This window comes from Acidovorax sp. GW821-FHT09B03, from assembly GCF_059418305.1.
The window spans coordinates 57,672-113,521 of sequence record NZ_JBWKPP010000004.1 but is presented as its reverse complement, the minus strand read 5'-3'; the positions used below and the strand labels follow the sequence as shown (position 1 = coordinate 113,521).

The 55,850-nt window shown below is 68.8% G+C and carries 51 protein-coding genes (2 of these 51 cut by a window edge); 23 read left to right on the top strand and 28 right to left on the bottom strand.

Annotated elements, in window-relative coordinates:
* The 4 genes in view from AC07PA_RS09610 to AC07PA_RS09595 are tightly spaced (at most 36 nt apart) and all read left to right on the top strand, a layout consistent with a single transcriptional unit that may run on beyond the window.
* Positions 1–599 carry the 3' end of an MdtA/MuxA family multidrug efflux RND transporter periplasmic adaptor subunit gene (locus tag AC07PA_RS09610; RefSeq protein WP_494604901.1) on the top strand. Its footprint begins 1,150 nt before the window's first position, so only the last 599 of its 1,749 coding nucleotides appear in the window; its start codon lies off the left edge, out of view; its stop codon occupies positions 597–599.
* A gap of 36 nt (positions 600–635) precedes the next feature.
* A complete protein-coding gene (locus AC07PA_RS09605; protein WP_494604899.1) occupies positions 636–3,773 on the top strand; it encodes an MdtB/MuxB family multidrug efflux RND transporter permease subunit in 3,138 nt (1,045 codons plus the stop codon).
* A gap of 33 nt (positions 3,774–3,806) precedes the next feature.
* Positions 3,807–6,947 (top strand): efflux RND transporter permease subunit, encoded by a 3,141-nt coding sequence (locus AC07PA_RS09600; RefSeq protein WP_494604897.1) that lies wholly within the window; start codon positions 3,807–3,809, stop codon positions 6,945–6,947.
* Positions 6,947–8,401, top strand: coding sequence for an efflux transporter outer membrane subunit (locus tag AC07PA_RS09595; protein WP_494604895.1), 1,455 nt, complete (start codon positions 6,947–6,949; stop codon positions 8,399–8,401). Before AC07PA_RS09600 ends, AC07PA_RS09595 begins: the two co-directional genes overlap by 1 nt.
* Here the strand turns inward: AC07PA_RS09595 and AC07PA_RS09590 are convergent.
* On the bottom strand, positions 8,361–9,044 hold the full coding sequence (locus AC07PA_RS09590) for a nucleotidyltransferase domain-containing protein (RefSeq protein WP_494604893.1): 684 nt from the start codon (positions 9,042–9,044) through the stop codon (positions 8,361–8,363). The genes AC07PA_RS09595 and AC07PA_RS09590 overlap by 41 nt on opposite strands.
* Positions 9,041–9,952: a LysR substrate-binding domain-containing protein gene (locus tag AC07PA_RS09585; protein WP_494604891.1), complete on the bottom strand. Its 912-nt coding sequence runs from the start codon at positions 9,950–9,952 to the stop codon at positions 9,041–9,043. Before AC07PA_RS09585 ends, AC07PA_RS09590 begins: the two co-directional genes overlap by 4 nt.
* Positions 9,953–10,118: 166 nt before the next feature.
* Between AC07PA_RS09585 and AC07PA_RS09580 the strand changes: the two genes are divergently transcribed.
* The 5 genes from AC07PA_RS09580 to AC07PA_RS09560 are packed head-to-tail and all read left to right on the top strand — an operon-like array spanning position 10,119 to position 14,405.
* A complete protein-coding gene (locus tag AC07PA_RS09580; RefSeq protein ID WP_494604889.1) occupies positions 10,119–10,910 on the top strand; it encodes an ABC transporter permease in 792 nt (263 codons plus the stop codon).
* Entirely contained in the window at positions 10,907–11,935 is a 1,029-nt protein-coding gene (locus tag AC07PA_RS09575; protein WP_494604887.1) for an ABC transporter ATP-binding protein, read from the top strand. Before AC07PA_RS09580 ends, AC07PA_RS09575 begins: the two co-directional genes overlap by 4 nt.
* Positions 11,936–11,973: 38 nt before the next feature.
* A complete protein-coding gene (locus tag AC07PA_RS09570; RefSeq protein WP_494604885.1) occupies positions 11,974–13,056 on the top strand; it encodes an extracellular solute-binding protein in 1,083 nt (360 codons plus the stop codon).
* A gap of 13 nt (positions 13,057–13,069) precedes the next feature.
* Positions 13,070–13,882: an ABC transporter permease gene (locus AC07PA_RS09565; protein ID WP_494604883.1), complete on the top strand. Its 813-nt coding sequence runs from the start codon at positions 13,070–13,072 to the stop codon at positions 13,880–13,882.
* A complete protein-coding gene (locus tag AC07PA_RS09560; RefSeq protein ID WP_494604881.1) occupies positions 13,842–14,405 on the top strand; it encodes a TIGR00725 family protein in 564 nt (187 codons plus the stop codon). Before AC07PA_RS09565 ends, AC07PA_RS09560 begins: the two co-directional genes overlap by 41 nt.
* A gap of 4 nt (positions 14,406–14,409) precedes the next feature.
* Here AC07PA_RS09560 and AC07PA_RS09555 read toward each other — a convergent pair whose 3' ends face one another.
* Positions 14,410–15,069 carry an SMI1/KNR4 family protein gene (locus AC07PA_RS09555; RefSeq protein ID WP_494604879.1) on the bottom strand — a complete coding sequence of 220 codons (660 nt, stop codon included), beginning with the start codon at positions 15,067–15,069 and terminating at the stop codon, positions 14,410–14,412.
* Entirely contained in the window at positions 15,066–16,046 is a 981-nt protein-coding gene (locus AC07PA_RS09550; RefSeq protein WP_494604877.1) for a helix-turn-helix transcriptional regulator, read from the bottom strand. Before AC07PA_RS09550 ends, AC07PA_RS09555 begins: the two co-directional genes overlap by 4 nt.
* Before the next feature lie 124 nt (positions 16,047–16,170).
* On the opposite strand from AC07PA_RS09550, the gene AC07PA_RS09545 reads away from it, so the two are divergent.
* Positions 16,171–16,782, top strand: a complete 612-nt coding sequence (locus AC07PA_RS09545; protein WP_494604875.1) for a glutathione S-transferase family protein — start codon at positions 16,171–16,173, stop codon at positions 16,780–16,782.
* Here the strand turns inward: AC07PA_RS09545 and AC07PA_RS09540 are convergent, their stop codons facing one another.
* From AC07PA_RS09540 to AC07PA_RS09500, 9 genes are all read right to left on the bottom strand, one after another.
* Complete coding sequence (locus tag AC07PA_RS09540; RefSeq protein ID WP_494604873.1) at positions 16,783–18,039, bottom strand: putative Na+/H+ antiporter; 1,257 nt, start codon at positions 18,037–18,039, stop codon at positions 16,783–16,785.
* 116 nt (positions 18,040–18,155) lie between these two features.
* Positions 18,156–18,986 (bottom strand): LytR/AlgR family response regulator transcription factor, encoded by an 831-nt coding sequence (locus AC07PA_RS09535; protein WP_494604871.1) that lies wholly within the window; start codon positions 18,984–18,986, stop codon positions 18,156–18,158.
* Positions 18,983–20,047: a sensor histidine kinase gene (locus tag AC07PA_RS09530; protein ID WP_494604869.1), complete on the bottom strand. Its 1,065-nt coding sequence runs from the start codon at positions 20,045–20,047 to the stop codon at positions 18,983–18,985. The genes AC07PA_RS09535 and AC07PA_RS09530 overlap by 4 nt, the downstream gene beginning before the upstream one ends.
* Positions 20,048–20,068: 21 nt before the next feature.
* A complete protein-coding gene (locus tag AC07PA_RS09525; RefSeq protein ID WP_494604867.1) occupies positions 20,069–20,371 on the bottom strand; it encodes a 2TM domain-containing protein in 303 nt (100 codons plus the stop codon).
* A gap of 13 nt (positions 20,372–20,384) precedes the next feature.
* Complete coding sequence (locus tag AC07PA_RS09520; RefSeq protein ID WP_007853609.1) at positions 20,385–20,540, bottom strand: hypothetical protein; 156 nt, start codon at positions 20,538–20,540, stop codon at positions 20,385–20,387.
* Positions 20,541–20,567: 27 nt separating this feature from the next.
* On the bottom strand, positions 20,568–21,632 hold the full coding sequence (locus AC07PA_RS09515) for an alpha/beta hydrolase family protein (RefSeq protein WP_007853611.1): 1,065 nt from the start codon (positions 21,630–21,632) through the stop codon (positions 20,568–20,570).
* A gap of 24 nt (positions 21,633–21,656) precedes the next feature.
* Positions 21,657–21,860 carry a 2TM domain-containing protein gene (locus AC07PA_RS09510; RefSeq protein ID WP_494655371.1) on the bottom strand — a complete coding sequence of 68 codons (204 nt, stop codon included), beginning with the start codon at positions 21,858–21,860 and terminating at the stop codon, positions 21,657–21,659.
* Positions 21,861–22,077: 217 nt separating this feature from the next.
* Positions 22,078–22,653, bottom strand: coding sequence for a DUF6622 family protein (locus AC07PA_RS09505; RefSeq protein ID WP_494604864.1), 576 nt, complete (start codon positions 22,651–22,653; stop codon positions 22,078–22,080).
* Between the two features lie 55 nt (positions 22,654–22,708).
* Complete coding sequence (locus AC07PA_RS09500) at positions 22,709–23,119, bottom strand: DUF2306 domain-containing protein (RefSeq protein ID WP_145695345.1); 411 nt, start codon at positions 23,117–23,119, stop codon at positions 22,709–22,711.
* A 208-nt stretch (positions 23,120–23,327) separates the two neighbouring features.
* On the opposite strand from AC07PA_RS09500, the gene AC07PA_RS09495 reads away from it, so the two are divergent.
* Both AC07PA_RS09495 and AC07PA_RS09490 read left to right on the top strand, forming a co-directional pair.
* Positions 23,328–24,152 carry an undecaprenyl-diphosphate phosphatase gene (locus AC07PA_RS09495; RefSeq protein WP_494604862.1) on the top strand — a complete coding sequence of 275 codons (825 nt, stop codon included), beginning with the start codon at positions 23,328–23,330 and terminating at the stop codon, positions 24,150–24,152.
* 126 nt (positions 24,153–24,278) lie between these two features.
* The gene (locus AC07PA_RS09490) at positions 24,279–25,610 is read left to right on the top strand and encodes a diguanylate cyclase domain-containing protein (protein ID WP_007853638.1); all 1,332 of its coding nucleotides are present in this window, start codon (positions 24,279–24,281) and stop codon (positions 25,608–25,610) included.
* 47 nt (positions 25,611–25,657) lie between these two features.
* Here the strand turns inward: AC07PA_RS09490 and AC07PA_RS09485 are convergent, their stop codons facing one another.
* The 8 genes from AC07PA_RS09485 to AC07PA_RS09450 all read right to left on the bottom strand — a co-directional run bounded on the left by AC07PA_RS09485 (position 25,658) and on the right by AC07PA_RS09450 (position 37,179).
* Positions 25,658–27,163 carry an FAD-binding oxidoreductase gene (locus AC07PA_RS09485; protein ID WP_494604859.1) on the bottom strand — a complete coding sequence of 502 codons (1,506 nt, stop codon included), beginning with the start codon at positions 27,161–27,163 and terminating at the stop codon, positions 25,658–25,660.
* 101 nt (positions 27,164–27,264) lie between these two features.
* Positions 27,265–29,064, bottom strand: a complete 1,800-nt coding sequence (locus AC07PA_RS09480) for a diguanylate cyclase domain-containing protein (protein WP_494604857.1) — start codon at positions 29,062–29,064, stop codon at positions 27,265–27,267.
* Positions 29,065–29,069: 5 nt separating this feature from the next.
* The gene (locus AC07PA_RS09475) at positions 29,070–30,833 is read right to left on the bottom strand and encodes a diguanylate cyclase domain-containing protein (RefSeq protein WP_494604855.1); all 1,764 of its coding nucleotides are present in this window, start codon (positions 30,831–30,833) and stop codon (positions 29,070–29,072) included.
* Between the two features lie 246 nt (positions 30,834–31,079).
* Entirely contained in the window at positions 31,080–32,816 is a 1,737-nt protein-coding gene (locus AC07PA_RS09470; protein ID WP_494605259.1) for a diguanylate cyclase domain-containing protein, read from the bottom strand.
* 91 nt (positions 32,817–32,907) lie between these two features.
* On the bottom strand, positions 32,908–34,401 hold the full coding sequence (locus AC07PA_RS09465; RefSeq protein ID WP_494604853.1) for an oxygenase MpaB family protein: 1,494 nt from the start codon (positions 34,399–34,401) through the stop codon (positions 32,908–32,910).
* A complete protein-coding gene (locus AC07PA_RS09460; protein WP_494604851.1) occupies positions 34,401–35,222 on the bottom strand; it encodes a carotenoid biosynthesis protein in 822 nt (273 codons plus the stop codon). The genes AC07PA_RS09465 and AC07PA_RS09460 overlap by 1 nt, the downstream gene beginning before the upstream one ends.
* A 241-nt stretch (positions 35,223–35,463) precedes the next feature.
* Positions 35,464–36,282, bottom strand: coding sequence for an alpha/beta fold hydrolase (locus tag AC07PA_RS09455; protein ID WP_494604849.1), 819 nt, complete (start codon positions 36,280–36,282; stop codon positions 35,464–35,466).
* Positions 36,283–36,351: 69 nt separating this feature from the next.
* Entirely contained in the window at positions 36,352–37,179 is an 828-nt protein-coding gene (locus AC07PA_RS09450; RefSeq protein WP_494604847.1) for a proteasome-type protease, read from the bottom strand.
* Positions 37,180–37,461: 282 nt separating this feature from the next.
* On the opposite strand from AC07PA_RS09450, the gene AC07PA_RS09445 reads away from it, so the two are divergent.
* A complete protein-coding gene (locus tag AC07PA_RS09445) occupies positions 37,462–38,667 on the top strand; it encodes an alpha/beta hydrolase family protein (RefSeq protein WP_494604845.1) in 1,206 nt (401 codons plus the stop codon).
* Positions 38,668–38,705: 38 nt separating this feature from the next.
* On the opposite strand, the gene hpaR is transcribed toward AC07PA_RS09445, so the two are convergent.
* A complete protein-coding gene (gene hpaR, locus AC07PA_RS09440) occupies positions 38,706–39,167 on the bottom strand; it encodes a homoprotocatechuate degradation operon regulator HpaR (protein WP_145695353.1) in 462 nt (153 codons plus the stop codon).
* A 170-nt stretch (positions 39,168–39,337) separates the two neighbouring features.
* Between hpaR and AC07PA_RS09435 the strand changes: the two genes are divergently transcribed.
* The 8 genes from AC07PA_RS09435 (at position 39,338) to AC07PA_RS09400 (ending at position 46,371) form a co-directional block, all read left to right on the top strand.
* Positions 39,338–40,012 carry a fumarylacetoacetate hydrolase family protein gene (locus AC07PA_RS09435; RefSeq protein ID WP_494605257.1) on the top strand — a complete coding sequence of 225 codons (675 nt, stop codon included), beginning with the start codon at positions 39,338–39,340 and terminating at the stop codon, positions 40,010–40,012.
* Positions 40,009–40,776: a fumarylacetoacetate hydrolase family protein gene (locus AC07PA_RS09430; protein WP_494604843.1), complete on the top strand. Its 768-nt coding sequence runs from the start codon at positions 40,009–40,011 to the stop codon at positions 40,774–40,776. The genes AC07PA_RS09435 and AC07PA_RS09430 overlap by 4 nt, the downstream gene beginning before the upstream one ends.
* 23 nt (positions 40,777–40,799) lie before the next feature.
* On the top strand, positions 40,800–42,257 hold the full coding sequence (gene hpaE / locus AC07PA_RS09425; RefSeq protein ID WP_494604841.1) for a 5-carboxymethyl-2-hydroxymuconate semialdehyde dehydrogenase: 1,458 nt from the start codon (positions 40,800–40,802) through the stop codon (positions 42,255–42,257).
* A gap of 2 nt (positions 42,258–42,259) precedes the next feature.
* Positions 42,260–43,180, top strand: a complete 921-nt coding sequence (gene hpaD / locus AC07PA_RS09420) for a 3,4-dihydroxyphenylacetate 2,3-dioxygenase (RefSeq protein ID WP_007853666.1) — start codon at positions 42,260–42,262, stop codon at positions 43,178–43,180.
* A gap of 10 nt (positions 43,181–43,190) precedes the next feature.
* The gene (locus tag AC07PA_RS09415) at positions 43,191–43,646 is read left to right on the top strand and encodes a 5-carboxymethyl-2-hydroxymuconate Delta-isomerase (protein WP_007853668.1); all 456 of its coding nucleotides are present in this window, start codon (positions 43,191–43,193) and stop codon (positions 43,644–43,646) included.
* A gap of 6 nt (positions 43,647–43,652) precedes the next feature.
* A complete protein-coding gene (gene hpaH, locus AC07PA_RS09410) occupies positions 43,653–44,456 on the top strand; it encodes a 2-oxo-hept-4-ene-1,7-dioate hydratase (protein ID WP_494604839.1) in 804 nt (267 codons plus the stop codon).
* A gap of 9 nt (positions 44,457–44,465) precedes the next feature.
* Positions 44,466–45,278: a 4-hydroxy-2-oxoheptanedioate aldolase gene (hpaI, locus tag AC07PA_RS09405; protein ID WP_494604837.1), complete on the top strand. Its 813-nt coding sequence runs from the start codon at positions 44,466–44,468 to the stop codon at positions 45,276–45,278.
* 109 nt (positions 45,279–45,387) lie between these two features.
* Positions 45,388–46,371 carry a Bug family tripartite tricarboxylate transporter substrate binding protein gene (locus AC07PA_RS09400; protein WP_494604835.1) on the top strand — a complete coding sequence of 328 codons (984 nt, stop codon included), beginning with the start codon at positions 45,388–45,390 and terminating at the stop codon, positions 46,369–46,371.
* A gap of 7 nt (positions 46,372–46,378) precedes the next feature.
* Here the strand turns inward: AC07PA_RS09400 and mutS are convergent, their stop codons facing one another.
* The 4 genes from mutS to msuE all read right to left on the bottom strand — a co-directional run bounded on the left by mutS (position 46,379) and on the right by msuE (position 51,994).
* Complete coding sequence (mutS, locus tag AC07PA_RS09395) at positions 46,379–49,000, bottom strand: DNA mismatch repair protein MutS (protein ID WP_494604833.1); 2,622 nt, start codon at positions 48,998–49,000, stop codon at positions 46,379–46,381.
* A gap of 286 nt (positions 49,001–49,286) precedes the next feature.
* Positions 49,287–50,312, bottom strand: a complete 1,026-nt coding sequence (locus tag AC07PA_RS09390; RefSeq protein WP_007853677.1) for a methionine synthase — start codon at positions 50,310–50,312, stop codon at positions 49,287–49,289.
* Positions 50,313–50,371: 59 nt separating this feature from the next.
* A complete protein-coding gene (locus tag AC07PA_RS09385; protein ID WP_494605255.1) occupies positions 50,372–51,355 on the bottom strand; it encodes a DUF1852 domain-containing protein in 984 nt (327 codons plus the stop codon).
* Positions 51,356–51,400: 45 nt separating this feature from the next.
* Positions 51,401–51,994: an FMN reductase gene (msuE, locus tag AC07PA_RS09380; RefSeq protein WP_494604830.1), complete on the bottom strand. Its 594-nt coding sequence runs from the start codon at positions 51,992–51,994 to the stop codon at positions 51,401–51,403.
* A gap of 77 nt (positions 51,995–52,071) precedes the next feature.
* Here msuE and AC07PA_RS09375 point away from each other — a divergent pair, with 77 nt between their 5' ends.
* Positions 52,072–52,989 (top strand): LysR family transcriptional regulator, encoded by a 918-nt coding sequence (locus AC07PA_RS09375; RefSeq protein ID WP_007853682.1) that lies wholly within the window; start codon positions 52,072–52,074, stop codon positions 52,987–52,989.
* A gap of 65 nt (positions 52,990–53,054) precedes the next feature.
* Here AC07PA_RS09375 and AC07PA_RS09370 read toward each other — a convergent pair whose 3' ends face one another.
* Together AC07PA_RS09370 and AC07PA_RS09365 are read right to left on the bottom strand one after the other, a co-directional pair.
* Positions 53,055–54,587 carry a carotenoid oxygenase family protein gene (locus tag AC07PA_RS09370; RefSeq protein ID WP_494604828.1) on the bottom strand — a complete coding sequence of 511 codons (1,533 nt, stop codon included), beginning with the start codon at positions 54,585–54,587 and terminating at the stop codon, positions 53,055–53,057.
* Between the two features lie 26 nt (positions 54,588–54,613).
* Positions 54,614–55,072 carry a DUF2141 domain-containing protein gene (locus AC07PA_RS09365; RefSeq protein ID WP_494604826.1) on the bottom strand — a complete coding sequence of 153 codons (459 nt, stop codon included), beginning with the start codon at positions 55,070–55,072 and terminating at the stop codon, positions 54,614–54,616.
* Between the two features lie 379 nt (positions 55,073–55,451).
* Between AC07PA_RS09365 and AC07PA_RS09360 the strand changes: the two genes are divergently transcribed.
* Positions 55,452–55,850 carry the 5' end (the start) of a sensor domain-containing protein gene (locus tag AC07PA_RS09360; protein WP_494604824.1) on the top strand. 2,148 nt of this gene lie beyond the right edge of the window, so 399 of the gene's 2,547 nt are visible here — the first part of the coding sequence; its start codon is at positions 55,452–55,454; its stop codon lies beyond the right edge, outside the window.

Genomic DNA, 55,850 nt, shown 5'->3' with positions numbered 1-55,850 from the left:
ACGGCGACCAGGTGGTGGTCGACGGCATCGACCGCCTGCGCGAAGGCGCCAAGGTGGCGGTGATCGATTCGGGCGCCGCCGCGCGTGCCGATGAGGCCGCGCAGGATTCCGGCGCCCGCCGCGCCGCGATGATGCGCAACCTGACCCCCGAAGAGCGCGACAAGCTCGCCAAGATGACGCAGGAAGAGCGCCGTGCCTTCTTCCGCAGCAAGCGCAACCAGCCCGGCGCGGCTGGGCCTGCAGGGGCCGCTAGCGGGACGGTGGGTGGCGAGCCCACTACCACGGCTCCGGTGCCTGCAACATCAGCTGCCTCAAGGCCTGCCGGCGGCCGATCCTCCGGTGCTGCGCCCGATGGTGCGGCGCGCGCGGCCCCCGGTTCCGGTGTGGAATCGGGCGGCGCCCGGCGCGCCGAAGGCGGTGAGCCCGACGGCGAGCGCCGCCCCGGCATGTCGCCCGAGGTGCGGGCCCTGCTCGAGAAAATGAGCCCCGAGGAGCGCCAGAAGCTGCAGGCCATGGCGCCCGACGAGCGCCGTGCCTTCATCCGCGGCAAGATGCAGGCGGCCGGGATTGCGGCCCCTGGCGCAGCGGCCTCGCGCTGACGCGGTCCCGACCACCCTGAAGCGGGCACCGCCCCCATGAACCTTTCGCGCATCTTCATCCTGCGCCCCATCGCCACCTCGCTGCTGATGGTGGCGCTGCTGATCGCAGGCCTGCTGGCCTACCGGCTGCTGCCCATCTCGGCCCTGCCCGAGGTGGACTACCCCACCATCCAGGTCACTACGCTGTACCCGGGCGCCAGCCCCGACGTGATGACCTCCAACGTCACCGCGCCGCTGGAGCGCCAGTTCGGCCAGATGCCGGGCCTCGCACAGATGTCCTCCACCAGCTCGGGCGGGGCCTCGGTCATCACCCTGCGCTTTGCACTCGACATGGCCATGGACGTGGCCGAGCAGCAGGTGCAGGCGGCCATCAACGCCGGCAGCAACCTGCTGCCCAACGACCTGCCGATGCCGCCGATCTACAGCAAGGTGAACCCGGCGGACGCACCCATCCTCACGTTGGCCATCACCTCGCCCTCGCTGCCGGTGATCCGCGTCAACGACCTGGTGGAAAACCGCCTGGCGCCCAAGCTCTCGCAGGTCAAGGGTGTGGGCCTGGTGGCCATTGCGGGCGGGCGCCGGCCGGCCGTGCGCATCCAGGTCAACCCGGTGGCGCTGGCGGCCGTGGGCATGACGCTCGAAGACGTGCGCAGCATGATCGCCGCGTCCAACGTCAAGCAGGCCAAGGGTGGCTTCGACGGCCCGGCCCGCGCCTCGACCATCGATGCCAACGACCAGTTGCAGTCCGCCGCCGAGTACCAGAACCTGGTGATCGCGCTGCGCAATGGGGTGCCCGTGCGCCTGCGCGACGTGGCCACCACGGTGGACGATGCCGAGAACACCCGCCTGGCCGCCTGGGCCGGCACGCCCGACACCGGCGCGCGCGCCGGCGTGATCCTCAACATCCGCCGCCAGCCCGGCGCCAATGTGATCGAGACAGTGGACCGCATCAAGGCCCTGCTGCCCCAGCTGCAGAGCACGCTGCCGGCCTCGCTGGACGTGCAGATCCTGACCGACCGCACGGTGACCATCCGCTCCTCGGTCAAGGACATGCAGGTCGAGCTGGCCCTGGCCATCGGCCTGGTGGTGGCGGTGATCTTCGTCTTTTTGCGCAGTGCCTCGGCCACGCTCATCCCCAGCGTGGCGGTGCCGCTGTCGCTGGTGGGCACCTTCGGCATCATGTACCTGGCGGGGTTCTCGATCAATAACCTCACCTTGATGGCGCTGACCATCTCCACCGGCTTCGTGGTGGACGATGCCATCGTGATGATCGAGAACATCGCGCGCTACGGGGAGGAGGGCGAGCCCCCCCTGCAGGCCGCGCTCAAGGGCGCCAAGCAGATCGGCTTCACCATCATCTCGCTGACCATCTCGCTGATCGCGGTGCTGATCCCGCTGCTCTTCATGGGCGACGTGGTGGGCCGGCTGTTCCACGAGTTCGCGATCACCATGGCCGTGGCCATCCTGATCTCGGCCGTGGTCTCGCTCACGCTGACGCCCATGCTGTGCGCGCGCCTCTTGCGCCACACGCCCGAGGAAAGCCATGGCCGCCTGTACCAGGCCACGGGCCGCTTCTTCGACCGCACCATCGCCCAGTACGGGCGTGCGCTGCAGTGGGTGCTGGGCCACCAGGGGCTCACCTGGGTCGTGTTCATCGCCACGCTGGCGCTCACGGTGCTGCTGTACATGGTGGTGCCCAAGGGCTTCTTCCCGGTGCAGGACACGGGCACGCTGCAGGCCACCACCGAGGCCGACCAGTCGATCTCGTTCGCCGCCATGGCCGAGCGCCAGCAGCAGCTGGCCGAGCGCATCCTGCGCGACCCGGCGGTGAAAAGCGTCTCGTCCTTCATCGGCGTGGACGGCGCCAACACCACGCTCAACACCGGCCGCCTGCTGATCGACCTGAAACCCCATGGCGAGCGCGACAAGGCGTCCGCCGTGGTGCGCCGCCTGGCCGACGACACGGCCGACCTGCCGGGCATCCGCCTGTACGCCCAGCCGGTGCAGGACCTGACCATCGAAGACCGCGTGGCGCGCACACAGTACCAGTTGCTGATCTCCTCGCCCGATTCCGCACAGCTGCAGGCCAGTACCGCCGACCTGGTGCGCCGCATGCGCGGCCTGCCGCAACTGGCCGACGTGGCCAGCGACCTGCAAAGCCAGGGCCTGCAGGCCTTCGTGCAGATCGACCGGGCCCAGGCCAGCCGCCTTGGCGTGACGGTCTCGGGCATCGACACGGCGCTGTACAACGCCTTCGGCCAGCGGCTCATCTCCACCATCTTCACCCAGTCCAACCAGTACCGCGTGGTGCTGGAGGTGGCGCCGCAGTTCAAGGTGGGGCCCGAGGCGCTGAACAACATCTACGTCACCTCCACGGCCGGCAAGCCGGTGGCGCTGTCCACCGTGGCGCGCATCGAGGAGCGGCCCATGGCCCTCGGCGTGAACCACGTGGGCCAGTTGCCCGCGGCCACCATCTCGTTCAACACCGCGCCTGGCGTGGCGCTGGGCGATGCGGTCAAGGCCATCCAGGCCGAGCAGGCGGCCGCCAAGGAGGCAGGGCTGCTGCCGCTGTCGGTGGAGACCAGCTTCCAGGGCGCGGCGCTGGCCTTCCAGGCCTCGCTGTCGAACACCCTGCTGCTGATCCTGGCGGCGGTGGTCACCATGTACATCGTGCTCGGCGTGCTCTACGAGAGCACCATCCACCCGGTCACCATCCTCTCCACCCTGCCCTCGGCCGGCGTGGGCGCGCTGCTGGCGCTGCTGGTGACGGGGCTCGACGTGGACATCATCGCCATCATCGGCATCGTGCTGCTGATCGGCATCGTCAAGAAGAACGCGATCATGATGATCGACTTCGCGCTGGAGGCGCAGCGTGACCAGGGCCTGCCCGCACGCGAGGCCATCTACCAGGCCTGCCTGCTGCGCTTTCGGCCGATCCTGATGACCACGCTGGCGGCGCTGCTGGGCGCCCTGCCGCTGATGCTGGGCACCGGCGTGGGCAGCGAGCTGCGCCATCCGCTGGGCGTGACCATGGTCGGCGGCCTCATCGTGAGCCAGTTGCTCACGCTGTTCACCACTCCGGTGATCTACCTGACCTTCGAGAACGCGGCCGAGCGCTGGCGCGCACGGCGTGCGGCCAAGGCGGCGCAGGCCGAGGAGGCGAGCCATGCGTGACATGGCACGCCGCGCAGCGGGCGGGGAGGCGGTGTGAGCATCTCCACCCCCTTCATCCACCGGCCCATCGCCACCATGCTGCTCACCATCGGCCTGGCGCTGGCGGGGGCGGTGTCGTACTTCCTGCTGCCCGTGGCGCCGCTACCGCAGGTGGATTACCCGACCATCTCGGTCTCGGCCAGCCTGCCCGGGGCCAGCCCCGACACCATTGCCGCCACCGTGGCCACGCCGCTGGAGCGCGCGCTGGGTGCGATCGCGGGGGTCAACGAGATCACCTCGCGCTCCACGCTGGGCAGCACCTCCATCACGCTGCAGTTCGACCTGAGCCGCACGGTGGACAGTGCCGCACGCGACGTGCAGGCGGCCATCAACGCCTCGCGCACGCTGCTGCCCACGGGCATGCCGAGCAACCCGACCTACCGCAAGGTGAACCCGGCCGATTCGCCCATCATGATCCTGGCGCTCACGTCGGACTCGCTCACGCGCGGGCAGATGTACGACGCGGCCTCCACCGTCATGGCGCAAAAGCTCTCGCAGGTCGAGGGCGTGGGCCAGGCCTCCATCAGCGGCGGCGCGCTGCCGGCCGTGCGTGTGCAGCTCGACCCGCTGCGCCTGGCGGCCAACGGCGTCTCGCTGGAGCAGGTGCGCGCGGCCATCACCAGCACCAATGCCAACCGCCCGCTCGGATCGGTGGAGCGCGAAGACCACTACTGGCAGGTGACCGCCAACGACCAGGCCCGCGTGGCGGCCGACTATGCGCCCCTGGTGCTGCGCTGGAAGGACGGCAACGCCATCCGCCTGGCCGATGTGGCCCAGGTCACCGACTCGGTACAGGACGTGCGCAACTTCGGCGTGGCCAATGGCAAGCCGGCCATCCTGCTGCAGGTGTACAAGCAGCCGGGTGCCAACATCCTCGAAGCCGTGGAGCGCGTGCGCGCGCTGCTGCCGGCGCTCAAGGCCTCCATCCCGGCGGCCATCGACATCGAGATCGTCTCAGACCGCACGCCCACGCTGCGCGCCTCGGTCAAGGAGGTGGAGCGCGCCCTGGTGATCGCCGTGGCGCTGGTGATCATGGTGGTGTTTTTGTTCCTGCGCAATGCGCGTGCCACGCTCATCCCCAGCGTGGCAGTGCCGGTGTCGCTGGCCGGCACCTTCGGCATCATGTACCTGGCGGGTTATACGCTCGACAACCTCTCGCTGATGGCGCTCACGGTGGCCACCGGCTTCGTGGTGGACGATGCCATCGTGGTGCTCGAGAACATCATGCGCCACATGGAGCGCGGCAAGACCGCGCTGCAGGCCTCGCTCGACGGGGCGCGTGAGATCGGCTTCACCGTGGTGTCGATGAGCATCTCGCTGATCGCGGTGTTCGTGCCCATCCTGTTCATGGGCGGCATCGTGGGGCGGTTCTTTCGCGAGTTCGCCATCGTCATGTCGGCAGCCATCCTGGTGTCGCTGCTGGTCTCGCTGACCACCACGCCCATGATGTGCGCGGTGCTGCTCAAGCAGCACCGGGTGCCCAAGGCCCCGAGCCAGTCCCGCTGGGCGCGCTTCTCGCGCTGGGTCGACCGGCTGCAGGAGCGCGGCCTGCGCGCCTACCGCCACAGCCTGGCCTGGTGCCTGCGCCACCAGCCGGTGGTGCTGCTGGTGCTGGCCGGCGTGGTGGCGAGCAACGTCTACCTGTACACCGCCATCGACAAGGGCTTCATGCCCGAGCAGGACACGGGCCGCATCTCGGGCTTCATCCGGGCCGACCAGGCCACCTCGTTCCAGGCCATGGAGCAGCGGCTGCAGCGCTTTCTGGCCATCGTGCAGGCCGACCCGGCCGTGGAGCATGTCACGGGCTTCACGGGCGGCTGGCAGCGCAACGCGGCGATGATGTTCATGTCGCTCAAGCGCGGGCCGGGGCAGGAGAGCTCCGAGGCGGTGATCAGCCGCCTGCGCGAGCAGCTCAAGAACGAGCCCGGTGCGCGCCTGTTCATGACGCCCCAGCGCGACATCCGCATCGGCGGGCGGCAGAGCAGCGCCTCGTTCGACTACACGCTGCAGGCCGACGACATCGCCGAGCTGCGCACCTGGGAGCCGCGCATCCGCCAGGCCTTGTCGCAACTGCCCGAGCTGGAGGACGTGAACAGCGACGTGCAGGACTACGGCCTGCAGACCACGCTGGTGATCGACCGCGACGCGGCCTCGCGCATGGGCCTGTCGGTGGCCACCATCGACGCCACGCTCAACGACGCCTTCGGCCAGCGCCAGGTGGGCGTGATCTACAACCCGCTCAACCAGTACCGCGTGGTGATGGAGGCCGCGCCCCAGTATTTGCAGGACCCCGAGACGCTGCGCAGCTTCTTCTTCGTGAACAACCTGGGCCAGCAGATCCCGCTCACGGCCTTTGCACGCATCACGCAGACCAACACGCCGCTGTCGGTCAGCCACGACCGGGGCACGCCGGCCAGCACGGTGAGCTTCAGCCTGGCGCCGGGCGTCTCGCTGTCGCAGGCCACCGACGCGGTGCACAACGCGGTGTCCGAGCTCGGCGTGCCGGTGGGCATCCGCGGCACCTTCGGCGGCACGGCCGGGGCCTTCCAGGACGCGCTGGCCGGCCAGCCCCTGCTGATACTGGCGGCCATCATCACCATCTACCTGGTGCTGGGCATCCTGTACGAGAACCTGGTGCACCCGCTGACCATCCTGTCCACCCTGCCGTCGGCCGGCGTGGGGGCGCTGCTGGCGCTGATGCTGTTCAAGACCGAGTTCTCGCTGATCGCGCTGATCGGGGTGATATTGCTCATAGGCATCGTCAAGAAGAACGCGATCATGATGATCGACTTCGCGCTGGTGCGCCAGCGCGGCGGCCATGTGAGCGCCGCCCAGGCCATCTACCGTGCCTGCAACCTGCGCCTCCGCCCGATCCTCATGACCACCATGGCCGCGATTTTCGGCGCGCTGCCGCTGGCCCTGGGCCGGGCCGATGGTGCCGAGCTGCGCCAGCCCCTGGGCATTGCCATCGTGGGCGGGCTGCTGTTCAGCCAGGTGCTCACGCTGTATACGACGCCCGTGGTCTACGTGGCGCTGGACCGCCTGCGCGCCCGCGTGCTGCGCATGGCGCGCCGCTGGCGCAGGCCGCAGCACCCGGCACAGGGTGCTGCCGTCGCGCTTCAAGGAAACGATTGATGCCTTACCCTACCTCCCATTCCATTCCTGCACGCCTGGCGCTCTCGCTCGCGGTGCTGGCCCTGCTCGGTGCCTGCGCCAGCCAGCCGGCCTACGAGCGCCCGGCCCTGGACATCCCTGCGGCCTACAAGGAAAGCAGCGCTGCCGCCCGGGGCCTGTGGCAACCGGCCCAGCCCGGCGGCGACCAGGCCGTGCCGACCGCCTGGTGGTCGCTGTATGGCGATGCCACGCTCGATGCCCTGCAAACGCAGGCCGCCGCGGGCAACCAGAACATCGCGCAGAGCGTGGCCCGCCTGCGCTCCGCGCAGGCTGCGGTGTCCAGCAGCAGCGCCAGCCTGCTGCCCAGCCTGGGTGCCAGCGCCAGCAGCTCGCGTTCGCGCAGCGGCAGCACGCTGCAGGCCGACGGCAGCAGCAATGCGCGCGTGGGCACCAGCCATTCGCTGGGCCTGAACGCGAGCTGGGAGCTCGACCTGTGGGGCCGCATCTCGGGCACGGTGGATGCAACCCGCGCCAGCGCCCAGGCCAGCGCCGACGACCTGGCCGCCATGCGCCTGTCGGTGCAGGCCACGGTGGCGCAGACCTACTTTGCGCTGCGCGCCGCCGAGGCCCAGGCCCGGCTGCTGCGCGAGACGCTGGACGCCTATGCCCGCAGCTGGGAGCTCACGCGCAACCGCCAGGCCGCCGGCGTGGCATCGCTGGCCGATGTGGCCCAGGCCGAGGCGCAGTACAAGAACACCCAGGTGCAACTGCTCGAATCCGAGACCAACCGCAGCCAGCTCGAACATGCACTCGCCGCCCTGGTGGGCCAGGCGCCCGCGGCCTTCAGCCTGCCGGCCACGGCCGAGCTGCCGGTCCCGCCGCCCGTGCCTGCGCAACTGCCATCGCAACTGCTCGAGCGCCGCCCCGACATCGCCGCCGCCGAGCGCCGCGTGGCCGCCGCCAATGCGCAGATCGGCGTGGCGCGCGCGGCCTTCTTCCCGGCGCTCACGCTGTCGGGCTCGGCCGGCTACCGGGGCTCCGAACTGGGCGACCTGCTGCGCGCACCCAACCTGTTCTGGTCGCTGGGCCCGGCGCTGGCGCTTTCGCTGTTCGACGGCGGCGCGCGCAATGCCGCCGTGGAGTCGGCCCGCGCCAGCAACGACCTGGCCGCCGCGAGCTACCGCCAGACCGTGCTCACGGCCCTGCAGGAGGTGGAGGACAACCTCACGGCCGCCACTGCGCTGGCCCAGGAGCAGCAACTGCAGGCCGAGGCCCTGGCTGCCGCCCAGCGCGCGCTGGACGTGGTGAACAACCAGTACCGCGCGGGCACCGTGGGCTTCCTCAACGTGATCACGGCCCAGGCCTCGGTGCTGTCCTCGCAGCGCAGCCTGATCGACGTGAAGAACCGCCGCCTGGTGGCCGTGAACACGCTGCTCAAGAACGTGGCGGGGAACTGGGAGCCGCTGGGGAAGTAACTGGCGGTGGACCTGCCACCAGTGCCACAGCGAGGCGGATGCTTTCGAGCGATGCCCCGGGCTGCAGTGCGGCTTCCAATGCACTGCTCGCCGAGGCATCGTGCCTGCGCAGCCATTGCAGGGACTTCTTGGGCCCTTCAAACCACAGGCCGCGCAGCACGAAGTAGTCCTCCAGCAGCGAGGTCAGCAGCCAGGCACGGCGGTAGTGCCCTTCGGCATCGCCGCGCTCCATGCGTGCCAGCATCTTCCAGGCCCAGGTGGTGCGTGCGCTGATCTCGTCGGCGGGCAGGGCGGGTGGACCCTGCACGAAGAGAGCGCCCAGCGTCTGCACAAAGGCATCTGCCTCCTGCCCGCGCTGCGCCAGCACCACGCTGCCGCGCAGCTTCAGCCACTCGGGGCCGGGCTGCGACAACGCCGATTCTGGGTAGAGGAATACGTCGAGAAAGGCGCCGTCGATTACACGCGTGTCGCGCACGGTGCGGTCGCGCTGGCCGAAGGCCGCGATGTCGTAGTCGCTGTCCTCGTCCGCACTGCCATCGGCCCGCGATCCGTAGAGCAGCAGCGTGTGGTTGCTGCCATCCCGGGCCAGGTCTTCGCACAGGGCGCGCAGCAAGGGTGTCCAGTGGATGTCCGGTGCGGTCATTCCGTGCTGCCTCCGCGCGACTGTGCGCCCTCGTCGAGCAGCCATGTGCGGAAGGCCGCAAACGCCGGCAGGTCGAGCCGGTCGGGCCGATAGCACAGATAGTGGCCCTGGTCCACGCGCACCGGGCTGCCGCAGGGGCTGAGCAGCGCGCCCTCGGCCATCTCCTTTTGCACCAGCAGGGCGGGTACCAGGCCGATGCCCAGGCCGTTGAGCGCGGCCTGGATCAGGGCCGAGTACTGGGCGAAGCGCGGGCCCGCCAGGGCCTGCACCTCGGGCACGCCGTTCTGCGCGGCCCATTGCCGCCAGGCCGTAGGGGCGCCCTCGTGGTGCAGCAGCGTGTGGCCCAGGATGTCGGTGGGCTGGACGATGCGGTGGCGCCCCTCGACCAGGCTGCGCGCCACGATGAGCACGAACTCGCGCCCCGCGATGTATTCGGACACCACGCCCGGCCAGCCGTCGGGGCCGTAGCGGATGGCGGCGTCCACGCCGGCGGGGATGCCGTCGCTGGGCTCCAGGTGGCGGCTGAAGCTCAGCATCACATGGCGGCTTTGCTGGCTGAAGGCCGGCAGGCGCGGGATCAGCCACTTGGTGAGGAAGGTGGGCACGCTGGCCAGCGTGAGCAGGCCCGCGCCTGCGTCACCCGAGCGTGCTTCGAAGGTGGCCGCCTCGATGGCGCGCAGCCCGCCCGAGATCTTCTGCCAGTACACGCGGCCCTGGGGCGTGAGCTCCACGCCGCGCCCGTTCTTTTGCAGCAGCTGCCGGCCCAGGAAGGTCTCCAGCCCCGCCACCTGCTTGCTGACCGCGCTGGCCGTGATGCACAGCGCGCCCGAAGCCAGGGTGATGCTCTGGTGGCGCGCCACGGCGTCGAAGGCCAGCAGTTCCTGGATGGTGGGGCAGTCGCGTTTCATAGCCGGGGTTGATGAAAGCTGTGTGAAAAACGTTTTCCAATTGCTCAAGTGTCCTCATCCAGGTTTCACCCATCGCGGGGCGGTCTCTCCCTAGAATTTGGCCAGTGCTGCAGCGCGCCCTTCAATGGACGCTAGCGCATCCGGAAAGTATGCCGGTAATTTGGAGATGGGAGACAACAAGGTGATCCGCGGAATTTCCCTGGTCTATGGCCTGTACCTGCTGCTGCCCATCGCACTGCTGCTGGTGGGCAGCGTGGGCGGCAGCTGGACGAATACGCTCCTGCCCAGCGGCGTCACCGGCCAGTGGTACCAGAACCTGTGGCTGGACAGCTCGTTCCGCAAGGCCTTCGTGAGCAGCCTGGTGGTGGCGCTCTCGGCCTGTGCCATCAACACCGTGCTGGCGCTGCCGCTGGCCTGTGCGCTGTACCACAGCGCACGGCGCGGCGGGGGCCTGGCCGCGCGCATCGTGAGCGCCATGCCCGTGGCCGTGCCGGCCATCACCCTGGCCTTCGGCTACATGGTGGTGTTCAACACCGACCTGGCGCCCTGGCTGGGCTCCATGCCGCTGCTCATCGCCGCGCACGCCATCCTCACGCTGCCTTACCTCACCAACACCCTGCTGGCCGACCTGCGCCACCTGGACCTGCACCGGCTGGAGCAGGCCGCGGCCACGCTGGGCGCCTCGGGCTGGCAGCAGTTCACGGGCATCGTGCTGCCCAGCCTGCGCCAGAGCCTGCTCAGTGGCCTGGTGATGGTGGCGGCCATCTCGGTGGGCGAGTTCGGTGTCTCGAACCTGCTCACCAGCTTCCAGAACCGCACCTACCCCGTCGTGCTGCTGCAGGCCTTTTACGGCGCCACGGGCTTTGCCTGCGCTGCCACGGTGGTCCTGCTGGTGCTGGCCGGCGCATCGGCCCTGCTGTCCTCTTCCCTCGTCCAAGCCCGCAAAGACCGCCCATGAGCCTCGTCCTCGACAACGTCAGCTACCACTACCCCGGCAGCACGCATGGCCTGCACGGTGTGTCCCTGGACGTGCGCGCCGGCGAGCTGGTGGCGGTGATCGGGCCCAGCGGCTCGGGCAAGTCCACGCTGCTCAAGCTGGTGTCGGGGCTGGAAACCGGCCATACCGGCCGCATCGTCTTCGGCGGGCAGGACATGTCGGCCATGCCTGTGCACCAGCGCCGCATGGGCATGGTGTTCCAGAGCTATGCGTTGTTCCCCCATCTGTCGGTGCTCGACAACGTGGCCTACGGCCTCAAGCTGCGCAAGGTGGCCATGGCCGAGCGCCACCGGCGCGCGCAGGAGCTGCTCGGCATCGTGGGCCTGGCGGGCTATGCGCAGCGCGGCATCGCCCAGCTCTCGGGCGGGCAGCAGCAGCGCGTGGCGCTCGCGCGGGCCCTGGCCATCGACCCGCTGGCGTTGCTGCTCGACGAGCCGCTCTCGGCCCTGGACGCCAGCGTGCGCGGCCACCTGCGCGACGAGATCCGCGCCATCCAGCAGCGCTTCGGCGCCACCACCTTGCTGGTCACGCATGACCAGGAGGAAGCCCTGGTCATGGCCGACCGGGTGGCCATGCTCAAGGATGGCCGGCTGCTGCAGATCGCCACGCCGCGGGAAATCTACGAGCAGCCCGCAAGCCGCGCAGTCGCCGAATTCGTGGGCCTGTCCACCATCCTGCCCGGCAAGGTCAGCGCGCCGGGCCGGGTGGACCTGGGCTTTGCCGAGCTCATTGCCCACACGGGCGGCCGCGTCGTGGGCACGGCGCTGCACGTGATGGTGCGGCCCGAGCATGTGCGCCCCGACCCTGCACCCGGCAGCGTGAACCGGCTGGAGGGGCGCACCGGTGCCCAGCGCTACCTGGGCGCGCTCACGCGCTACGACTTCGCCGTGCCCGGTGCGAACAAGCCCTTCCTGGCCGAGTCGGCCGTGCCTGCATCCGAGGCGATTGCCATAGCCCCCGAGCACATCCGCCTGCTTGAGCTTTGATTTCCTTCCCGAACCATTCCCACCGAGGAGCCTTCACCATGCAACGCAGACAACTGATCCAGGCCGCCGGCGCACTGCCATTGGCGACGCTCGCGGCCCGCACCGCCTTTGCCTTCGACGGCCCCGAACTCTATGCGGGCGAGAAGGCCTTGTACGCAGAGGCGCAGAAGGAGGGCCTGTGCGTCTCCTTCGACACCGGCCCCGAATGGGCCAACTGGAAGTCGCTGTTCCGCGACTTCAAGAAGCGCTACCCCGAGATTGAGCTGACCTACAACGACATCGGCTCGGCCGCCACGGTGGTCGCGCTCGAAAAGACCAAGCGCCGCCCACAGGCCGACACGGCCTACTACTTCGCGGCATCGGCCGTGGATGCTGCCAAGAAGGACGTGGTCGCGCCCTTCAAGCCCGTCAACTTCGACAAGCTGCCGCCCGTGTTCCGCGAGGCCGAGGGCCGCTGGTTCACCATCCACACCCTGAACATCGCCTTCCTGGTCAACAAGAAGCTGGTGAAGAACGTGCCCACCGGCTGGGCCGATCTGCTCAAACCCGAGTTCAGGAACACCGTGGTCTACCTGGACCCGCGCTCCACCGGCATCGGCCAGGTGCTGGCCTTTGCGGCGGCCTACGCCCACGGCGGCAGTGTGGACAACGTGCAGCCCGGCACCGACTACCTGGGCAGGCTGCATGCCGCCGGCAACGTGCTGCGCGTGGAAGGCACCACGCCCTATGCCAAGTTCTTGAAGGGCGAGATCCCCGTGTGGATCAGCTACGAGAACGACGGCCTCAAGGCCAAGCATGTGGATGGCATGGGCGATGCCGTGGAAGTGGTGATCCCCAAGGAGGCCAGCGTGGCCGCGCCGTATGCCATCAGCCTGGTCAAGAACGGGCCCAACCCCAACGCCGGCAAGCTCTGGCTCAACTTCATCATGAGCGAGGCGGGCCAGTCGCTCTTCGCCCAGGGCTTTGTGCGCCCTGCCGTGCCGGGCACGCCGCTGTCTGCCGACGTGGCCGCCAAGATGCCGGCCGCGCCGCAGATCCGCCCGCTCGACGTGGTCAAGGCCTCCGAGCGCAAGGCCGAGGTGGACCGCCTTTGGGCGCTGGCTGCGCTGGGCAACAAGTAGGCAGGCCGCCCGCATGCGACGCTTTGGCGCCTGGCCCGCGTGGGTCTTCATGGCGCTCTTCTTCGCGGTGCCCCTGGCGGCGCTGCTGCCCGAGGCCTTTGGCGGCGGGGGCAGCGCCTTCGCGCGGCTGTTCGGCAACCCGCTGTTCCTGGGCGCGCTGCGCAACACGCTGGCCCTGGGGCTGGCGGCGGGGGCCGTGTCGGCGCTGGTGGGGACCTGTATCGCCATCGAGCTGGCGCGCCAGCCCGCTGCGCGGCGCCAGTGGATGATGGCCCTGCTGGGCCTGCCGCTGGCCTTCTCGGGCCTGGTGATCGCCTACGGCTTCATCCTGGCCTTCGGGCGCGCGGGCTTCGTCACGCAGCTGCTGGCGGGCCTGGGCGGCGACCCGGCGGTGATCGGCAGCTGGATCTACAGCGTCTCGGGCCTGGGCGTGGCCTATGCCTACTACCTGATCCCGCGCGTGGCGCTGTCGCTGTACCCCGTGTTCGTGAACCTGGACCTGCGCCCCGCGCAGGCCGCGCGCACGCTGGGCGCATCGCGCACGCGGGCCTTCTGGGACACGGTGGTGCCCGAGGTGGCGCCCTCGGTGCTGTCCAACGCCTGCATGGTGGCCGCGATCGCCATGGGCACCTATGGCACCGCGCTGGCGCTGGTGGGCACGCAGCTCAACATCCTGCCGCTGATGCTGCTGGCGCAGGTCAGCGACGGCGGCTCGGATTTCGCGGTGGCAGCGGCCCTGTCGCTGGTGCTGATGGTGGTGTGTGTGGTGGTGATGGGAGTGGGTGATGTCCTTACGCGAAAGCGCGAACGCCGTGCAGGCCATTGAAGCGTGGCCGGTGCCGGTGCTGCAGGCGCTGCAGCGCCTGGCCCTGAAACAGCAGGGCCCGGGGCGCCACCGCCAGCCCGTGGCCGTGATCGGGCCCGGCGATGCCGGCGAGGCCGAGTGCGCCGCCGCCCATGCCGTGGCCCATGCGCTGGCGGGCGCCGGCATGGTGATCATCTGCGGCGGGCGCGGCGGTGTCATGGCCGCGGCATCGCGCGGTGCCACCGAGGCCGGCGGCATGGCCGTGGGCATCCTGCCCGAGGACGACGACGCCAACGCCAACGAGTGGCTGAGCGTGGCCGTGCCCACCGGCATGGGCGAGATGCGCAACGCCATCATCGCGCGCAGCGGCGTGTGCCTGGTGGCCATCGGCAGCAACCTGGGCACCCTGTCCGAGATGGCCCTGGGCCTCAAGTGGGGCAAGCCGGTCTTCGAACTCTACGGCGGCGTGCAGTTGCCCGGGGCCGTGCCGGCCACCGATGTGCACGATCTGCTGGCCAGGGTGCTGGCCTGCCTGCTCGCATAGCGGCTCAGTCGTCGGACTCCAGCGTCACGTCCAGCGCATCTTCGAGCGCCCACAGCGCGTCGTCGCTGAGTGCGCCCACGAAGACGCGCAGGCCGTCGCTCCATTCCACCACGCAGGCAACGCGCCCGGGCTGCACATAGGCGCGCATCTCGTTGACCGTGCCGACATGGCGCCAGCCGGCATGCAGCGCGGCCTCGGTGCCAGGCCCCGCCAGCCCGGACGCGCCATGCGGCAGGGCCTCGCCAAAGCCGCACTGCCAGACCAGCAGGGTGGCGATGAACTCCGAGCAGCTGTCGCACACCGGGTGCCACTCGGTGGCATCGCCGGTGGTGGTGATCCATACGGGCGGGTCGCCTCCCGCGCCAGGTCCGCAGTCCACGCCATAGCGCACCACGTCCTGGTTCTCCTCCACGAAGACCAGCTTGCCTTCCTGCACGCTCCAGTCGGCCGGCGGCAGGAACTGGTCGTACACGGTGGTGACATCGTGCGCGTTGCCGGCCAGCAGGTAGAACTCGCGCAGCGCGCGCGGTGCGGCGAGGCCCAGGGCCTGCTCGGCCTTGGTGATGGCATGCGGGTCCACCGCGTCCGTGGGCCGGAGCGGGCGGCCCAGCAGCTGGAACAGGTCGGGGTAGGGCAGGCGGGGCAGGGGGGCGTCGGTGCTCATGGCGCCATGGTGCCAGAGCCGCGCGCCAGGCTGCGCGCGACGCGCTCGGTGGCTTCCTGCAGATAGGCGCGCAGGCTGGGCGGCTCCAGCACCTCGAACTCCACCTGCAGCGCCAGCAGCCAGTACACCAGCGTGCCCTGCTGATGGGCGCCGCAGGCCAGCACGCAGCGCTCGGCGTCCAGGGCCTGCAGTACGCCGGCCGAGGCCGGAATGCGCCGCGCCATGGTGGCCAGGGGCTGGTGCAGCACGACGCGGGCCTGCTGCGGAAACTGCGACAGCGCCACCGAGCGCGCGACATAGGCCCGGAGGTCGCCCCCGTCCGGCCCGGGGCGCGGCGCGAAGTGCGCGCCGGTCACGGCATCGCCCGCCATGCGGTCGATGCGAAAGCTGCGCCAGTCGCTGCGCGCCGGGTCCCAGGCCACCAGGTACCAGCGGTGCCCGGTGTGCACCAGGCCCTGGGGCTCCACCGTGCGCTGGCTGGCCTGGCCTTTGGCGTCCAGGTAGGCGAAGGCCACCCGCAGCTGGTCGCGGCATGCCGCGGCCAGCACGGCGAGCGCCGCGGCCTGCACCGTGGGGCCCATGTGCTCGGTGGGCAGGATGGCCGAGCGCAGTGCGTCGATGCGCTTGCGCAGGCGCGTGGGCATCACCTGCTCGAGCTTGACCAGGGCGCGCAGCGAGCTTTCCTCCACCCCGCCCACGGTGCCGGCCGTGGCCATGCGCAGGGCAATGGCCACGGCCAGCGCCTCCTCGTCGTCGAGCAGCAGCGGTGGCAGCGCCTGGCCGGCGCGAAAGGCATAGCCGCCGGCCACACCGCTGCTGGCGTGGATGGGGTAGCCCAGCTCGCGCAGGCGGTCGATGTCGCGGCGCAGGGTGCGCGGGTGGATTTCCAGGCGCTCAGCCAGCTCGGGGCCGGTCCAGTGGCTGCGCGTCTGCAGCAGCGAGAGCACGCGCAGGAGGCGGGAGGACGAGGACAGCATGGAAATGAATGTACGTCGAATCGAGGGCGGAATCTGTCCGCAATGCATCCTACATTGCATCCACGTTCACGGCGCAATGCCGAAACGGATCGACCCCTCAACGAACCCCTTCAAGGAGCCTTCCATGTCCATCGTCCTCTACTGGCACCCCATGTCCAGCGCCACCCCCATTGCCAACGCCCTGGTCGAACTCGGCCTGCCGCACGAGCGCGTCACGCTGGACCTGCAGGCCGGCGACCAGCGCCGCCCCGAGTTCCTGGCGCTGAACCCCAACGGCAAGGTGCCCACCGTGGTGGTGGACGGCAACCCCATGTTCGAGACCTTGGCCATCCACTTCTGGCTGGCCGGCAAGTACGGTGTGGAGCGCGGCCTGTGGCCCAAGGAGGACACGCCCGAACGCCTGCAGGCCATGTCCTGGGCCACTTGGGCCTACGTGACCTATGGCGCCGTGCTGGTGCGCCTGCAACTGTCCACGCAGGGCGACGCGGCGCTGCGCAGCGAAGTCTGGGCGGAGGCGGCGCGCAGTGGCCTGGACCAGTTGCTGGCCCTGCTCGATGCACGCCTGGCCGCCCAGCCCTGGATGATGGGTGCCGACTACTCGCTGGTGGACCTGATCGTGGGCGCGGTCATTGGCTACAGCGCCTACATCGGTGCGCCTGTGGCCTCGCACCCGCATGTGCAGGCGTGGCTGGCGCGGGTGCAGGCGCGCCCGTCCATGCAATTGAAGGCCGACTGACTAGAGCAGCAGGAACGCTGCGGCCGCCACTGCCGTCGGCAGCAGCGCACCCAGCAGCAATCCGCCCATGCCCACCGTGCCGTCGGCAAAACCGCCCTTGACGAGGGCGATGCCGGCCGGGTTGGGTGCGTTGGCGATCACCGTGAGCCCGCCGCCGGCCACCGCGCCTGCGACCAGCATGTACTTGGCCGGGTCCGAGATGCCTTCGATCAGCGAGCCCAGGTAGGTCAGCGCGGCGTTGTCGGTCACCGCCGTGAGGCCCAGGGCCCCAGCGAACAGCGCCAGCGGCTGCAGGCCCGAGACGATGGGCTGCAACCACCACTGCTGCATGCCGCCCAGCACCACCAGGCCCGCGAGGAAGAAGCCCACGAGCAGCGCCTCCTTGAGGATCAGCGGGCTCTGGTGCCGCGCGTAGGCCTGGGTGTAACCCAGGAACATCAGGAACAGCGCCAGGAACACCACCGGGTGGTGGGCCGACAGCACCACGCCCGCCAGCAGCGCCAGGTGCACGGCCACCACGGCCAGGGGCACGGGGGGCAGCGAGCGCGCGGTGGCCGGTGGGTCCGCCAGCAGGTGGCGGCGCAGCACGGCGGCGCAGACGGTGGCGTTGAGCAGCACGGCCAGCGCGGCTTTCCAGCCGAAGGTGGCGAACATGAAGGCGCTGTCCCACTGCCAGGTGCCGGCCACCATCAGCACCGGTGGTGCGGCATACGAGGTGAGCGTGCCGCCGATGGACACGTTGACGAACAGCGTTCCCAATGCGAAGTACTTCACGCGCTCGGGCACCGCCGGGTGGAAGATCTGCGGCGCCAGCATCAGCGCGGCAATGGTCATGGCCGCCGGCTCGGTGACCAGCGAACCGAGCAGCGGCACGGCGGCCAGCCCCAGCCAGGCGCTGGCCAGCGGCGTGGGCAGGGGCATGCGCCGGGCCGTGGCATCCACCACGGCGGCGACGGTGCGCAGCACCGGGCTGGAAGCGGCGATGACCATCACCACGAAGACGAACAAGGGCTCGGTGTAGTTGCGCGATTCGGCGTAGCGCAGCGCTTCGCCGCCGCCCGAGACGGCGGCCATGGCCAGCACCAGCACGATGGCCCAGAAGCCGAAGACGACTTCGACCTCGCCCAACAGGTGGAACAGGCCGGCATGGCGCGGGTGGTGGTGGGACAGCCGCTCGAACAGTGGGGCGGCAAAGGTATGGAGCAGGGCCAGGCCGAAGATGGTGGCCGCTGTCCATTGGATGGCGTGGGAATGCATGGCGAAAAGGTTCCAGTCGCAACAAGGCCGCGTGGCGGCCCGACCGACGCTGAACCTGCCGCACCCCTGTGGCGCGTACACCCGGCCTTGATTTTACCAGACGGGCGCGCCCGGGCTCACATCGCCTTGAACAGGTGCGCGTACAAGCGGCTCACGGCCAGCTTCTCGGGGCGGCCCGAGAGGGCCAGGTGCAGCTTGCCGGCCTCGTCGCGCGTCACGGTGGTGATGGCGCTGGCGCGCACCAGGGTGCTGCGGTGGATCTGCCAGAACACGCTGGTATCGAGCTGCTCGGTGAGCTCCTTGAGCGGCGTGCGGATCAGGAACTCGCGCGCGGCCGTGAGCACGCGCACGTACTTGTCGGCGGCCTCGAAGTACAGCACCTCGGCCACCGGCACCATGTGGATCTGGCTGCCGCTGCTGGCCTGGATCAGCGTGAGCGGCCCGGCGGCCGCAGGGCCGCTGGCCGGTGCTGCGGCCGCGACGCCGGGCGCCGCCAGCAGGTGGCGCAACTGGGCCATGGTGGCTTCGAGGGCATTGGCCGTGGGGGCCTGGGCGGCCAGGGCCTGCTGCAGCTTCTGCACGGTTTTCTGCAGCCGCGCCGCCTGCACGGGCTTGAGCAGGTAGTCCACGGCCTGCGCCTCGAAGGCCTGCACGGCGTACTGGTCGTAGGCCGTCACGAACACCAGGGCCGGGAAAGGTTTGTCCCCGGGCCAGGCGTCGGCCAGCTCCACGGCGGCGTCGAGACCGCTCTGGCCCGGCATGCGGATGTCGAAGAACAGCACCTCGGGCTGTAGCGCCAGCGCCTGGCGCACGGCCGAGAGGCCGTCGCCCACGGTGGCGGCGACCTGCAGTTCCGGCCAGGCGCGGGCCAGCTCCTGCTGCAGCGCTGCCGCCAGCAGGGGTTCGTCTTCGGCGATCAGGGCGCGCGGCGCTGCGGTGGTGTTCATGCGGGGGTGCTCAGGGGGTAGGTGATGGTGGCACACGTGCCCTTGGGCGTGTTCGCCGCCAGCACGAAGTGGCCGGCCGCGCCATGCAGCGTGGCCAGGCGCTCGCGCACCTGGGTCAGGCCGAAGCTGGTGCCCGGTGCCGTGGCGGCGGCGGGTGGGAGGGTGCCCAACCCCGCGCCGGTGTCGCGCACCTCCAGCACCAGCAGTGTCCTGCCCGCAGGGCCGGCCTGCGTGCGCGCCTGCACGGTGATGTGGCCGCCTTCCACCTGGGGCTCCAGCCCGTGGCGGATGGCGTTTTCCACCAGCGGCTGCAGCAGCAGCGGGGGCACGGGCACCTCGCGCAGGGCCTCGGGCAGTTCCAGCGTGTAGGCCAGGCGCGGGCCCATGCGCACGGCCATGAGCTCCAGGTAGTCGGTCAGGCGCTGGAATTCATCGGCCAGCGGGTGCTGGGTGCTGCGCGATGCGCTGAGCGTGGCGCGCAGGTAGGCGATCATGCGGTCCAGCATGTCCTGCGCGCGCACCGGGTCGGTGCCGATCAGCATGCGCAGGTTGGCCAGGGTGTTGAACAGCATGTGGGGTTCGAGCTGCGTTTCCAGCAGCTTGAGTTGGGCCTCGGTGGCCTGGCTGTGCACCTCGGTCATGCGCGCCTGCAGCCAGGCGCTCTTGCCGCTGACGTAGAAGTAGTAGCTGATAACGGTGCCGGCCATCACGGTGATGCCGATGGAGATGCGCAACTGCGCGCGCCCTCCGCTTTCCCACGACGACTGGCCACACCACCAGTCTCCTACCAGTGTGCCGCCCAGGTAGCCCAGCACGATGGCCACCACGGGCAGCGCTATGGCCGATACGCCCTGGGGCCAGCCGAATTCCTTGCTGGACGGAAACAGGTGGCGCCCGAAATCGATCAGGGCCCAGCTCAAAGTTCCAATGGAAAGCGAGTAGCGTGCCGGGATGTCATAGGACTTCTCGGGCTGGAAGGCGTATTGGATGGCCGAGATCGCCAGGCAGAAGGCCAGGGTCTGCAGCAGGCGCTGCAGCTTGTCGAGCCAGTCGATCTTCATGGCGTGCCGCGGTCTGTGGAGTCAGCGGCCAGTGCCGTCGCGCTGGCGCAGCAGGCGCTCGCGCTCTTTTTGCACCATGCGCTCGCGCAGCCCGCTACCGGTGCCCAGGATGAACACCGAGACACCATGCAAGGCCAGCCCCAACCCCCAGCCCAGCAGCGGGTACACCGACCAGGGGCGGTTGCCGAAGCCGTAGCGCGACATGGAGAACACGATCAGGTTGACCACCACGTAGAGGACGGCATGCATGTACCAGCCGAGCTTGGCGCCGGCGCGTTTGCGGGCGAGCTGCTCGATGGCTTCGGGGGTCAGGGGTGCGGTCATGGATGGGGTGATTCTAGGCCGCAGCGTGGCGGCGGCGCCATGCCGCGCCGGGCAGCCGCAGGGTGCATGCCAGCAGCAGGGCCGATGCCCTGCGGCACGCCATCCTGCGCAGCGGGTGGCCCTGCGGCAATGCGCCAAGCAGGGCGAGCAGGGTGATGACCGACAGCATGGGCCTGTTCCGGACCGGGCGGCGCGCTTACGGTGCCTTGGCCTGCACGGGCGCAGGCACCAGCAGCTGCTGTTCAAAGTAGCGCACGATCTTCGTGTCCACCGCGCGCATCTGGCCGCGGTCGAAACCGGGCGGGTCGCCCAGCAGGCGCACGGCCAGGGCCGGCAGGCGATCTGGCGGGGGCGGGGGCGAAAGCAGCGCGCCGTGGCCGGCGTCGGGCAGGGCGGCCAGCACCGTGCAGCGCTCGGCGCAGGCCTTGATCACCCGGTCGCTGTGAAAGCGCGGCACCAGCCACAGATCCTTGCCGGCAGTGATCAGCGCCAGCGGGACGCGCGGTTTGGCCAGCGACTCCATGTCGAAGTCTGCCGCGGCCGGCACGCCCGACACCACGGCCGCGATGCGGGGCTCCTCGTGCGCCTGCCAGGTGGCATCGTCAAAGCGCTGGCGGATCACGCCCAGGGCCACGCTTTTCTTCACGCCGTCGAGGAAATTTCCCTTGAGCTCGGTGAACAGACCTACGCAGGTGGCGAAGTCGTCGGCGATGTGGGCCTCACAGTGCTGCTTGAACAGCGTCGGGGACCAGCGCCCGCCGGCCAGGCTCAGCGCCGTGTGGCCACCGGCGGACATGCCGTACATGCCGACCCGGTCGAGCGAGAGCAGCGGCGCCAGCGCGGCATCGGCCGCCACGGCATCGATGGCGCGCGAGACCTCGGCAGGCCGCTTCTTCCAGCTCTCGGGACCGGGGGTGGAGGGATCCTTTGCGTTGTCGCTCGCATGCTCTGGCATGGCCACCACGAAGCCGGCGCCCACCAGGGTGCGCGCAAGATCGGAGTGCACCCAGGGGTTGCCCCCCGAGCCGTGCGAGACCACGACCAGCCTGCCGTTGCCCGCCACCGGTGCGCCCTGCCAGGCGAGCTGCAGCTTGAACGGGCCGCGTTGCAGGGACTGGTCGGCGGCACTGCTGGGGTAGTACACGGTGACCGGGCCATCGCCCTGCAGTCCGGCGATCTCCTTGAGGCCGACCCCTGCCTGGGCCAGGCTGGCGGTCAGGGCGAGCAGGCCCGCCCATGCCAAGTGGATGGATTGGTGCATGGTTGTCGTCTCCTGCGCCCGCGTTCAGGGGCGGTTGTTGTTGTGGGCGATGCGCTCGCGCTCGGACTGGACCATGCGTTCGTGCCAGTTCGAGCCACCGGCCAGGAAAAACACCACCATGCCGTGCACCAGCAGGCCGATGCCCCAGCCCGCGGCGGGGAACACCGCCCAGTGCCGGCCGCTGGACAGCGACAGCGATACCAGCAGCAGGTTGACCAGCACATACACGGTGGCGTGGATGAACCAGCCCAGCTTGGCGGGGGGGGGGGGGGGGGGGGGGGGGGGGGGGGGGGGGGGGGGGGGGGGGGGGGGGGGGACCCCCCCCCCCCCTCTCTCCCCCCCCCCCCCCCCGGGCCAGGTTTTCGATGGGATCGCTCGACAGGGGGTAGCGGCGGGACATGGTGGATCTCCTTGGAATGAAGGGTGGCTGGGCAAGTACTGCGGATCAGGCGGTGGCGGGAGCGGATGTGGCGGTCGCGGCCTGGGGCGCCAGGGCCATGCGCCACAGGCGGGCCGAGCGGGCGATGAACAGACCGTTGAACACGCCGTAGAGCGCGGCGATCTGCAGGTCGAAGGTGGCGTCGTGCGCCAGGGCAGGCTGCATGGCCATCTCGATGCCGACCAGGTACTTGGTCAAAAAGATGCCCAGGATCAGCAGCAGGGGCAGGGGGCTGCCGGGCAGCTGGAAGCTGCGCGAGGCGGCCTGGTACTGCGTGCCGGCCGGCGTGGCGGGCATCAGCGCCAGGGCGATGGTGGCCACGGCGGCGGCCGCGGCCAGCCAGGCGGCCAGGGTGCCCAGCACCTGGCCCGAGCTGCCGAAGGCCGACACCAGTCCATAGGCCGAGAACAGGGTCATGGCCACGGGCATCACGGCGACGCGGGTCAGGCTGGCGGTGCGGGCCACCAGCTGGCTCGCGCCCAGGGCGACAAGTGCGGCGAGCAGGCCCCAGACCCAGGTGGGGGTCTTCTGCAGGACGGTGCCAAGGGCTTCGGGGTGGTGGATGAGAAGGTCAATGATCATGGCGTTGCTCCGGTGAGGGGGACGAAAAATGGGCGGTGGGTGGGTAGGTGGGTGGTCAGGCGATGCCCAGCTGGCTCCAGAGCCACTGGCCGAGCAGGCGGTTGGGCAGCAGGGTGAAGGCGCCGGCCACGAGGCACGAGCCGACGTAGGTGCCCTGCATGATCCGGCGGTGCGCCGTCACGTTGCCGCGCACCAGGAAGTAGAACGACAGGGCGATCAGGCCCAGGGTGACGGGAACCAGCAGGTGGATCACGCCAAAGCCCGCCAGGCGCGGACCCTTGTCGCCGCTGATGAACACGGCCGATACGGCGACCATCAGCATCAGCGTGACCCAGGCATACCCGGCGGCGCGGTGCAGGCGCGGGCGCTGGTCGCGGCTCCTGCGGGCCCACAGGGCCAGCGGTCCGATGGCGACGGCAGCCAGCGCGGCGGCCATGTGGATGGCGATGACGGGGGTGATCTGCATGGTGGGGCTCCTGGAGGCAGGTTTCAGCGATGGGCGTACTGTGCCGATCGCCTCCCGGACCTGCCACCGGCCTGCGATGAAATGCAGGCGCAATGGAGCGAAATGCAGCGGACCGGAGCGGAATGCAGGTGTTCCGGCGGTCGCCGGGGGCGGGCGGGCAGGGATAATCGGCACTTTTTTGCAGGCCCTCCAGGGCCAAAGGACGCGCGTGGACCTCGTTTTGCTGGCCAAGGCTGCCCTCATGGGCGTGGTCGAAGGCCTGACCGAATTTCTCCCCATCTCATCCACCGGCCACCTGATCCTGGCGGGCTCCCTGCTCGGCTTCGACGATGCCAAGGCCAAGGTGTTCGACATCGCCATCCAGACCGGCGCCATCTTCGCCGTCATCCTGGTCTACTGGCAGAAGATCCGCGCCACCCTGGTGGCCCTGCCGCGCGAGCGCAGCGCGCAGCGCCTGGTGCTCAACGTGCTCATCGGCTTTTTGCCGGCGGTGGTGCTGGGCCTGCTGCTGGGCAAGGCCATCAAGGCGCACCTGTTCATACCGGTGGTGGTGGCCAGCACCTTCATCCTGGGCGGCTTCGTGATCCTGTGGGCCGAAAAGCGCCCGCCGGGCGCCACCCGTATCCATGAGGTAGACGACATGAGCCCGCTCGACGCGCTCAAGGTCGGCCTGGTGCAGTGCCTGGCCATGGTGCCGGGCACCAGCCGCAGCGGCGCCACCATCATCGGCGGCATGCTGCTCGGGCTGTCGCGCAAGGCGGCCACGGATTTCTCGTTCTTTCTGGCCATGCCCACCTTGATCGGTGCCGGGGTGTACAGCCTGTACAAGGAGCGCGCCCTGCTGTCGGTGGCCGACATCCCGATGTTCGCCACCGGGCTGGTGTTCTCGTTCTTCAGTGCCTGGCTGTGCGTGCGCTGGCTGCTGCGCTACATCAGCAGCCACAGCTTCGTGCCGTTTGCCTACTACCGCATCGTGTTCGGCATGGTGGTGCTGATCACGGCCTGGGGCGGGTGGGTGCGCTGGGCCGAATAGCGGGAACGCCCCAGCCATGGGGGGCTGCGAAGGTGATAAGCTGTAACGTGTGGTTGCGTTGTCCTGCAGCGCCCACCCTGCTTTCGCTTGGCCAATAGATGATCCTTGCCCCGGGACTTTCGCCACATGACGCCAGATGAGCCAGAAAGATTGCTCCGCCGTGCCAGGCATTCCGACTGGTCCAAGGACGAGTTGCTCGAACTGATCACCAAGAGTGCGGGCGCCACCCTGGCCGCGGTGGACCGGGGCCTGCAGATGGTCTATGTGAACGAGGAGTACGCGCGCTGGTTCGGCAGTACGCCCGAGCTGCTCGTGGGCAAGACCCTGGTCGACCTGTATGGCGAGCACGACTGTGCCCGCTTCATGCCCTTCGTCGAGCGCGTGCTCAGCGGCGAGCGCGTCCAATACCAGCGGCTGCTGCGCACCCCGTACGGCTTTGACGAGTGGCGCACGATCTGCCTGACGCCCTGGCCCGCACGCAATGGCGTCATCGACGGTTTCATCACCACCGCGCTCGATGTGCATGAACTGCAGGTGACCATGAACGCCCTGCGTGCCGCCAACCAGCGGCTGTCGTCACACATGGAAAACAGCCCCCTGGCGGTGCTGGAGATGGACCAGGACCTGCGCCTGCTGCACTGCTCGCAGCGGGCGGTGCAACTGATGGGCTGGCTCCCCGTGGCGCACCTGGAGGGGCGATCGCTCACGCAGCTGCTGGGCCACACCTCGGACGAAGGCCTGCACGAGGCGCTGCAGCGCCTGCAGGAGGGCCAGGAGGCGCAGAACCGGGCCGAGACCTCCTTCACGCGCCAGGATGGCTCCGAGGTGCACTGCGAGTGGTTCAACTCCGCGCTGACCGACGCCGAAGGGCGGGTGACGTCCATCATGGCCCTGGTGCAGGATGTCTCGGCCAAGATACAGATCGCGCGCCAGCAGCAGTACCTGGCCAACCACGATTCACTGACGGGCCTGTACAACCGCGCGGCCTTCCACAGCCGCCTCGAGCAATCGCTGGCCCGGGTGCGCCACCACGCTGCCGGCTCGGTGGCGCTGCTGTTCATCGACCTCGATGGCTTCAAGCGCGTGAACGACACGGAAGGCCACCGTGCGGGTGACGAGGTGCTGCGCATCGTGGCCCGGCGGCTGGCGGCCACGGTGCGCGGCGAGGACACCATGGCACGGCTCGGGGGCGACGAGTTCCTGGTCATGCTGGACCGCGAGGTCACGCGCGACGTGACCGATGGCATCGGCCAGCGCATCATCGACGCGCTGCAGGAGCCCATGTGGGTGGAGGGCCGCGAGCTGCGCATCGGTGCCAGCATCGGCGTGGCGGTGCACCCCCCGCTCGAGGGGGAGACCGACGCCCTCATGAACCGCGCCGACCAGGCCATGTACGCCGCCAAGCGCGCGGGCAAGGGCCGGCTGCACTACGCGCAGCGCGAGCTGCAGCAGACCTGACCCAGGCCCCTGGGCCCGCCCTGCGGGAACCCCGGGGTGTGGCTGGGCTACGACTCTTTCCTGGGCAGGCGAATGCTCTGCTGGAATTTGAAGAAATTGGTCGGGTCGTACTCCTGCTTGGCCTGCTGCAGGGTCAGGTAGGCGGGGCCCCAGTAGGCCTCTTCGAAATCCTGCAGGCTGGCGTCGGGGTAGTTCTGGTACACGTGCCCGTTCATGAAGGGTTGCACGAGCTTCATGAAACCGGCCAGCCAGGTCTCGGTCTGCGCGCGTTCGGCCGGGTTGCGCCAGAACACGTCCGCCACCAGATCGGCATCCACGCGGCGGTGGATGAAGGCGCTGGCTTCGATGGGGTAGCGGTTGATGGCCCCGCCATAGGGCTCCAGGTAGGCCAGCGACCACTGGTTGGGTGAGGTCAGGAAGTAGTCGATGATGGACTGCCAGTCCGCCGTGGTGAGCGGGCGGCTGATGTAGCCCGAGGCCTTGCTCTCGGCAATGCCATCGGGCAGGTTGTCGGGCAACGAATAGGGGTGGTCTTCGAGCCAGATGTTCATGTCCGGGTAGGTGCCGGTCTGGTCCACCAGCAGCTGGGCGCTGGGGATGTCCAGGAGCGGGGCGATCGCCTGCAGGCCGGCCTCGCGCGTACCGCAGAACATGCCCTGCACCATGGCCACCGGCTTGCCGCCGTAGTAGCCCAGGTTCATCATGTAGCCGAGCGCGTCGGGCGCACCGCTTTGCATGTAGCGCTGCTGCATCATGGTCAGAACGTTGGCGGCCTGGGACATGTCCCAGCCGATGGACCAGGCCCACACGGTGTCCAGCGGCACCATGCTGTAGGTGACCTGCAGCAGCACGCCGAAGTTGCCGCCCGTGCCCCCGCGCATCGACCAGTACAACAGGGGGTTCTCGCTCTCGCTGGCGTTCACGATGCTGCCGTCGGCCAGTGCCACGCGCAGCGACTCCACCAGGTCGCTCTGGATGCCGTAGCGCCGCGAGGTGTAGCCGTAGCCCCCGCCCTGCACGAAGCCGCCCACGCAGACGCTGCCGCAGGCGCCTGTGGGCACATGCCAGCCGGTGTGGTTCATGGCGCCGTTGAAGTGGTCGAAGTCGGTGCCCGGCCGCACGTACACGCGCTGGTTCTGCGGGTCCAGCACCACGCCCTGGATGTCGCTCAGGTCGATCACCATGCCGTTGTTGACCGAGTAGCCGGCCGTGCTGTGGCCGCCGCAGCGCACGGCCACGGGCACCTTGTACTTGCGCGCCACGGCCAGGCACTCGATCACGTCGTTCTCGACCGCGCAGTAGACGATGATCTTGGGGAACGACTGGAAGGCGGGGTTCGATTCCTGGCGTGCCGTGTTGTAGTCGGGGCTCGATGGCAGCACCACCCGGCCCACCAGCATGTGCTCCAGATGGGCCAGCGATTCCAGCGCGATGGCGGTGTCGGAGGTCTCGCCGGCGTCTCCCGCCGCATCGGCTGCCGAGGCGGCCAGGGCATGGAATTGCGCGACGCGCGCGGCTTTGGCAATGCGGGCGGGACTTTTGCGATGGGCCATGGCTCAGGATCCGTACAGAGGTTGCGAGGTCTCCTGTGTACCGGAACGCCCAGCGTTTGACCAGCAATGGATTCCCCAAGTGCCCGCAGGCCCTGCCGACCCTATGCCGATGACAGTGCCAGGTCCCCGGTATTGCGGCGCAGGCAGAACTTGCCGCTCTGCTTGCCGCTGTACATGGCGGCATCGGCGAGCTTGAGCAGGCCGGCGGCATCGCTGCTGTCGTCGGGTGCGATGGCGTAGCCCACGGTCAGGCCCACATGGACCTGGATGCTCCCCAGCGAGAACGGCAGGCGGAAGGCCTCGAGCAGCTTGAGCCCCAGCTCCTGCGCCTGCTGGGCGCTGCCCAGGTGCCCGGCCATCACCACGAACTCGTCGCCGCCCAGGCGCGCGACCACGTCGCTTTGCCGCACGTGGCCCTGCAGGCGGCGCGTCACGGCCACCAGCAGTTCGTCGCCGACATCGTGGCCGTGCTGGTCGTTCACGGGCTTGAAGCCATCGAGATCCATCATGTAGACGGCCAGCAGGTCGCCCTTGCTGCTGCGGGGCAGGGCGGCTGCGAGGGCCATGTTCAGGCCGCGGCGGTTGGGCAGGCCGGTGAGCGGGTCGGTGTGGGCCAGCGAATGCATGGCGTCGCGCTCGCGGTTGGCATGCAGCGCTTCCAGCTGCAGGGCGTGCGTGCGCAGGCCCAGCACGCGCATGAACAGCAACATGTCGATGGTGGCGCCGAACTGGAAGGAGTGCAGCGTCCAGAAGTTGACCGGTACCCAGCCGTTGATGACGCCGATCATCACCGCCGTGGTCACGAAGTAGATCAGCCAGGCCGCCAGCAGGCTGGTGCCCACGCCGTCGCCTGCGAGGGCCTTGCGCACCGCGCCCGGGATGCCCATGAGCGCGGGCACCAGGCCCAGGATGCTCACGATGGCGGCAATGGCGCGGGTGCTCAGCACATCCAGGCTGTAGGCGATGCCCAGCACCACGCACAGCGCGGCGCCGCAGCGCATGGCGCGCAGGAAGCGGCTCTTGGGCTGGTCCCCCGCCAGGGCCTGGCTGATGAACAGGAAGGACCCGCAGGTGGCCAGCAGCGCCGAGAGGCCCGCCGCATGCTCGGTGAACCACAGGCTGTTGCTCCACAGGTACTGCCGGCCAATGCCGAACAGGTGCAGCGAAAACATCAGGCTGCCCGTGATCAGCAGCGCGTAGAAGATGAACAGCGGCTCGCGCAGGCTGGTCCACTGGGCCAGGCTGTAGATCAAAAGGCACAGCGCCAGGCCGGTGAGCACGCCCTGCAGCATCTGCTCGTCCACCGCGGTGGCAAGCATGGCCGACGACTTGTTGAGCGTGATGGGCAGGATCATGGCCGCCCGGGTTTCCACGCGCATCAGCAGTTCGTAGGCCTGGCCTGGCAGCAATTCGAGCGCCACGGCATGCGAGCGGCTTTGCAGCGGCCGCTCCGAGTACGGCTGCAGGCTGCCCAGCACGACGTGCCTGGTCACATGGCCCGCGCTGAGAACGTAGACGTCGACCCGGTTCAGGTCGGGGTGGTTGATGTCCAGCGTCCAGCGGCCGTCGGAGGTCAGGTGCACCGCCAGCGGCGCGCGCAGCCAGATGGCGTCCGAGCGCACGCCCAGCGTGGCGCCCCGGGAGGGCGGGGGCACGAAGTCACCGGCACGGGCCTGCACCTCCTCCAGGCCGAGCTTGAGCGTGGGATCGGAGAGCATGCGCACCGCCGGCCATACCTCGATCGACGCGGCGCTGTCGTGCAGCACCAGGGGCTGCGCCGAATGGGCCTTGCCTGCGCCGGCCAGCAGGCCCAGCAGCAGCACCAGGCATGCCGCGGCCCTCCACCAGCTGCGCAGTGCGGGCAGCGGGTGGGCGTGGGGGTGGTGCAACAGGGCTCGCATGGTCGTCAGGAGGCGAGGGCAACGGCACCATCGCCACGCAGCAGGCAGTGCTTGCCGGTCTGCTTGCCCTTGTACATCGCGGCGTCGGCCTTGCCGATGAGCTCGCGCACATCCTTGCCGTCGAAGGGGGCCAGCACGTAGCCGATGGTCAGGCCCACGTGCAGGCGCAGGTTGCGCAGCGTGAACGGCTCGCTGAACGCATGCAGCAGGCCTTCACCGATCTCCCGGGCCTGCTCGGGCCGCGTCAGCTGGGGAGCCAGGATGATGAATTCGTCACCGCCCGGGCGGGCCACCAGGTCGGTCTGGCGCCGCACGTTGGCCGACAGGCGCTGCCCCACCGCCACCAGCAGCTCATCGCCCACGTCGTGGCCGTGCGTGTCGTTGACGGGCTTGAAGCCGTCCAGGTCCAGCAGGAACACCGCCACCATGCGCTCGGGCGCGCACTGCTGGAGTGCCGAGTTCAGCGCGATCTGCATGCCGCGGCGGTTGGGCAGGCCCGTGAGCGGGTCGGTGTGGGCCAGCGAGCGCATGGCATCGCGCTCGCGCAGGGCATCGAGCGTGGCGCGGCGCAAGGCCTCCGAGCGCAGCCCCAGCACGCGCAGGAAGAGCAGCATGTCCACGGTGGCACCGAGCTGGAAGGCATGCAGAGTCCAGAAATTCACCGGCACCCAGCCCTGGACCAGGGCGGCCATCATGAGGGCGGCGGCGCCGTAGACGGTCCATGCCACCAGCAGCGTGGCACCGATGGGGTCTCCCCGGCGCGCCTGGCGCAGCGCGGCGGGCAGGCTCAGCAGGCTCGGCGCCATGCCGAACAGGCTCATGAAGAGGGTGGCTGCCTTGACGCTCAGCAGGTCGAAGGCGAAGGCCAGGCATACCAGGGCCGTGAGTGCGGCGCCGCCCTGCATGGTGCGGGCATAGCGGCCGTGCGGGGCGTCGCCCGCCATGGCGTGCCGGAGAAAGAGGAAGGAACCTGCCAGCGCCACCAGGCCGAAGATGATGGCCCCGTGCAATTCCATCCACACACTGCCCGGCCAGAGGAACTGCACGCCGATACCGAAGAACTGCAGGGAAAAGCCGGCACTGCCCAGCACCACCAGCGCATAGCAGGCGAACAGGCGGTCGCGCTGGCCCACCCACTGGAGCAGGCTGTACAACAGCAGCCAGAAGGCCAGGCCGTTGAGCAGGCCCTGCAGCATCTGCTCGCGCAGGGCCATCTTCAGGCGGTAGGGGGCTTCGCTGACCGTGATCGGCAGGATCATCGGCCCCGGCGTGCGCACACGGATCAGCACCTCGTACGCCTGCCCGGCCTGCAGGTTCAGGGCCAGGCCCGGCGTCCGGCTGGCGCCCGCGGCCTTGCCGGGCGCGCGCAGGTAGCCCAGCAGCGCCTGCTGCAGCACCTGGCCCTGGCTGGTCAGGTAGATGTCGACCTCCTGCAGGGCGCCGTAGTCGAGGTTGACGATCCACTGGTTCGTGGGGGCCTCGGGCACGGCCAGCGGAATGCGCAGCCAGATGGCCTCCTTGTGCGCTCCGATCGAGCCGCCGCGGCGGGGCGGCTCCTCGAAGCGGTCGAGTCTGCCCAGCATGTCGCTGGCCGTGAGTTCGCGCGAGGCATCGGCCTGCAGGGTGGCCACGCTCCAGGCGTCCAGGCTCTGGGCGTCGGGGCTGAGCACCAGCGGCGTGGCGGCACGCGCCGGCAGCCCCTGGAGCATGAGCAGGCACAGCACCGCGATGGCCGCCATCGAACGCATGAACCCGTGCAGCACGCTCATCGGGTGTCCAAAGGGCTGGCCAGCCGCCCAGGGCCTGTCGTGCGCCATCGGGGTGGCGCTGGCAGCCGGTGCCAGGCATCGGCAATGCGAAGGAGCAGGGCGCTGGACATGGTGGTCAGGGGGCTGAGCGCAAGGTCGGTGACTGCAGGCCTGGGTGGCTTGGGCTGACCAGTATGCCTCTGGAACGGGATCCCCGGGCACACAGCGTGCCAACCAGGGGGGCGGGGCTCGTCAGGCGCATGGAGATCAGGCCGGCAGTGCCATGTTGGCATCGTTGCGGATCAGGCAATGCTTGCCGCGTTGCTTGCCCTGGTACATGGCGGCGTCGGCCAGGCGGATCAGTTCGCGGGGCTCGGCGGCATCGATGGGAGCCAGGGCATAGCCGATGGTCAGGCCCACATGCATCTGCAGGTGGCTCATCACGAACGGCTCCCGGAACGCGTGCAGCAGCGCGTTGCCCAGATCCTCGGCCTGCTCGGCACGGACCAGGTCGGCGGCCATGATGATGAATTCGTCGCCCCCGAGGCGCGCCACCACATCGGTCTTGCGACGCACATGGTCCTGCAGCCGGTGGCTCACGGCCACCAGCAGGTCGTCGCCCACGTCGTGGCCATGCAGGTCGTTGATGGGCTTGAAGCCGTCGAGGTCCAGCAGGTACACCGCCACCAGGCGGTTGGGCGCGCACAGCGAGATGGCCGAGTTCAGCGCCAGCTGCAGGCCGCGCCGGTTGGGCAACCCCGTGAGCGCATCGGTATAGGCCAGGGCCCGCATGGCGTCGCGTTCGCGCAGCGCATCGTCGGTGGCGGTGCGCAGCGCATCGGTGCGCAGGGCCAGCACGCGCAGGAAAAGCAGCATGTCCACCGTGGCGCCGATCTGGAAGGAGTGCAGGGTCCAGAACGACAGCGGGGTCCAGCCCTGCACCAGGCCCACCATCACGGCGGCCGCGACGAAGTAGGCGATCCAGGCGGCCAGCAGCGTGGTGCTCACGGTGTCGCCCTGGCGCACCCGCTTCAAGGCCAGCGGCAGGCTCAGGAGCGAAGGCAGCGGGCCGAAGATGCTCAGGAAGGCCGTGGCCTGCCGGGTGTCGATCAGGTCGGTGAGGAAGGCCAGGCCCACCAGGCCGCACAACATGGCTCCGCCGCGCATGATGGCCAGGAAGCGGCTGCGCGGATTGTCTCCCGCGAGCGCATAGCCCATGAACAGGAACGAAGCCCCCAGGGCCAGCAGCCCGGCGGCGCTGGCGGCGTGGACCTCCATCCAGTGGTTGTTGCTCCATAGGAACTGGCTGCCGATGCCGAAGAACTGGATCGAAAAGCCTGCGCTGCCGACCACCAGCAGGGCATAGAAAAGGAACAGCTTTTCGCGCTGGCTGGCCCACTGGGTCAGGCTGTAGACCACCAGGCACAGGGCCAGGCCGGCCAGCAGGCCTTGCAGCATCTGCTCGCGCAATGCCAGCGGCAGCAGCACCGGGGCCTTGCTGACCACCAGCGGCACGATCATCGCGCCCCCGGTGCGCACGCGCACCAGCAGCTCGTACTGCTGGCCGGGCTGCAGGTTCAGCATCATCGACGGCGTGCGCCCGCGCAGCGGCCGGTCGGAGAAGGGGCGCAGATTGCCCATCAGGGCCTGCTGGACCACCGCGCCGTCCGAGGCGAGGTAGACGTCCACCTCGTTGAGCACGGGGTAGTCGATGCTCAGGATCCAGGGATGGGCCGGCGCCTGGGCCACCGACAGCGGCACGCGCAGCCATACCGCATCCTGGCGCACGCCCAGGGTGCCTTCCGCCCCGGTAGGACTGGTGAATTCGGGCAGGCGCGCCAGCATGTGCTGTACCGTGAGGTGCCGGCTGGCGTCGGGCAGCACGCGCACATGGGGCCAGGCGTTCACCGAAGGTTGTTTTTCGTCCAGCACCAGCGGCTGCACGGCCGGGGCTGCCGCTGCGGCCAGCGCCGGCCAGAGCAGGGCCAGGGCCAGCCAGGCCATCCACCACCGCCATGCGCCGCGCCACGCAGGCGGCGGGCCTGCGTGTCCTGCCGGTGGGCGGCGGGAGGCGATGGGGTGGCGGGCCATGGGGCTACGCCGTCTCCTGCGCCGTGGCAGCAGGCTGGGGGGCGGCGGCGGCCGCCGGGCGGGCGCTGGCGGCCAGCTTCAGGCTCCAGGTGCCGTGCGTGGTCAGGCGGTCCTCGATGCGGTTGATCCACTTCGGTACATGGGGGTCGTCGCTCCAGTTGTGCACCACCCCGTCCACCTGGTTGAGCAGCTCGCTGGGCAGCTGCAGCGGCCGGGTCTGGCTCATCAGCACGCGGCTCATGAAGTGGTAGCCCAGGATGCGCGTGAGCGTGCGCACGATGGAAAAGCGCGGCAGCAGCAGGCGCAGCACCCAGTCGACGACCCGGGCCACCAGCAGCACGCCCCAGAACAGCAGGGCCGAGGACCAGGGCACGGGCTGGGTCAGGCCCAGGTCGCCCGCCGTGGCCTTGCCGCACAGGAAGCGCGTCATCAGCTGCGGAAAGGGCTTGGCGATGTTCCAGGGGATGGAGTTGGCCATGGTGGCCATGAGTGCCTGCCCCAGGCCGGGCCGCGGGTCGGGGCTCACCGGCTCGGCGCGGCCACGGGCCTGCATGCGGGCCATCAGTTCCTTGCCCTCGTCCATGGTCTCGACCATCAGCCCGCGCTCAATGCCCAGGATGTGGCCGACCACATTCCAGGCGTGCAGGTAGGCCTCCTCGTCATGCGCCGGCAGGCCGATGCCCAGGCGGCGCATGCTGCGCAGGAACACATAACCGAAGGTGAGCAGCGTGTAGGCCAGCTCTTCCTGGTTGCAAGGCAGGCCGTCGTCGGCCAGGTCCCAGCCGCGTGCGAACAGCGCCTGGTACATGCTGGGCTGGGGCGGCAGGCCCGGCAGCCCGCCCAGCTTGCCCGCGCCGACGATGTTCGGCTGCGCCAGCAGGTCCTTCACGGCCGATTCGGGCGTGCCGCGCAGGATCAGGTTGCGGATGGTGGCGTGGATCAGGCGCACCTTGAGGATCTGTGCCACACCGGCACCGTCCGGGCGGGTCAGCCCGCCGTGCATCATCACCGGGAAGATCATGGCCGCCGTGGAGCGGATGCGGTACTCGGTGTGCTGCTCGAGCTGGCCCGCGGTGTGCAGCACGCTCGACAGGTCGGGGATCACATAGCACTCGGGCAGGCTGGCGCAGAACAGCAGGATGCACGAGAGTGCGCCATGGTCGAAGAAGATCTTCTCGGCGCGCTCGATCTTGCGCGCGTCGGCCCATTCGGGCAGTACCTGGCCCTGGGCCAGGTAGTCCTGCAGCGCATCGGCCATCTCCTTGGTCACGCCGTCGCCCGTGGCCTTCCAGCCGTCGATGCTGGCGTTGGTGGTCCAGTCGCCGAACAGGTGGTTGACGGTCTTGATGTGCGCCCACTGCGGCGCAGTGGGCGGGGGCAGCTGTGCTGGCCAGGGGCCCAGGATGGCGTCGATGGTTTTGTCGGCCAGCGGATCGGCATGCTGCTGCATGGAGGCCAGGGCCGCATCGGAAATGGCCGGCGTGGGGTTCTTGCTCATCAGACGGCCTTCAGCTGGTTGCGCCAGCGCTGCAGGCCGGCGAGGGCGCACAGCAGCGGGATGCCCATGGCAAACGGGGCGATGGACTTGATTTCCACCGGATGGCCCAGGAACACCTGGAACACGATGCCGGCGCTGTAGATGCCAAGCGGCACGGTGGCGTGGCGCGGCAGGAAGTTGACCGAGCCGGCCTTGAGGGGCATCTTGCGCGTGGCAAAGCGGAAGGCGCACAGGATGCAGAAGCTCACGAAGACCCAGCCGAAAAAGCCCTGCACTGTCTCGCCGAACCAGGCGCCATCGGTCTTGGTCATGATCCAGGCCTTGAGCACGTACACCAGGTAGGGGTCGGCACCCAGGTCGAAGGCGGTGACGATCATCGCCGCCAGGAACGAGAGGAAGACCGCATTGCCCACCCCGGGCGCGCCATCGACCGGCGCCTGCCAGACGATGAGGTTGCTGATCACATAACCGGCATAGGTCAGCGCGAACCACATCATCGGGATGACCACGGGCACGCCGACGAAGCGCAGGCCCAGCACCTCGGTATAGGTGTAGCTGCCGAAGAACCAGCCGTGGGTGCTGCCCATCTGCTCGGCGAACCAGCCAAGGGAGACAGAAATCGCCAGGAAGCGCAGCGCGGCGGACGCCCCGAGGAGCCGCGTGGCACTGGCCCAGGTGGCGGCGAACATCAGCACCGAGGCAATGGCGATGGCCAGGGTGACGGCTTTACCGGGGCCGATGGAGGTGTAGATCAGTCCGGCGGATACCAGCCCGAAGATCAGCACCGGCAGGCGGACGGTCAGCAAATTGGAAGCAGGCATGAATCATGTACACGCTGTTACAAAACCCCAGTGTAGGGGATTGTTGCGACACATCCCCCGCTTTTTTGACCTGAGAATCCGCCAACAGCGCGCTTTTCCCCCTCTATTTATCGGTTCACGCATTGTGGTGCCAATTGCGCGGACCCGTGAATAGACAGGAATGATTAGAGGCCCGCCCATTCAGGGGGCGCTCCATGTGCAAAAAAGCCGGGCCCCCGCTGCAGGAGGCCGGTGCAGCGGGTTAGCCGCGCCCCGCCACGGCGGCCAGGTTCAGCAGCGAGGCCTCGATGGCGGCGGCCGTGGCCTGGGGCTGCTCCATGGGAAACAGGTGGCTGCCGTCGAGCATCATGGTGCGCCCTTCGGTGATGCGCAGCGTCATGGCCATGCCCACCTGCTTCATTTCTTCGGAGTCGCGCCCGCCGATGAAGGCCGCGGGGCACTGCAGCGGGTGCCTGGCGAGCAGGCGGCCCAGGTTGTGGGGCAGGGTGTTGTAGATGGCGGTCTCCACCGCACGGTCGAAGCCCAGCACGCGCTTGCCGTCCTGGTCGGCCAGGCCATGGGTGATGTAATCCTGCAACACTTCGGGGTGCCAGCGCGCAAACGCCTTCTTGCGGCGAAAGTGCTCCAGGGCTTCCTCGTTGCTGGCCCAGGAAAAGCGCCGCTGCCGGCTGACCTTGCCGGGCGAGATGGAGCCCACGACCTGGGTGCGCTTGGCGACGTCCAGGGCATTGGCGCGCCAGCCGCCGATCAGCGGCGAGTCGATGAGCAGCACGCCGCGCACCAGGTGCGGGTGGCGCGCCGCCGCCATCACGCTCAGGAAACCGCCCAGCGAGTGCCCGACCAGGAACACCGGCTCCCCCAGGCGCTGCACCTGCGCACCGGCAAAGTCGGCCAGGTGCTGCACCAGGAGCGGCCAGTTGTTGGACACCGGGTACTGGGGTTCATGCCCGAAGCGCTCCACTGCGCTGATGTCGAAGCCGCGTTGCCGCAGGAGCTTGAAGAGAAGGCGGTAGGTGCCCGCAGGGAAACTGTTGGCGTGCGAGAAGACGATCGGGAGCATGGATGGCGGGAAGTCCGGGGCGCGCGCGGGTGCGCCGGGCGATCAGCGCCCGGCCGCCTGCGTGCACCCTCAGATGAGTTTGTCCAGGTGGTTGGTGATCTTCTTGAGCGGCTTGCTGCGCGACGGGTTGACCATGATGGGCACGGTCGTGTCGCCGCCGCCCCAGGCGGGATCTTCGATGCTGTCGAACACCTGGCGCAGCTTCTGGCCCCAGCTGTCGTGCAGCATGCGGAAGTAGGGGTTGTGCTCGTCGATGCAGATGATCTTGTCGGTGGCGAAGCGGTCCACCTCATAGACCACCAGGTCCAGCGGCAGGCCCACCGAGAGGTTGGACTTGAGCGTGCTGTCCATGGACACCAGGGCGCACTTGGCGGCCTCGTCCAGCGGGGTCTCGGGGGTGAGCACGCGGTCGAGCACGGGCTTGCCGTACTTGGACTCGCCGACCTGGAAGTAGGGCGTCTCGGACGTGGCCTCGATGAAGTTGCCGGCCGAGTACACCTGGAACAGGCGCATGCCCTCGTCCTTGATCTGGCCGCCGAAGACCATGGACACGTTGAAGTCCACGCCCGAGCGCTTGAGCGCCGCGCCATCGCGCTCGTGCACATGGCGCACGGCGGCACCCAGCACGCGCGCGGCATCGAACATGCTTTTGGCGTTCCAGATGGTGATCGGCTCTTCCTCGTCGCGGTCGATGATCTGCTCGGTCTGCAGGATCTCGCGCACCGATTGCGAGATCGACAGGTTGCCGGCGGACAGCAGCACCATGAAGCGGTCGCCCGCCTTCTCGTACAGCATCATCTTGCGGAACGAGCTGATCTGGTCCAGGCCCGCATTGGTGCGGGAATCGGACAGGAAAACCAGCCCGGCATTGAGTTTGATGGCGACGCAATACGTCATGGAAAGCTTAGGTCGGCAAAAAGGGAAGCATTGTGGGGCGCCTTCGACGCAGCGAAGGACTCTGTGACCTGCGCAGCCTGGTGTTTCAAAAACAATAGCAAACGTGCCAGCAAGTGCCGCAGAAAAGTCTGATTTTATGGCCAATCGTACGGCCTGGGCTTTTCTGCGGGCCAAGCCCCCGTTCCAGGGGGCCATATCCGACACCGCCACGGCGTGTTTTCCGACAAGGCCTGGCGGGCCGTTCCTTACTATCATTCACAAATCACACCTGAAAGCAGCATCTTGTTCCACTTTCCTACCCTTGCACACCCTGCGCTCCTGTCGCGCAGCGTTCTCCTGGCTGCGGCCGTTTCGCTGACCGCCTGCGGAGGCGGGGACAGCAAGAGCGACGGGGGAGGTGACACGACCCCGCCGCCGGTCGCCACGGCCGGCGAACTCAAGTCGGCTGCGCTGCTCAACACCATCACGCCAGCCCAGATCACCGAGGCCCTCGCCAAGGACGCCTCCAAGGTGCAGGGCATCGTGCCGCGCTACTCCGTCACCTCCTACCGGCTGGAGTACATCACCTCCGACGCCCAGGGCCGCGAGGTGCGCGCCTCGGGCCTGGTCAGCGTGCCCGTCAAGGCCTTGGGTGCGCGCAGCCCCGTGCTGGGCTACCAGCATGGCACCATCTTCACGAGCGCCGAGGCGCCCAGCAACAACGCCGTGGGCTCCGAGGTGGCGGTGGTGATGGCCTCGCTGGGCTACATCGTGGTGGCGCCGGACTACGTGGGCTATGGCGTCTCCAAGGGCACGCCCCACCCTTACCTGCTATCGGCCCCCACGGCCGCCGCCACGCTGGACATGCTTACGGCCGCCCGCACCTGGCGCGGCCAGGGCAATGCGGCCGACAACGGCCAATTGTTCCTGACCGGTTATTCCGAGGGCGGTTACGCCACCATGGCCGCCCACCGCACGCTGCAGGCCGGTACGGCACCCGAGCGCCAGGCGCTGCGCATGGTGGTGACGGGCGCGGGCCCCTACAACGTGCAGGCCACGCTCGACGGGCTGGTGAATGTGGTGCGCGATCGCGAGCCCGTGATCGGCGCGCTGATCAACCCCGGCTTTTTGCGCTACCTGGGCGGCAGCGTGCAGCGCGAGGTGCGGCGCCTGCTGCTGCGCGCCCTGCTACCCGGCGATGCCGACGTGAGCTTCGACAACCAGTTCATCGACAACTTCCTGGCCGATGACGTGCAGGCCGTGGCCCGCGTGAGCAGCGTGCACGACTGGAAGCCCCAGGTCCCCGTGCGCCTGTACCACGGCCGCGACGACGTCACCGTGCCCTATGGCAGCTCGGTCACTACCTTGCAGGCCATGCGCGCCCAGGGCGCGGGCGACCTCGTGACCCTGACCGACTGCGCCGCCGTGCCTTCGAGCCACGTCGGCTGCGTGCCGCCGTTCATCAACTTCATGCTGGGGCAACTGGCCCCGCTGGCGCAGGACCTCTGACGCTTGGCTGCATGCCGCCCCGGGGCAGGGCGGCATCTTCAGCCCTCCTCGCCCCCGGGGGCCTCGCCAAGCCGCGCGATCACCGCATCGAGCGTGGCGTACAGCTGCGCGATGAACTCCACCCCCATCTCCTCTTCCAGCGCACGGTAGGTCGCCTCGATCGTGGGCGCTAGCCGGGCCGCCAGCGCCTTGCCCTGGGGCGTCACCGACACCATCACCCGGCGCTGGTCATGCTCCAGCCGCTCGCGCAGCACCAGGCCCAGGTCCGCCATGCGCGCCAGGATGCCGGCCAGGCTCGGGCTCGACAGGCGGCAGATGTCGCCGATCTGGCGCGGCTCCAGCGGCCCGTGGTCGAGCAGGGCGCGCACCACACGCCATTGCTGCTCGGTCAGGCCGACGGTGTGAAGAATGGGCCGAAAGCGTGCGAAGACGCTTTCGCGCGCCTGCAGGAACAGGAGCGGCAGGTTGCGGTGGACCAGTTGCGGCGGTGGGGAATCCATGGGGCGAAATCATCCTCGAAAGCAGGCGTGCCGGTCACCAGCGTTGCGGCACCCCTCGGTACAAACCCGAAGAAAAAGGAGCCGCTGGGCCGTTGACTTACTCGCATGTTAGTAAATAAACTACTCACATGTTAGCAATGTACCAGACCCTGCAGTGTGCTCCGTACCGGATGGAGTTCGACGTCGCGCCCTTTCGCCTGTCCGGCGTCGTCTATGGCGCCCTGCTCAACCATGCGCCCGCCCTGGCCGCCATGGATGCGGCCGCCCACCAGCCGCCGTACAAGGCGCCGCCCCTTGCACCGGTGCTGTACATCAAGCCGCGCAACACGCTGGCTGGCCATGGCGATGCCATCGTGGTGCCGCAGGACGAGCCGGAGCTCGAAGTGGGTGCCAGCCTGGGCATCGTGATCGGCCGCACCGCCTGCCGCGTGCCCGAGGGCCAGGCGCTGGAGCATGTGGCCGGCTACACCATCGTGGGCGACATCAGCGTGCCGCACGGTTCGTTCTACCGCCCCTCGATCCGCTTCAAGGCGCGCGACGGCTTTTGCCCCATCGGCCCCCGCGTGGTGCCGCGCAGCGAGATCGCCGACCCCGATGCGCTTGCGGTGCAGGTCCACGCCGATGGCGCCCTGGTGCATGCCACGAGCACGGGCGGGCGCATTCGCCCGGTGGCCCGGCTGCTGGCCGAGGTCAGTGAGTTCATGACCCTTTCGCCCGGCGACGTGCTGCTGCTGGGCGCCTCGGCCGGGGCGCCGCGTGTGCGGGCGGGGCAGCAAACCCGTATCGAGATCGACGGCCTGGGCCAGCTCGACAACCATTTCGTTGCCGAAGGAGCTCTTCCATGAAGAAGGCCAGGGTTGCCTACGCAGGTGCCATCCATGAGGCCATGCCCCACGGAGAAAAGATCCGCCTGGCCGATGGCCGGGTGGTGGCCGAGGACGCCGTGGTCTGGCTGCCGCCCTTCGAGGTCGGCACCACCATTGCGCTGGGGCTCAACTATGCCGACCACCTCAAGGAGCTGTCGGGCGAGCTCACCGTCACCGCCAAGGACGAGCCGCTGGTGTTCCTCAAGGGCCCGGGCACGCTGATCGGCCACCGTGGCCAGACGCGCCGCCCGGCAGGCGTGGCCTTCATGCACTACGAGTGCGAACTGGCCGTGGTGATCGGCCAGACCGCGCGCCATGTCGCCAAGGCCGACGCCCTGCAGCATGTGGCCGGCTACACCGTGTGCAACGACTACGCGATCCGCGACTACCTGGAGAACTGGTACCGCCCCAACCTGCGCGTGAAGAACCGCGACACCTGCACCGTGCTCGGCCCCTGGTTCGTGGACGCGGCCGACGTGCCCGACCCGCACGACCTCACGCTGCGCACCCTGGTCAACGGCCAGCTGACCCAGCAGGGCCACACCGGCAACATGGTCAACGACATCCCCGAGCTGATCGCCTACCTGAGCAGCTTCATGACGCTGCGCGCGGGCGACGTGATCCTGACCGGCACGCCCGAGGGCGTGGTCAACGTCGACGTGGGCGACGAGGTGGTGTGCGAGATCGACGGCATCGGCCGCCTCGTCAACACCATCGTGGGCGACGAAGCCTTCGGCATCTAATCAACATCTGGAGACCTGATCCCATGCGCATAGACCACCTGATCGCAGGCAAACCCGTAGCGGGCCGCGAGTACTTCGAGACCGTCAATCCTGCCACGCAAGAGGTGCTGGCCGAAGTCGCCAGCGGCGGCGCGGCCGAGGTGAACGCGGCCGTGGCCGCCGCCAAGGACGCCTTCCCCGCCTGGGCCGGCCTGCCCGCGCCCGAGCGCGCCAAGCTCATCCGCAAGCTCGGCGACCTGATCGCGGCCGAGGTGCCGCAGATCGCTGCCACCGAAACGCGCGACACCGGCCAGGTCATCGCCCAGACCGGCAAGGCGCTGATCCCGCGCGCGGCCGACAACTTCTACTACTTCGCCGAGATGTGCACCCGCGTGGACGGCCACACCTACCCCACGCCCACGCACCTCAACTACACGCTGTTCCACCCCGTGGGCGTGTGCGCGCTGATCTCGCCGTGGAACGTGCCCTTCATGACCTCCACGTGGAAGGTGGCTCCGGCGCTGGCCTTCGGCAACACGGCGGTGCTCAAGATGAGCGAGCTGTCGCCGCTCACGGCCGCGCGCCTGGGCCAGCTGGCGCTCGAAGCCGGCATCCCGGCCGGCGTGCTCAACGTGGTGCACGGCTTCGGCAAGGAGGCCGGCGAGCCGCTGTGCGCCCACCCCGACGTGCGCGCCATCTCCTTCACCGGTTCCACCGCCACAGGCAACCGCATCGTGCAGGCGGCGGGCCTGAAAAAGTTCAGCATGGAACTGGGCGGCAAGAGCCCCTTCGTGGTCTTCGACGATGCGGACCTGGACCGCGCGCTCGACGCCGCCGTGTTCATGATCTTCTCGAACAACGGCGAGCGCTGCACCGCGGGTTCGCGCATCCTGGTGCAGAAGTCGATCTACGCCGACTTTGCCGAGAAGTTCGCGGCGCGCGCCCGGCGCATCACCGTGGGCGACCCGATGGATGACAGGACCATCATCGGCCCCATGATCAGCCCGGCCCACCTGGCCAAGGTGCGCAGCTACATCGAACTGGGCCCGAAGGAAGGCGCCACGCTGCTGTGCGGCGGGCTGGAGGCGCCCGAGCTGCCAGCCCATCTGCACAAGGGCAACTTCGTGCGGCCCACCGTGTTCGCCGATGTGGACAACCGCATGCAGATCGCGCAGGACGAGATCTTCGGCCCCGTGGCCTGCCTGATCCCGTTTGCCGACGAGGCCGAGGCCATCCGCCTGGCCAACGACACGCAGTACGGCCTGTCGAGCTATGTGTGGACCGAGAACATCGGCCGTGCCCACCGCGTGGCTGCGGGCATCGAGGCCGGCATGTGCTTCGTCAACAGCCAGAACGTGCGCGACCTGCGCCAGCCCTTCGGCGGCACCAAGGGCAGCGGCACCGGGCGCGAGGGCGGCAGCTGGAGCTACGAGGTGTTCCTGGAGCCCAAGAACGTCGCCGTCTCGCTGGGCAGCCACCACATTCCACACTGGGGAGTCTGAGCATGGGTACCCTCGCCCTCGCGGCCAAGATCACGCATGTGCCGTCCATGTACCTGAGCGAGCTCGACGGCCCGCGCAAGGGCTTTCGCCAGGCGGCCATCGACGGCCACGTGGAGATCGGCCGGCGCTGCCGCGAACTGGGCGTGGACACCATCGTCGTGTTCGATACGCACTGGCTGGTGAATGCCAATTACCACATCAACTGTGCGCCGCGCTTCGGGGGCGTGTACACCAGCAACGAGCTGCCGCACTTCATCAGCAACCTGCCCTACGCCTTCCCGGGCAACCCCGAGCTGGGCCAGTTGCTGGCAAAGGCCTGCTGCGCCCAGGGCGTGGAGACGCTGGCCCACCCAGCGACCACGCTGGCGCCCGAGTACGGCACCCTGGTGCCCATGCGCTACATGAATGCCGACCAGCACTTCAAGGTGGTCTCGGTCTCGGCCCTGTGCCAGGTGCATTACCTCAACGACAGCGCACGCCTGGGCTGGGCCATGCGCCAGGCCATCGAGGAGCAGTACGACGGCACCGTGGCCATCCTGGCCAGCGGCAGCCTGAGCCACCGCTTCGCGCAGAACGGCACGGCGCCCGACTTCGCCACGAAGATCTGGAGCCCCTTCCTCGAGACGCTGGACCACCGCGTGGTCGAGATGTGGCAGGCGGGCGACTGGGCCACCTTCTGCGCCATGCTGCCCGAGTACGCAGCCAAGGGCCATGGCGAGGGCTTCATGCACGACACGGCCATGCTCATGGGTGCGCTGGGCTGGTCGGACTACACCGGCCGCGCCGAGGTGCTCACGCCGTACTTCGGTGCCTCGGGTACGGGGCAGATCAATGCCGTGTTCCCGGTCACGCCGCAGACGGGTGCTGCGGTGCCCGGGCCGCAGGCATCGGCGGGTGGCCAGCCATCGGCCGGCCGGCTGTGAGGAGCGCGCCATGCCCCACCTGGTGATCCTCTACACCCCCGACCTGGACCGGCCCGTGGAGCAGGGCGGTAGCGACTTGGGTGCCCTGTGCCGGGCCCTGGCGGGCGCCATGCGCCGGCAGGTGGACGAGGCGGGCAAACCCGTCTTCCCCACCGGTGGCATCCGCGTGCTGGCCTACCCGGCGGCGCACCACGCGGTGGCCGATGACGGCGAGGCAGAGCCGGCGGGAGGCCCATCGCCGGGCTACGGCTTCGTCTACCTCAACCTGCGCATGGGGCGCGGTCGCAGTGCCGCCACGCACCAGGCCGTGGGCCAGGCCTTGTCGACCGTGGCGCAGGCGCACTTCGCACCGCTGCTCGCGTCGCGTCCCATCGGCGTCACCCTGCAGATCGACGAGGGCCCCGAGGTCTTCGACGCCAAGCACAGCTCCCTTCACCCCCTGTTCAACAAGCCTGCACAGGGCTGACCCTCCATGCTCTCCAACGACACCATCGCCTCCCTGGCGCAGCAGCTCTACCAGGCGCGCAAGCAACGCACGCAACTGCGCCACTTCTCCGCCCAGTACCCCGAGATGACCATCGAGGACGGCTATGCCATCCAGCGCGCATGGGTGCAGCTCGAACAGGCCGATGGCCGCAGCATCAAGGGCCGCAAGATCGGCCTGACCTCGCGCGCCATGCAGCAGGCCAGCCAGATCACCGAGCCCGACTACGCGCCGCTGATGGACGACATGTTCTTCGACGCGGGTGGCGACATCCCGTTTGAGCGCTTCATCGCACCGCGCGTGGAGGTGGAGCTGGCCTTCATCCTGGCGCGGCCGCTCAAGGGCCCGGGCGTGACGCTGTTCGATGTGCTCTCGGCCACCGACTACGTGGTACCGGCCATCGAGATCATCGACGCGCGCATCGAGCAGTTCGACCGCGATACCCGGGCCATGCGCAAGGTGTTCGACACCATCTCCGACTTTGCCGCCAATGCCGGCATCGTGCTCGGCGGCCGCCCCGTGAAACCTCTGGACGTGGACCTGCGCTGGGTGGGCGCGCTGCTGCACAAGAATGGCGTGATCGAGGAGACGGGCCTGGCGGCCGCCGTGCTCAACCACCCGGCCACGGGCGTGGCCTGGCTGGCCAACAAGATCGCGCCGCACGGCGAGCAGCTCAACGCTGGCGACGTTGTGCTGGCCGGCTCCTTCACGCGGCCCGTGGCCGCCGTGCAGGGCGACAACTTCCATGTGGACTACGGGCCACTGGGCTCGGTCTCGTTCCGCTTTGCCTGAGCACACGCCATGCAGCAGATCCCCGAGAACCATTTTCGCAACGCGCTGCGCGCGGGCCGGCCGCAGATCGGCCTGTGGGTCGGCCTGGCCGATGCCAACGCGGCCGAGGCCCTGGCCGGCTGCGGTTTCGACTGGCTGCTGCTCGATGGCGAGCACGCGCCCAACGACGTGCGCAGCGTGCTCGACCAGTTGCGGGCCGTGGCCCCGTACCCGGTGCAGCCCGTGGTGCGCCCGGTGCAGGGCGACGTAGCCCTGGTCAAGCAGTACCTGGACGTGGGCGCGCAGACCCTGCTCGTCCCCATGGTCGACACGCCCGAGCATGCTGCGCTGATGGTGCGCGCCATGCGCTATGCGCCCGAGGGCATGCGCGGAATGGGCGCGGCGCTGGCGCGTGCCTCGCGCTGGAACCAGGTGGAGGACTACCTGAACCGCGCCAATGGCCAGATGTGCCTGCTGGTACAGGCCGAGACACCGCTGGCCCTGCAGAACCTGCAGGCCATCGCCGAGACCGAGGGCGTGGACGGTGTCTTTTTCGGCCCGGCCGACCTGTCCGCATCCATGGGCTACAGGGGCCAGCCCGGGCACCCCGAGGTGCAGCGCGCCATCCTCGATGGCATCGCCACCGTGCGCCGGGCCGGCAAGGCCGCCGGCATCCTGATGGCGGACCGGGCGCTGGCCCAGACCTATCTCGACGCCGGGGCGCTGTTCGTCGCCGTGGGGGTGGATACCACGCTGCTGGTGCGTGCCGCGACCGAGCTGGCCGGCCACTTTGCCAGGCGCCCAGCCATCCAGGCCGTGCCGGGCGTGGCAAGCCCTTACTGAGCACACCGCCTGTCAGGCCATCGCCATCGCTCAAATTTAGTTAATGAGCTAGTTAATTAATTACCTTGAAAAGCACCTTCCCTGCCAACAACCCGTGAGGAGACAAGCCATGCCAACGATCCATCCCAACCGCCGCTCGGCCCTGTGCGCCGCCGCCGCGCTCGCCATCCCCTGCCTGTCCCCGGGCGCCAGCGCCCAGGAGCGCCGCCCGCTCGAATGGGTGGTGGGCATGTCCCCCGGGGGCGGCACCGACATCGTCGCCCGCACCGTCGCCGACCAGATGGGCAAGACGCTGGGCCAGACCATCGTGGTGGTCAACAAGCCGGGTGCCGCGCACAACATCGCGGCCGACTACGTGGCGCGCTCGTCCACGCCGGGCAACCTGCTGCTCACGGGCGACTATGCGGTGCTGGCCACCAACCCCTGGCTGTACAGCAAGCTCAGCTACAACGTGGACAAGGACCTGGCCTCGGTGGGCATGCTGGTGCGCTTTCCGCTGATCCTGGTGGTGTCGCCCAAGCTGCCGGTGCGCAACTTCCAGGAGTTCGTGGCCTGGGCCAAGGCCCAGCCCGAGGGCGTCAACTTCGCATCGCCGGGTGCCGGCACGCCGCACCACCTGGCCATGGAACTGCTGCGCCAGCGCACGGGCCTGAAGATGACGCACGTGCCCTACCGCGGCGTCACGCCTGCCATCCAGGACATCATGGGTGGCCAGGTGCCCTTCATGTTCGTCGAGTCGGCCGGCGGCATGCCCAACATCACGGGCGGGAACCTGCGCGCCATCGCGGTGGCCAGCAGCAAGCGCATGGCCACGCTGCCCGAGGTGCCCACGCTGATGGAGCAGGGCCTCAAGGATTTCGAGGCCTTTGCCTGGCAGGGCCTGTCGGTCAACGCCTCCATGCCCGCTGCCGAGGTGCAGCGCCTGAACGCCGCCCTGCAGCAGGCCCTGAACTCCACTCCGGTGAAGGCCCGCTTCCAGACCCTGGGCGTGGAGGCCGTTCCCGGCACGCCCGAGGAGATGAATGCCTACGCCAAGGTCGAGCGCGCCCGTTGGGGCCAGCTCATCAAGGACATCGGCTTGAAGCTGGAGTGAGGCTCCCTCACCCCACCAGCTTCTTGAGCTGGTAGAGCGCGTCGAGCGCCTCGCGCGGGCTCAGCGCATCGGGGTGGATGGTGGACAGCAGGGCCTCGACCGGGCTCGCGCCTGCGCTCTCGGGCATGGCCGGCACGGCAAACAGGTCCACCTGCAGCTCGTCCTCGCCTGCGCGCTCTTCCAGTGCGGCCAGCGCGTGGCGTGCGTGGTTCAGCACCGGGCCGGGCACGCCCGCGAGCTTGGCCACCTGGATGCCGTAGCTGCGGCTGGCAGGGCCGGGCTGGATCTCGTGCAAAAACACGATGTCGGCACCCGCCTCGGCCGCGCTCACATGCATGTTGACCGCGTGTTTCGCCTTGGCGGGCAGCTCGGTCAGCTCGAAATAGTGCGTGGCGAACAGGGTGAAGGCGCGTGTCCTGTCGTGCAGGTGCGTGGCGATGCCGCTGGCCAGGGCCAGGCCGTCGAAGGTGCTGGTGCCGCGGCCGATCTCGTCCATCAGCACCAGGCTGTGCGGCGTGGCGGCGTGCAGGATCTGCGCAGCCTCGGTCATCTCCAGCATGAAGGTCGACTGCGCGTTGGCCAGGTCGTCGGCGGCGCCGATGCGGGTGTGGATGGCGTCGATGGGCCCCAGGCGGCATGCGCTGGCCGGCACATGGCTGCCCATGCTGGCCAAGAGCACGATGAGCGCCACCTGGCGCATGTAGGTCGACTTGCCGCCCATGTTGGGACCGGTGATGACCTGCATGCGCGTGTTGGCGTTCAGGCGCGTGTGGTTGGCGATGAAGCTGCCGGCCGAGACCTCGGCCAGGCGCGCCTCCACCACCGGGTGGCGGCCGTCCTCGATCTCGATGCAGGGTTCGGCCACGAACTGCGGCGCGCACCAGTTCAGCGTGAGCGAGCGCTCGGCGAGGGCGCACAGCACGTCCAGGGCGGCCAGCGCCTGGGCCAGGCGGGTGAGGGCCGGTACATGCGGCTGCAGCTGGTCCAGCACCTGCTCGTACAGCCATTTCTCGCGCGCCAGCGCACGCTCGTTGGCTGACAGCGCCTTGTCCTCGAAGGTCTTGAGCTCGGGCGTGATGAAGCGCTCGGCGTTCTTCAGGGTCTGGCGGCGGCGGTAGTCATCGGGCACCTTGTCCAGGTTGCTGCTGGTCACCTCGATGTAGAAACCGTGCACCTTGTTGAACTGCACGCGCAGGTTGGCGATGCCGGTGCGGGCCTTCTCGCGCGTCTCCAGGTCGAGCAGGAAGTCGTCGCAGTTGGTCTGGATGGCGCGCAGCTCGTCGAGCTCGCTGTCGAAACCCGTGGCCATGACGCCGCCGTCGCGCACCAGCGCCGCGGGCTCCTCGGTGATGGCGCGCTGCAGCAGCTCGGGGCAATCCACCGGCGGGTGGAGCTGTTCGAAGATCTCCGCCAGGTAGGGCTCGGCGGCCTGGCCGGCACGGGCCAGCAGGGCCGCCTTGTGCAGCGTCTTGCACAGGCCCACCAGTTCGCGCGGGCGCACCTGACGCAGGGCGATGCGCGCGGTGATGCGCTCCACATCGCTCACGCCCTTGAGTTCGCCGCGCAGCGTGGCCCAGGGGCCGGCGCCGCCACCCGACCCGCCGGCACCGCGCAGCGCCGTGGTGGCGGCCAGGCGCCGGCGCGCCGCGGTGCGGTCGCGCGGCGGCTCCAGCAGCCAGGTCTTGAGCAGGCGGCTGCCCATGCCGGTCATGCAGGTGTCGAGCAGCGAGAACAGGGTGGGCGAATCCTCGCCGCGCAGCGTGCGGGTGATCTCCAGGTTGCGGCGCGTGCTGGCGGGCAGGTCGATCAGGTCGTCGCCGCGCTGCACCTGCACGCTGTGCACGTGGGTCAGCGTGCGGCCCTGGGTGTGCTCGGCATAGGCCAGCAGGCCCGCTGCGGCGGCATGGGCCTGGGTCAGTTCCTGCGCGCCCCAGGCCTGAAGGCTGGCAGCACCCAGGTTCTCGAGCAGCTTGCGCTCGCCCAGCGTGGCGTCGAACTGCCAGTCGGGCCGGGGGCCCATGGGGCAGGTGAAGGCACCGCCCTGGCGCAGCACCTGCAGTTGCTGCTCGAAGCGCTCGGTCACGCCGGCGCTGTAGATCACCTCGCTGGGCGCCACGCGCGCCAGCCAGGTGCCAACCTCGTCCTGTGTGCACTCGGCCAGGTAGACGCGGCCCTGCGTCACGCTCAGCCAGGCCAGTCCGCAGCGTGCGCGCGGCCCTTGGTGCACGGCCAGCAGCATGGATTCGGCCTTGTCCGAAAGCAGCTCGGTATCGGTCAGCGTGCCGGGCGTGACCACGCGCATCACCTTGCGCTCCACCGGCCCCTTGGCCGTGGCCACGTCGCCCACCTGCTCGCAGATGGCGACCGACTCGCCCATCTTGATCAGCCGGCCCAGGTAGTTCTCCAGCGCATGGAAGGGCACGCCGGCCATGATGACGGGCTGCCCGCCGGACTGGCCGCGCTGGGTCAGCGTGATGTCCAGCAGGCGCGCGGCCTTTTCCGCGTCGGCATAGAACAGCTCGTAGAAGTCGCCCATGCGGTAGAAGACGAGCGTGTCCGGGTGCGCAGCCTTCAGCGTGAAGTACTGCTGCATCATGGGGGTGTGCGAGGATATGTCTGCTTTATCCATTTAAATCAATGACTTGGCGGCATGGGGCCAGCGCTTGGGGTAATTCTGGCGCAATTCGGTATGGTGCGCGGGGCCGTATTCTCGCCCGCCGCACGAGGTGGCCCCACCTGGAGTGCCGGGGGCTGGGTAAGGAGCCCCGCAATGCGAGGCAGCCCCCCGCCGCAGCGGGGGGCTTTGTGGTTGACAACGGGCCCTGTGGCCGCGGCCCCACCGGCCCCATGGGTTGTCTTGCGGCTGTTGCGATCAACGGCGGCCGCCTGCGCCAGGATGGACGGCCGGGTGCGCGTCACGCAGCGGCAAGCCGCTCCTTGGCCAGCTTGGTGCCCGCTGCCAGCGCTTGCAGCTTGCGCCACGCCACGTCCCGCCCCATCGGCGCCAGACCGCAATTGGTGCACGGAAACAGCCGCTCCTTGGGCACGAACTCCAGCGCCCGGGCTATGGTGTCGGCTACTTCCTCGGGCGTCTCGACCACGTCGCTGGCCACATCGATCACGCCGACCATCACGTCCTTGCCAGCCAGCAGCTTCATCAGGTCGGGCGGCACATGGGAGTGGATGCATTCCAGGCTCACCTGGTCGATGCTGCTCTTGGCCAGGGCAGGGAACACCGCCTCGTACTGGCGCCATTCGTCGCCCAGGGTGCTCTTCCAGTCGGTATTGGCCTTGATGCCGTAGCCGTAGCAGATGTGCACCGCCGTCGTGCAGGTCAGGCCCTGCGCCGCACGCTCGAGCGCCTGCACGCCCCAGTCGGCGGCATCCTTCATGTAGACGTTGAACGCGGGCTCGTCGAACTGGATGATGTCCACGCCATCGGCCTGCAGCGCCAGGGCTTCCTGGTTGAGCAGTTCGGCAAACGCGAAGGCCATCTTCACCTTGTCGCCGTAGAAGCGGTCGGCCACGGTGTCGACGATGGTCATGGGGCCGGGCAGGGTGAACTTGAGCTTCTTCTTCGTGTGGGCGCGCGCCAGTTGCGCCTCGAAGGCGTGCACGCGCCCCTTCAGGTGCAGGGCCGAAACCACCTGCGGCACCATCGCGTCGTAGCGGTTGTCGCGGATGCCCATCTTCACCTTGTGCTCGAAGTCGATGCCCTCGACCTGCTCGAGGAAGCCGTGCACGAAATGCTGGCGCGACTGCTCGCCGTCGCCCACGATGTCCAGGCCGGCGTCTTCCTGCGCCTTGATCCACAGCAGGGTTGCATCGGCCTTGGCCTGGCGCAGTGCATCGCCTTCGGCCATCCACTGGGGCCAGAGCTTGTTGGTTTCGGCCAGCCAGGCGGGCTTGGGCAGGCTGCCGGCGATGGAGGTTTCAAACATCTGAAAATTCCTTTGAAGCAAAGAGGGATGGGGTGAGCATATGCTGGGGCCGTTGGATATCAGATCGCACAGGTGGCAGCCCATTGTTCAAGAACGTTCTTGTACGGCTTGATGAAGTGCTCTTCTGCAAACTTCCCCTGCGTGACCGCCAGTTGGCTGCGTTCCTCGCGGTCGTAGACAATCTGGGTCGACGAATAATCCTGGTTCTTCAGGCTCGGTTGGTAGAGTTTGCCTGCGGCGCAATTGGCGTTGTAGATCTCGGGACGATAGATCTTCTGGAAGGTTTCCATCGTGCTGATGGTGCCGATCAACTCGAGATTCGTGTAGTCGCCCAGCAGGTCGCCGTGACAGTAGAAAGCCAATGGTGCAACGCCATTCGGCGGCATGAAGAATCGCACCTGCATCCCCATTTTTGCAAAGTACTGGTCGGTCGAGGACAGTTCATTCTGCTGGTACTCGACACCCAGCACCGGGTGCTGGTTTTCGGTGCGCTGGTAGGTCTTGCTGGTTGAGGCGCTGATGCAGATGACCGGGGGCTTGCCGAAGTGCTGCTTGTAAAGGGCCGAGTTGGCAAACTGCTGGAACAGCTTGCCATGCAGGTCGCCAAAATCGGCCGGCGTGCCGAATTCCGTGCGATGGGCGTTGTAGTGCGGCAGCACGACGCTGAAGTCGTAGTCGCGCACGTAGGAGGAGAAATTGTTCCCCGCGATGCCGTCGATGCGCTTGTTGGTTTTCCTGTCGAGGATGCAGGTTTTCAGGATCTCGATCAGCGGAAATGCAGCACTGCTGCCCTTGGCGCCAAGACTCATCTCGACGGAGATGATCTCCAGTTCCACCGCGTAGCGGTCTCCCGTCGGATTGTCCCAATGCGCCAGGTCATTGAAGCGGTTGTCGATCATCCGCAGCGTGTTGCGCAGGTTCTGCTGCCGGCTCGTTCCGCGGGCCAGGTTGGCAAAGTTGGTGGTGATGCGCGTGCTGTCCGATGGCTGGTAGTTTTCATCGAAGCTGATGCTCTTGAGGTGAAAGGCAGGTTCTTGGTGCATGGCGATGGGGTGGGCTGATGGGGGGGAGAAGGGGCGGTTCATGGCTCAGGCCAGCACCACGTCTTCGGCCTGCAAGGGCCTGGCGTGCCGCGCCAGTTCAATGAGCGGCATTGCCCGTTGGACTGCCAGCCGGGCCCGCTCGATCAGGGCCTCGTTCTGCAGGCGGTGGTCGGCGAAATCGGGGTCTGTGGCATAGACGCCCAGCGGCAAGGTGCGCGCCTGGAAGAAGCTGAACAGCGGCCGCAACTGGTGGTCGATGACCAAGGCATGGCGCTCGCTGCCACCGGTGGCCGCCAGCAAAACGGGCTTGTCGACCAGGGCGTCCTGGTGGATGAAGTCGAAGAAGTGCTTGAACAGCCCCGTGTAGGCGCCGCGGTAGACCGGTGTTGCCACCACCAGAACATCGGCTTGCTCGACCGCGGCCAGCGCCCGCTCCACCGTGTCGGGCAGTTGCGAGCGCCAGACCGCGCCGGCCCACTGCGGTGCGAGCTGGCCCAGTTCGACCAGGCGCTGTTCGCACGGGAGTTCGTCGGCGATCAGGTCCAGCAGATGCCCTGCCAGGGTTGCAGTCTTGGAGGGACGCTGCAGCCCGCCAGAAACCGCGACGATGCGCAGTGGATGTGCCGTGTTTGCTTTCATGGGAGTGGATGCTATTGGCGATGAATGATGAAGTAAAATGGTTTTATTTCACACATCCATGAATATGGCTCATTCGAATGCTTGAGCGCATCCACCTCAGCATCGTCCAGCAGGTTGAAAAGCAAGGCTCGTTGACGGCCGCCGCAGGCGTGCTGAACTTGACCCAGTCGGCCCTGAGCCACAGCATGAAGAAGCTGGAGCAGCAACTGGGCACCGACATCTGGCTGCGCGAAGGCCGCAGCCTGCGCCTGACGCAGGCCGGTCAGTACCTGCTGGCGGTGGCCAACCGGGTGCTGCCGCAACTGGATCTGGCCGAGGAGCGCCTGGGCCAGTTCGCGCAGGGCGAGCGCGGTGCGCTGCGCATCGGCATGGAATGCCACCCGTGCTACCAGTGGCTGCTCAAGGTGGTGTCTCCCTACCTGGCCGCATGGCCCGACGTGGATGTGGACGTGAAGCAGAAATTCCAGTTCGGCGGGATCGGCGCGCTCTTCGGCTACGAGATCGACCTCCTGGTCACGCCCGACCCGCTGTTCAAGCCCGGGCTGAAGTTCGAGCCCGTGTTCGACTACGAGCAGGTGCTCGTCGTGGCCAGGGGCCATGCGCTGGCCGGCGCGGCCTACGTGAAACCACAGCAACTCACCCAGGAGGTGCTCATCAGCTACCCAGTGGACATCGAACGCCTGGACATCTACAACCAGTTCCTGCTGCCCGCCGGCGTCACGCCCAAACGCCACAAGGCGATCGAAACCACCGACATCATGCTGCAGATGGTGGCCAGCGGCCGCGGCGTGGCCGCCTTGCCGCGCTGGCTGGTCGAGGAGTACGCGGCCAAGATGGACGTAGTGCCCGTGCGGCTGGGTGCGCGCGGCATCGCCAAGCAGATCTTCCTGGGCGCACGCGAGGCGGAGACCGCCATCGATTACGTGCGGGCCTTCATCGAACTGGCCCGCCAGCCTGCCGCGGCCTTCGCCATTGCGCAAAGCGCCAAACGCTGAACGCCGCGATCGAACGCAAACCGCTGGTGTCGCGTTCGATTGCCCGGGCCGAGCCCCTTTGCACCCTAGGCCGGGATGAAGGTCCCGTGAAAGCCCAGCGGCACCGCCCGGTCCATGCTGCCCTGGGCCAGCGGGCCCTGGGCCAGCCGGCGCGCGTCGAACACCGAGAGCAGCGTGCGCCGGCGGAGTAGGTCCAGCGCTGTTCCCACCAGCCAGCCCTCGCCCTCCTTGGCACTTGCGCTGCGGGCGGGGATGAACACATGCTCCTCGACCATCACGTCGGCGCCGTAGCGGTAGCGGTCCACCTTGCCGCTGTCCAGCTGAAGGCGCGCCACGCAGTCGAAGCCCGGACGGTTCGACACGGCCACGCGTTCGGCCATGAAGAGCTCTGTGTGCCGGCGGCCGACGAAGCGCGGGTCGATGCGCGGGAACTCGGCGTGGTGCGCCTGCAGGGTCTGCCGCGCGCGGCCGCTGCGCGTATCGAGCTCCACCCGGGCCACGGCATGCGCAGGCTCGCCGCCGAACTCGCCACGCATCAGCGCGCGAAAGCCCTGGACCACGCCCGATGCATCCTGCGTGCGGACGTAGTCGAGGTGGATGACGCCGTTTCGGTCCTCCCAGGCATTGCCGGTATGGAACAGGAAGCCGGCGGGCAGCTCCATCCATTGCGGCTGGTCGAGCCGGTCCTTGTGCAGCACCAGGGCCCGCATGCCCAGCTCCGGCCTCCAGACGTGGCTGTCCATGAAGGTGCTGCCCGCATGGGCCCGCTCCCGATCGAAGATGAGCGGCGGCAGCAGGAACACCAGGTGCTGCTCGGTCACCGCGAAGTCATGCACCATGGCCATGTCAGGCACCTTGAGCGTGGCGGTGCGCACCTGTCCCTGGACCGAGACCTGGTATATCGACAGCAGGCCGTGCGTGCTGCTCACGCCGAAATTCCACAGGCTGCCGTCGGCACCGATCTTGGGGTGGGCCGAAAACGGCATGCCCGCGTGTTCCGGCGTCCAGGTCTTGAGGCCGCCGGTTTCCAGCGTCCGGGCATCGAACAGGGTGGCCGAACCGCCCTCCCACAGGGCCAGGGTCTCGCCCGCGTGGTGCACCACGCTGGTGTTGGCCACGTTGCCCGCGTCGGCCGTCGGCATGGGGCTGGCGCCGGCCACCTCGGTGCCGAAGCTGTGGTACAGGCGGCGGCCGGCGGCGTTCTCGGCCACAAACTTCTGCGTGCGCAGAAAGCGTCCCTGGTGCGTGATGCCCTGGTCGCCAAAGCGGTACTGCTGGATCATCCCGTCGCCATCGAACCAGTGCTGGTAGCGCACCTCGCCCAGGCTGTGTTGCGCGGGGCCGTTGCGCAGCAGGGTGCCGCGCAGCTCCCGGGGCAGCTTGCCGCGCAACTGCATCGGCTCGGGCGCCAGGTCGGCCTGCAGGCCCTCGAAGCCCAGGGTCCAGGGCGCGCGGCTGCGCTGCTGGTTGAAGGCGTTCAGCGTGGACCCGGCCTCGGGTCCGCCGGCGTTTGCGGCGAAAGACAGAACGGGCAGGGCGGTCAGCGCGCTGCCGGCGGTTCCCAGGGCCAGGGATTGGCAAAAGAGGCGGCGGTCCATGTGCGTGTTCCTTGTGCGCCGTGCAGTCAGCGCAGCTGGATGGTGATCGTGGTGTCCTGCTGCAGATCCACGGCCGCATCCTGGAAACGGGGCGGGCCCATGTTGCCCTGGGCGTCGCGGCTGAAGCCGGTACGCTCCTGGGGGATTCCGACCAGGTTGGTATCGAGCTTGCCGTTGCCGTTCTCGTCCTGGTAGATCGACAGCGCGTAGCTGCCGGCGGGCAGGTCGCGCAGCACCATCACGGCCTTGTCGCCCGCCACCGGGGCCATCCCGCTCTGCACGGCCTTGCTGAACTGGAGCCAGCCGTCGGCAGACCCGTAGACCGCGCCCAGCACGGGCCCCTTGTCCGCCTTGGTGTTCTTCACCTCCACGGTGAGGTCGAGCGCGTGCGCGTTGCCCAGGGCCAGGACGGCGCCGGCCAGCGCCAGTGCCCGTGCCGTGCGCGGGAGGAAGGGGGTCGCCAAAGGGCGTGAAGCCATCGTCATGGGGAAGTTCTCCAGGGTGGGGGATGGAGACACCGCGTCTCCAGTGACCGCACTCTAGGAAGGCCCTGGCCGTGCCGCCACCGGCGTGCGACGAAGTGGCGCTGGCGGGGCGCGAAAGGGGCTGGTGGGGGCGCCGGTGGCAGGAGGCTTTCGTCCCCGCCACCGCCGGGCACCGGCCCGGGCTGCAGGCGGGCCCGCACACAAATAAGAATGCCCCGGCGGCAGAACGTGGGAACATGCGCCTGTACCACCGGGGAGGTAACTGCCCGAATGGGTGATTCAGGTTTGTTACGTTTTGACATACTTTGCGGTGTACATTGGTGGCTGCCGCCGCCATGACAATGTGCGGTCCATCGTTGTGAGAGGTTTCAGAGCGACTGTGATTTCTGCCGAACTCCTGACCGATCTGTTTGCGGGTGCCAGCGAAGACTTCGTGGAGTCTTCGGCGCAGGTGCGCCTGCAGGCCCTCCTCGATGCCGTGCCCGTGGCACTGATGGAATTCCGCCCGCAGGATGGGCGGCTGCTTTTGCGCGCCGCCAACTCCGCTGCGCGGCGCATGCCCGGCCTGGGCGGCGTGCGGGTCAGCGGCGCCGATGCGGTCGACGTCTTCGACCTGTTGGCCAATACCAAGCTCGTGGACCAGCTGCAGACCGTGGCTCGCACCGGCGTGCTGCTCGAGTGCCGCCAGGTGGCGCGCGAGCCGGGGCGGCTGCTGGTGGCCTGGGACGTGTCGGCACGCCGGCTGGACAACGGCTCCATCGTCGTCACGGTGCGCGAT

Bases quoted from the DNA above. Each gene is read 5' to 3' on its own strand.
- AC07PA_RS09605 (WP_494604899.1), top strand. From the start codon at position 636: ATGAACCTTTCGCGCATCTTCATCCTGCGCCCCATCGCCACCTCGCTG.
- AC07PA_RS09595 (WP_494604895.1), top strand. From the start codon at position 6,947: ATGCCTTACCCTACCTCCCATTCCATTCCTGCACGCCTGGCGCTCTCG.
- AC07PA_RS09590 (WP_494604893.1), bottom strand. From the start codon at position 9,044: ATGACCGCACCGGACATCCACTGGACACCCTTGCTGCGCGCCCTGTGC.
- AC07PA_RS09585 (WP_494604891.1), bottom strand. From the start codon at position 9,952: ATGAAACGCGACTGCCCCACCATCCAGGAACTGCTGGCCTTCGACGCC.
- AC07PA_RS09580 (WP_494604889.1), top strand. From the start codon at position 10,119: ATGGGAGACAACAAGGTGATCCGCGGAATTTCCCTGGTCTATGGCCTG.
- AC07PA_RS09575 (WP_494604887.1), top strand. From the start codon at position 10,907: ATGAGCCTCGTCCTCGACAACGTCAGCTACCACTACCCCGGCAGCACG.
- AC07PA_RS09570 (WP_494604885.1), top strand. From the start codon at position 11,974: ATGCAACGCAGACAACTGATCCAGGCCGCCGGCGCACTGCCATTGGCG.
- AC07PA_RS09565 (WP_494604883.1), top strand. From the start codon at position 13,070: ATGCGACGCTTTGGCGCCTGGCCCGCGTGGGTCTTCATGGCGCTCTTC.
- AC07PA_RS09560 (WP_494604881.1), top strand. From the start codon at position 13,842: ATGTCCTTACGCGAAAGCGCGAACGCCGTGCAGGCCATTGAAGCGTGG.
- AC07PA_RS09555 (WP_494604879.1), bottom strand. From the start codon at position 15,069: ATGAGCACCGACGCCCCCCTGCCCCGCCTGCCCTACCCCGACCTGTTC.
- AC07PA_RS09550 (WP_494604877.1), bottom strand. From the start codon at position 16,046: ATGCTGTCCTCGTCCTCCCGCCTCCTGCGCGTGCTCTCGCTGCTGCAG.
- AC07PA_RS09545 (WP_494604875.1), top strand. From the start codon at position 16,171: ATGTCCATCGTCCTCTACTGGCACCCCATGTCCAGCGCCACCCCCATT.
- AC07PA_RS09540 (WP_494604873.1), bottom strand. From the start codon at position 18,039: ATGCATTCCCACGCCATCCAATGGACAGCGGCCACCATCTTCGGCCTG.
- AC07PA_RS09535 (WP_494604871.1), bottom strand. From the start codon at position 18,986: ATGAACACCACCGCAGCGCCGCGCGCCCTGATCGCCGAAGACGAACCC.
- AC07PA_RS09530 (WP_494604869.1), bottom strand. From the start codon at position 20,047: ATGAAGATCGACTGGCTCGACAAGCTGCAGCGCCTGCTGCAGACCCTG.
- AC07PA_RS09525 (WP_494604867.1), bottom strand. From the start codon at position 20,371: ATGACCGCACCCCTGACCCCCGAAGCCATCGAGCAGCTCGCCCGCAAA.
- AC07PA_RS09520 (WP_007853609.1), bottom strand. From the start codon at position 20,540: ATGCTGTCGGTCATCACCCTGCTCGCCCTGCTTGGCGCATTGCCGCAG.
- AC07PA_RS09515 (WP_007853611.1), bottom strand. From the start codon at position 21,632: ATGCACCAATCCATCCACTTGGCATGGGCGGGCCTGCTCGCCCTGACC.
- AC07PA_RS09505 (WP_494604864.1), bottom strand. From the start codon at position 22,653: ATGATCATTGACCTTCTCATCCACCACCCCGAAGCCCTTGGCACCGTC.
- AC07PA_RS09500 (WP_145695345.1), bottom strand. From the start codon at position 23,119: ATGCAGATCACCCCCGTCATCGCCATCCACATGGCCGCCGCGCTGGCT.
- AC07PA_RS09490 (WP_007853638.1), top strand. From the start codon at position 24,279: ATGACGCCAGATGAGCCAGAAAGATTGCTCCGCCGTGCCAGGCATTCC.
- AC07PA_RS09485 (WP_494604859.1), bottom strand. From the start codon at position 27,163: ATGGCCCATCGCAAAAGTCCCGCCCGCATTGCCAAAGCCGCGCGCGTC.
- AC07PA_RS09480 (WP_494604857.1), bottom strand. From the start codon at position 29,064: ATGCGAGCCCTGTTGCACCACCCCCACGCCCACCCGCTGCCCGCACTG.
- AC07PA_RS09475 (WP_494604855.1), bottom strand. From the start codon at position 30,833: ATGAGCGTGCTGCACGGGTTCATGCGTTCGATGGCGGCCATCGCGGTG.
- AC07PA_RS09470 (WP_494605259.1), bottom strand. From the start codon at position 32,816: ATGGCCTGGCTGGCCCTGGCCCTGCTCTGGCCGGCGCTGGCCGCAGCG.
- AC07PA_RS09465 (WP_494604853.1), bottom strand. From the start codon at position 34,401: ATGAGCAAGAACCCCACGCCGGCCATTTCCGATGCGGCCCTGGCCTCC.
- AC07PA_RS09460 (WP_494604851.1), bottom strand. From the start codon at position 35,222: ATGCCTGCTTCCAATTTGCTGACCGTCCGCCTGCCGGTGCTGATCTTC.
- AC07PA_RS09455 (WP_494604849.1), bottom strand. From the start codon at position 36,282: ATGCTCCCGATCGTCTTCTCGCACGCCAACAGTTTCCCTGCGGGCACC.
- AC07PA_RS09450 (WP_494604847.1), bottom strand. From the start codon at position 37,179: ATGACGTATTGCGTCGCCATCAAACTCAATGCCGGGCTGGTTTTCCTG.
- hpaR (WP_145695353.1), bottom strand. From the start codon at position 39,167: ATGGATTCCCCACCGCCGCAACTGGTCCACCGCAACCTGCCGCTCCTG.
- AC07PA_RS09435 (WP_494605257.1), top strand. From the start codon at position 39,338: ATGGAGTTCGACGTCGCGCCCTTTCGCCTGTCCGGCGTCGTCTATGGC.
- AC07PA_RS09430 (WP_494604843.1), top strand. From the start codon at position 40,009: ATGAAGAAGGCCAGGGTTGCCTACGCAGGTGCCATCCATGAGGCCATG.
- hpaE (WP_494604841.1), top strand. From the start codon at position 40,800: ATGCGCATAGACCACCTGATCGCAGGCAAACCCGTAGCGGGCCGCGAG.
- hpaD (WP_007853666.1), top strand. From the start codon at position 42,260: ATGGGTACCCTCGCCCTCGCGGCCAAGATCACGCATGTGCCGTCCATG.
- AC07PA_RS09415 (WP_007853668.1), top strand. From the start codon at position 43,191: ATGCCCCACCTGGTGATCCTCTACACCCCCGACCTGGACCGGCCCGTG.
- hpaH (WP_494604839.1), top strand. From the start codon at position 43,653: ATGCTCTCCAACGACACCATCGCCTCCCTGGCGCAGCAGCTCTACCAG.
- hpaI (WP_494604837.1), top strand. From the start codon at position 44,466: ATGCAGCAGATCCCCGAGAACCATTTTCGCAACGCGCTGCGCGCGGGC.
- AC07PA_RS09400 (WP_494604835.1), top strand. From the start codon at position 45,388: ATGCCAACGATCCATCCCAACCGCCGCTCGGCCCTGTGCGCCGCCGCC.
- mutS (WP_494604833.1), bottom strand. From the start codon at position 49,000: ATGGATAAAGCAGACATATCCTCGCACACCCCCATGATGCAGCAGTAC.
- AC07PA_RS09390 (WP_007853677.1), bottom strand. From the start codon at position 50,312: ATGTTTGAAACCTCCATCGCCGGCAGCCTGCCCAAGCCCGCCTGGCTG.
- AC07PA_RS09385 (WP_494605255.1), bottom strand. From the start codon at position 51,355: ATGCACCAAGAACCTGCCTTTCACCTCAAGAGCATCAGCTTCGATGAA.
- msuE (WP_494604830.1), bottom strand. From the start codon at position 51,994: ATGAAAGCAAACACGGCACATCCACTGCGCATCGTCGCGGTTTCTGGC.
- AC07PA_RS09375 (WP_007853682.1), top strand. From the start codon at position 52,072: ATGCTTGAGCGCATCCACCTCAGCATCGTCCAGCAGGTTGAAAAGCAA.
- AC07PA_RS09370 (WP_494604828.1), bottom strand. From the start codon at position 54,587: ATGGACCGCCGCCTCTTTTGCCAATCCCTGGCCCTGGGAACCGCCGGC.
- AC07PA_RS09365 (WP_494604826.1), bottom strand. From the start codon at position 55,072: ATGACGATGGCTTCACGCCCTTTGGCGACCCCCTTCCTCCCGCGCACG.